Origin of the sequence: Pseudomonas sp. GW456-L13, assembly GCF_017350115.1 — a bacterium.
Classification (GTDB): Bacteria; Pseudomonadota; Gammaproteobacteria; order Pseudomonadales; family Pseudomonadaceae; genus Aquipseudomonas; species Aquipseudomonas jessenii.
Genome location: NZ_JACNAS010000001.1, coordinates 802839 through 860231 on the forward strand (window position 1 = coordinate 802839; position 57393 = coordinate 860231).

At 61.1% G+C, this 57393-nt stretch carries 51 protein-coding genes (2 of these 51 running past the window's edge); 27 read left to right on the forward strand and 24 right to left on the reverse strand.

The annotated features are described in order from the left end of the window. The 3 genes from J4D25_RS03460 to J4D25_RS03470 form a co-directional block, all read right to left on the reverse strand. Positions 1-297, reverse strand: partial view of a U32 family peptidase gene (locus tag J4D25_RS03460; protein ID WP_057715244.1) — the start only. Its footprint begins 1692 nt before the window's first position; 297 of the gene's 1989 nt are visible here — the first part of the coding sequence; its start codon is at positions 295-297; the stop codon falls past the left edge of the window. 237 nt (positions 298-534) lie between these two features. Beyond that, positions 535-915, reverse strand: a complete 381-nt coding sequence (locus J4D25_RS03465) for a RidA family protein (protein WP_008021538.1) — start codon at positions 913-915, stop codon at positions 535-537. A 76-nt stretch (positions 916-991) separates the two neighbouring features. Further along, a complete protein-coding gene (locus J4D25_RS03470) occupies positions 992-1786 on the reverse strand; it encodes an AraC family transcriptional regulator (protein ID WP_057715245.1) in 795 nt (264 codons plus the stop codon). A 187-nt stretch (positions 1787-1973) separates the two neighbouring features. Between J4D25_RS03470 and J4D25_RS03475 the strand changes: the two genes are divergently transcribed. From J4D25_RS03475 to J4D25_RS03495, 5 genes are all read left to right on the forward strand, one after another. Then, on the forward strand, positions 1974-3620 hold the full coding sequence (locus J4D25_RS03475) for an APC family permease (RefSeq protein ID WP_057715246.1): 1647 nt from the start codon (positions 1974-1976) through the stop codon (positions 3618-3620). Between the two features lie 45 nt (positions 3621-3665). Further along, positions 3666-4592, forward strand: a complete 927-nt coding sequence (locus J4D25_RS03480; protein ID WP_057715247.1) for a 4-hydroxyproline epimerase — start codon at positions 3666-3668, stop codon at positions 4590-4592. A 57-nt stretch (positions 4593-4649) separates the two neighbouring features. Then, complete coding sequence (locus tag J4D25_RS03485) at positions 4650-5597, forward strand: dihydrodipicolinate synthase family protein (RefSeq protein WP_057715248.1); 948 nt, start codon at positions 4650-4652, stop codon at positions 5595-5597. 106 nt (positions 5598-5703) lie between these two features. Next, positions 5704-7281, forward strand: coding sequence for an aldehyde dehydrogenase (NADP(+)) (locus tag J4D25_RS03490; protein WP_057715249.1), 1578 nt, complete (start codon positions 5704-5706; stop codon positions 7279-7281). Positions 7282-7284: 3 nt separating this feature from the next. Next, positions 7285-8571, forward strand: a complete 1287-nt coding sequence (locus tag J4D25_RS03495) for an FAD-dependent oxidoreductase (RefSeq protein ID WP_057715250.1) — start codon at positions 7285-7287, stop codon at positions 8569-8571. 46 nt (positions 8572-8617) lie between these two features. On the opposite strand, the gene J4D25_RS03500 is transcribed toward J4D25_RS03495, so the two are convergent. Continuing rightward, positions 8618-9358: a TorF family putative porin gene (locus J4D25_RS03500; RefSeq protein ID WP_057715251.1), complete on the reverse strand. Its 741-nt coding sequence runs from the start codon at positions 9356-9358 to the stop codon at positions 8618-8620. Positions 9359-9443: 85 nt separating this feature from the next. Further along, positions 9444-11183 carry an amidohydrolase gene (locus J4D25_RS03505; RefSeq protein ID WP_057715252.1) on the reverse strand — a complete coding sequence of 580 codons (1740 nt, stop codon included), beginning with the start codon at positions 11181-11183 and terminating at the stop codon, positions 9444-9446. 105 nt (positions 11184-11288) lie between these two features. On the opposite strand from J4D25_RS03505, the gene J4D25_RS03510 reads away from it, so the two are divergent. Continuing rightward, the gene (locus J4D25_RS03510; RefSeq protein WP_057715253.1) at positions 11289-12203 is read left to right on the forward strand and encodes a LysR family transcriptional regulator; all 915 of its coding nucleotides are present in this window, start codon (positions 11289-11291) and stop codon (positions 12201-12203) included. A 33-nt stretch (positions 12204-12236) separates the two neighbouring features. Here J4D25_RS03510 and J4D25_RS03515 read toward each other — a convergent pair whose 3' ends face one another. After that, positions 12237-12860, reverse strand: coding sequence for an NIPSNAP family protein (locus tag J4D25_RS03515; protein WP_057715254.1), 624 nt, complete (start codon positions 12858-12860; stop codon positions 12237-12239). Between the two features lie 250 nt (positions 12861-13110). On the opposite strand from J4D25_RS03515, the gene leuC reads away from it, so the two are divergent. Both leuC and leuD read left to right on the forward strand, forming a co-directional pair. Continuing rightward, complete coding sequence (leuC, locus tag J4D25_RS03520; protein ID WP_057715255.1) at positions 13111-14532, forward strand: 3-isopropylmalate dehydratase large subunit; 1422 nt, start codon at positions 13111-13113, stop codon at positions 14530-14532. Between the two features lie 3 nt (positions 14533-14535). Continuing rightward, a complete protein-coding gene (gene leuD / locus J4D25_RS03525; protein WP_057715256.1) occupies positions 14536-15144 on the forward strand; it encodes a 3-isopropylmalate dehydratase small subunit in 609 nt (202 codons plus the stop codon). Between the two features lie 150 nt (positions 15145-15294). Here the strand turns inward: leuD and J4D25_RS03530 are convergent, their stop codons facing one another. Next, positions 15295-16212 (reverse strand): LysR substrate-binding domain-containing protein, encoded by a 918-nt coding sequence (locus J4D25_RS03530; RefSeq protein WP_057715257.1) that lies wholly within the window; start codon positions 16210-16212, stop codon positions 15295-15297. Positions 16213-16340: 128 nt separating this feature from the next. On the opposite strand from J4D25_RS03530, the gene J4D25_RS03535 reads away from it, so the two are divergent. Continuing rightward, positions 16341-17687 carry a 2-hydroxycarboxylate transporter family protein gene (locus tag J4D25_RS03535; RefSeq protein WP_057715258.1) on the forward strand — a complete coding sequence of 449 codons (1347 nt, stop codon included), beginning with the start codon at positions 16341-16343 and terminating at the stop codon, positions 17685-17687. A 53-nt stretch (positions 17688-17740) separates the two neighbouring features. On the opposite strand, the gene J4D25_RS03540 is transcribed toward J4D25_RS03535, so the two are convergent. Continuing rightward, positions 17741-18514, reverse strand: coding sequence for a helix-turn-helix domain-containing protein (locus J4D25_RS03540; RefSeq protein WP_057715259.1), 774 nt, complete (start codon positions 18512-18514; stop codon positions 17741-17743). A 133-nt stretch (positions 18515-18647) separates the two neighbouring features. Here J4D25_RS03540 and J4D25_RS03545 point away from each other — a divergent pair, with 133 nt between their 5' ends. From J4D25_RS03545 to J4D25_RS03575, 7 genes are all read left to right on the forward strand, one after another. Continuing rightward, positions 18648-19868, forward strand: a complete 1221-nt coding sequence (locus tag J4D25_RS03545; RefSeq protein ID WP_057715260.1) for an MFS transporter — start codon at positions 18648-18650, stop codon at positions 19866-19868. Positions 19869-20039: 171 nt separating this feature from the next. Then, complete coding sequence (locus J4D25_RS03550) at positions 20040-20864, forward strand: response regulator transcription factor (RefSeq protein WP_057715261.1); 825 nt, start codon at positions 20040-20042, stop codon at positions 20862-20864. A gap of 358 nt (positions 20865-21222) precedes the next feature. Continuing rightward, on the forward strand, positions 21223-22338 hold the full coding sequence (locus tag J4D25_RS03555) for an ABC transporter ATP-binding protein (RefSeq protein ID WP_057715262.1): 1116 nt from the start codon (positions 21223-21225) through the stop codon (positions 22336-22338). Positions 22339-22377: 39 nt separating this feature from the next. Further along, a complete protein-coding gene (locus tag J4D25_RS03560; protein ID WP_057715263.1) occupies positions 22378-23520 on the forward strand; it encodes a PotD/PotF family extracellular solute-binding protein in 1143 nt (380 codons plus the stop codon). Positions 23521-23551: 31 nt separating this feature from the next. Beyond that, complete coding sequence (locus tag J4D25_RS03565) at positions 23552-24469, forward strand: ABC transporter permease (protein ID WP_057715264.1); 918 nt, start codon at positions 23552-23554, stop codon at positions 24467-24469. Position 24470: 1 nt separating this feature from the next. Next, a complete protein-coding gene (locus J4D25_RS03570) occupies positions 24471-25298 on the forward strand; it encodes an ABC transporter permease (protein ID WP_057715265.1) in 828 nt (275 codons plus the stop codon). Continuing rightward, complete coding sequence (locus J4D25_RS03575) at positions 25291-26763, forward strand: aldehyde dehydrogenase family protein (RefSeq protein ID WP_057715266.1); 1473 nt, start codon at positions 25291-25293, stop codon at positions 26761-26763. The genes J4D25_RS03570 and J4D25_RS03575 overlap by 8 nt, the downstream gene beginning before the upstream one ends. Positions 26764-28018: 1255 nt before the next feature. Here the strand turns inward: J4D25_RS03575 and J4D25_RS03580 are convergent. From J4D25_RS03580 to J4D25_RS03610, 7 genes are all read right to left on the reverse strand, one after another. Next, a complete protein-coding gene (locus J4D25_RS03580) occupies positions 28019-29401 on the reverse strand; it encodes an LLM class flavin-dependent oxidoreductase (RefSeq protein WP_057715267.1) in 1383 nt (460 codons plus the stop codon). Between the two features lie 34 nt (positions 29402-29435). After that, the gene (locus tag J4D25_RS03585; protein WP_057715268.1) at positions 29436-30281 is read right to left on the reverse strand and encodes an amino acid ABC transporter permease; all 846 of its coding nucleotides are present in this window, start codon (positions 30279-30281) and stop codon (positions 29436-29438) included. After that, positions 30278-31099 (reverse strand): ABC transporter substrate-binding protein, encoded by an 822-nt coding sequence (locus tag J4D25_RS03590; RefSeq protein WP_057715269.1) that lies wholly within the window; start codon positions 31097-31099, stop codon positions 30278-30280. The genes J4D25_RS03585 and J4D25_RS03590 overlap by 4 nt, the downstream gene beginning before the upstream one ends. Before the next feature lie 189 nt (positions 31100-31288). Next, the gene (locus J4D25_RS03595; protein ID WP_057715270.1) at positions 31289-32257 is read right to left on the reverse strand and encodes a DHH family phosphoesterase; all 969 of its coding nucleotides are present in this window, start codon (positions 32255-32257) and stop codon (positions 31289-31291) included. Between the two features lie 12 nt (positions 32258-32269). Beyond that, complete coding sequence (locus tag J4D25_RS03600) at positions 32270-33058, reverse strand: SDR family oxidoreductase (RefSeq protein WP_057715271.1); 789 nt, start codon at positions 33056-33058, stop codon at positions 32270-32272. 32 nt (positions 33059-33090) lie between these two features. Further along, positions 33091-34260: a sulfotransferase gene (locus tag J4D25_RS03605; RefSeq protein ID WP_057715272.1), complete on the reverse strand. Its 1170-nt coding sequence runs from the start codon at positions 34258-34260 to the stop codon at positions 33091-33093. Next, positions 34257-35372, reverse strand: coding sequence for a DUF1214 domain-containing protein (locus J4D25_RS03610; protein ID WP_057715273.1), 1116 nt, complete (start codon positions 35370-35372; stop codon positions 34257-34259). Before J4D25_RS03610 ends, J4D25_RS03605 begins: the two co-directional genes overlap by 4 nt. 209 nt (positions 35373-35581) lie before the next feature. Here J4D25_RS03610 and J4D25_RS03615 point away from each other — a divergent pair, with 209 nt between their 5' ends. The 4 genes from J4D25_RS03615 to J4D25_RS03630 all read left to right on the forward strand — a co-directional run bounded on the left by J4D25_RS03615 (position 35582) and on the right by J4D25_RS03630 (position 40255). Continuing rightward, positions 35582-36052 carry an SRPBCC domain-containing protein gene (locus J4D25_RS03615; RefSeq protein ID WP_057715274.1) on the forward strand — a complete coding sequence of 157 codons (471 nt, stop codon included), beginning with the start codon at positions 35582-35584 and terminating at the stop codon, positions 36050-36052. Further along, the gene (cysD, locus tag J4D25_RS03620) at positions 35994-37061 is read left to right on the forward strand and encodes a sulfate adenylyltransferase subunit CysD (protein WP_258536478.1); all 1068 of its coding nucleotides are present in this window, start codon (positions 35994-35996) and stop codon (positions 37059-37061) included. The genes J4D25_RS03615 and cysD overlap by 59 nt, the downstream gene beginning before the upstream one ends. Then, complete coding sequence (gene cysN / locus J4D25_RS03625; protein ID WP_057715276.1) at positions 37061-38953, forward strand: sulfate adenylyltransferase subunit CysN; 1893 nt, start codon at positions 37061-37063, stop codon at positions 38951-38953. Before cysD ends, cysN begins: the two co-directional genes overlap by 1 nt. A gap of 129 nt (positions 38954-39082) precedes the next feature. Continuing rightward, positions 39083-40255, forward strand: a complete 1173-nt coding sequence (locus tag J4D25_RS03630) for a helix-turn-helix transcriptional regulator (RefSeq protein WP_057715277.1) — start codon at positions 39083-39085, stop codon at positions 40253-40255. A gap of 14 nt (positions 40256-40269) precedes the next feature. Here the strand turns inward: J4D25_RS03630 and J4D25_RS03635 are convergent, their stop codons facing one another. Further along, positions 40270-41034 carry a tetratricopeptide repeat protein gene (locus J4D25_RS03635; RefSeq protein ID WP_057716626.1) on the reverse strand — a complete coding sequence of 255 codons (765 nt, stop codon included), beginning with the start codon at positions 41032-41034 and terminating at the stop codon, positions 40270-40272. Positions 41035-41351: 317 nt separating this feature from the next. On the opposite strand from J4D25_RS03635, the gene J4D25_RS03640 reads away from it, so the two are divergent. After that, positions 41352-42236 carry a serine hydrolase gene (locus tag J4D25_RS03640; RefSeq protein WP_057715278.1) on the forward strand — a complete coding sequence of 295 codons (885 nt, stop codon included), beginning with the start codon at positions 41352-41354 and terminating at the stop codon, positions 42234-42236. 112 nt (positions 42237-42348) lie between these two features. On the opposite strand, the gene J4D25_RS03645 is transcribed toward J4D25_RS03640, so the two are convergent. From J4D25_RS03645 to choX, 3 genes are all read right to left on the reverse strand, one after another. After that, complete coding sequence (locus J4D25_RS03645; protein ID WP_057715279.1) at positions 42349-42903, reverse strand: YdeI/OmpD-associated family protein; 555 nt, start codon at positions 42901-42903, stop codon at positions 42349-42351. 89 nt (positions 42904-42992) lie between these two features. Next, complete coding sequence (locus tag J4D25_RS03650) at positions 42993-44126, reverse strand: aminotransferase class V-fold PLP-dependent enzyme (protein ID WP_057715280.1); 1134 nt, start codon at positions 44124-44126, stop codon at positions 42993-42995. Positions 44127-44475: 349 nt separating this feature from the next. After that, positions 44476-45417, reverse strand: coding sequence for a choline ABC transporter substrate-binding protein (choX, locus tag J4D25_RS03655; RefSeq protein ID WP_057715281.1), 942 nt, complete (start codon positions 45415-45417; stop codon positions 44476-44478). 89 nt (positions 45418-45506) lie between these two features. Here choX and betI point away from each other — a divergent pair, with 89 nt between their 5' ends. Together betI and J4D25_RS03665 are read left to right on the forward strand one after the other, a co-directional pair. Next, on the forward strand, positions 45507-46097 hold the full coding sequence (gene betI, locus J4D25_RS03660; RefSeq protein ID WP_057715282.1) for a transcriptional regulator BetI: 591 nt from the start codon (positions 45507-45509) through the stop codon (positions 46095-46097). 2 nt (positions 46098-46099) lie between these two features. After that, positions 46100-47524 carry an amidase gene (locus tag J4D25_RS03665; RefSeq protein WP_057715283.1) on the forward strand — a complete coding sequence of 475 codons (1425 nt, stop codon included), beginning with the start codon at positions 46100-46102 and terminating at the stop codon, positions 47522-47524. Positions 47525-47816: 292 nt separating this feature from the next. On the opposite strand, the gene J4D25_RS03670 is transcribed toward J4D25_RS03665, so the two are convergent. Continuing rightward, entirely contained in the window at positions 47817-48713 is an 897-nt protein-coding gene (locus J4D25_RS03670) for a LysR substrate-binding domain-containing protein (protein WP_057715284.1), read from the reverse strand. Positions 48714-48987: 274 nt separating this feature from the next. Here J4D25_RS03670 and J4D25_RS03675 point away from each other — a divergent pair, with 274 nt between their 5' ends. The 3 genes from J4D25_RS03675 (at position 48988) to J4D25_RS03685 (ending at position 53007) form a co-directional block, all read left to right on the forward strand. Next, a complete protein-coding gene (locus J4D25_RS03675; protein WP_057715285.1) occupies positions 48988-49611 on the forward strand; it encodes a LysE family translocator in 624 nt (207 codons plus the stop codon). A gap of 217 nt (positions 49612-49828) precedes the next feature. Beyond that, positions 49829-50572 (forward strand): protein-L-isoaspartate(D-aspartate) O-methyltransferase, encoded by a 744-nt coding sequence (locus J4D25_RS03680; protein WP_224795391.1) that lies wholly within the window; start codon positions 49829-49831, stop codon positions 50570-50572. A 2-nt stretch (positions 50573-50574) separates the two neighbouring features. Beyond that, a complete protein-coding gene (locus J4D25_RS03685) occupies positions 50575-53007 on the forward strand; it encodes a hypothetical protein (protein WP_057715286.1) in 2433 nt (810 codons plus the stop codon). A gap of 235 nt (positions 53008-53242) precedes the next feature. Here J4D25_RS03685 and J4D25_RS03690 read toward each other — a convergent pair whose 3' ends face one another. Continuing rightward, the gene (locus J4D25_RS03690) at positions 53243-53593 is read right to left on the reverse strand and encodes a BON domain-containing protein (RefSeq protein ID WP_057715287.1); all 351 of its coding nucleotides are present in this window, start codon (positions 53591-53593) and stop codon (positions 53243-53245) included. Positions 53594-53827: 234 nt separating this feature from the next. Between J4D25_RS03690 and J4D25_RS03695 the strand changes: the two genes are divergently transcribed. Beyond that, positions 53828-54664: an MliC family protein gene (locus J4D25_RS03695; RefSeq protein WP_057715288.1), complete on the forward strand. Its 837-nt coding sequence runs from the start codon at positions 53828-53830 to the stop codon at positions 54662-54664. A gap of 189 nt (positions 54665-54853) precedes the next feature. On the opposite strand, the gene J4D25_RS03700 is transcribed toward J4D25_RS03695, so the two are convergent. The 3 genes from J4D25_RS03700 to J4D25_RS03710 all read right to left on the reverse strand — a co-directional run. Next, complete coding sequence (locus tag J4D25_RS03700) at positions 54854-55237, reverse strand: VOC family protein (RefSeq protein ID WP_057715289.1); 384 nt, start codon at positions 55235-55237, stop codon at positions 54854-54856. A 92-nt stretch (positions 55238-55329) separates the two neighbouring features. Then, positions 55330-56448 (reverse strand): S-(hydroxymethyl)glutathione dehydrogenase/class III alcohol dehydrogenase, encoded by a 1119-nt coding sequence (locus J4D25_RS03705; protein WP_057715290.1) that lies wholly within the window; start codon positions 56446-56448, stop codon positions 55330-55332. Between the two features lie 109 nt (positions 56449-56557). After that, on the reverse strand, positions 56558-57393 hold the 3' portion of the coding sequence (locus J4D25_RS03710) for an ABC transporter substrate-binding protein (protein WP_057715291.1). It continues 133 nt past the right edge of the window; 836 of the gene's 969 nt are visible here — the last part of the coding sequence; the start codon falls outside the window, past its right edge; it ends in the stop codon at positions 56558-56560.

Here is a 57393-nt window from a genome sequence, read left to right on the forward strand (position 1 = left end):
CTGGACGATCAGCGCATCGACGCCGGCGTCGTACAACTGATGGATCAGCTTGCGGGCCGGTTCCAGTTCGTTGTCGTGCAGGATGGTATTGATGGTGGTGAACACCCGGGCGTGGTAGCGACGGGCGAACTCCACCAATTGGGCGATATCACTCACTTCGTTGCAGGCATTGTGGCGGGCGCCGAAGCTCGGGCCACCGATGTAGATGGCATCGGCGCCATGCAGGATGGCCTCGCGGGCGATGGCGACATCGCGGGCAGGGCTGAGCAATTCCAGGTGATGTTTGGGCAAAGACATAGTTTTTTTAGTCAGGCTTGTCACGGTCGAGGCGTGCATTGTAGCGGCGAAACGCCTGAGCGGCACCCGTGCGCTGCCAGGTGGTGCTTCGAGCAGGCCTGGCATGCCTCAAACCCTGTAGGAGCGAGCATGCTCGCGATGGCCGCCAACGATAACGCTGGCAACCTGATGCCCCGAGTCGCTCTCAGGTTCATCGCGAGCAAGCTCGCTCCTACAGTATTGTGTGTGTTGCCGTGATCAGGCCTTGGCCGCCATCGCGGTCACTTCCACGCGCATGCCTTCAACCGCCAACGAGGCAACCCCGACAGCAGCGCGCACCGGCCAGGGTTTGGCGAAGTAGCGCTTGTAGACCTCGTTGAACGCGGCGCGGTCGGCCATGTCGGTGAGGTAGATGGTCAGGTGCATCACGCGGTCCATGGAACTGCCGGCTCGCTCCAGCGCGACCTTCAGCGCTTGCAGGGTGCATTCGCTTTGCAGGGTGATGTCGCCCAGTTCCAGGCTGCCGTCGGCGCGGGTGGGGATCTGGGTGGAGACCAGCACGCCGCCGAAACCGACAACGTCGGAGGAAATCGAATCCGCATCGGGATCAGGGGTGAAGGTCAGGTCGTGGTTTGCCATGAGGACTCTCTTGCTTGAGGTGGTGAGGCAGGCGCCTTTTGCGCGGCCAGTTTACAGGGCCATTGGCGGCGCGTCGCTAATCCAGACCGGACGGCTGCTGGTGACCGGTGGCCTGCCGGTACTGGCGCGGGGTGAAACCGGTCAATGCCTTGAACTGCCGGGTGAACGCACTGTGGTCGGTATAGCCGCATTGCAGGGCGACCTCGGTGATCGGCATATCGGTGTGGAGCAGTCGATGCGCGTGTTCCAGGCGAACCTTCTGGATCATCTGCCGTGGCGTCAGGTGAAACACGCGCTTGCAGTAGCGTTCCAGTTGCGCCACGGAAATACCGGCGATGCGCGTCAACTCGCCCAGGGTGACGCGACGGTTGAAATGCGCGCGAATGTGCTCGTCCACTGCCGCCAGGCGCTGGTACGCCGGGTGCGTGTCACTGGCCGATTGCAGGTCGACCGAGATGCCCGCCAGACCGATGATTTCATTGCGGCGGTTATACAACGGTCGTTTATGGGTCAGGCACCAGCCGGGTTCCCGGCTGCCGTACAGATGCAGCTCCAGCTGGTCTTCCAGCACCAGCCCCTGCTCCAGCACCCGCCGGTCCTGCTCGGTGTAACCAGGCCCCAGTTGCTCCGGGAACACCTCGGCGCTGGTTTTCCCCAGCAGCGGTTTTAGCTGCTTCAAGCCACAGCGTTGCACCAGCGTGCGGTTGGCCATGACATAGCGCGCCTGCACATCCTTGATAAAGATCGCCGCATTCGGAATGACATCCAGCATGGGCAGCAGAAGCGCGACACCTGCCAGCAGTTGCTCGATGGATTCGGGGCGATTCGAGTCGTCGCCCTGGCACAACAGCGCAAACGCATCCTGAGTCATCAACCGGTCCCTCGCAAAAATCAGACATTTCCCATTGTGCTGATTTCGTCATCGACACCCAAGGAAAACATCAATCGCGGGCACGCCGCCAAGTTCACTCTATGGCCACCGCCCTCCTCGGCAAAACCGACCGGGGCGTCTTGAAGTGCACACCTGCCTATCCAATAACTCACAAGAAGGCGATGCCATGTCAGGCCAAGGCAAGTTCAAAAAACAACTTTCGTTGATAGACCTTACGTTTATCGGACTGGGGGCCATCTTCGGTTCCGGCTGGTTGTTCGCAGCCAGTCACGTGTCCGCCATCGCGGGGCCGGCGGGGATCTTTTCCTGGCTGCTGGGCGGTTTTGCGGTGCTGCTGCTGGGCATCGTCTACTGTGAACTCGGCGCAGCGCTGCCCCGTGCCGGCGGTGTGGTTCGCTACCCGGTTTACTCCCACGGCCCGTTGCTGGGTTACCTGATGGGCTTCATCACGCTGATCGCGTTTTCCAGCCTGGTGGCCATCGAGGTGGTCGCCGCGCGCCAGTATGCCGCTGCGTGGTTTCCCGCATTGACCCAGGCCGGTTCCAGCAATCCAACGGCGATTGGCTGGCTGGTCCAGTTCGGCCTGCTGTGCCTGTTCTTCATGCTCAACTACTACAGCGTGAAAACGTTCGCCAAGGCCAACAACTTGATCAGCATGTTCAAGTTCATCGTGCCGCTGCTAGTGATCGGCGTGCTGTTCACCTTCTTCAAACCAGAGAACTTCCAGTCCCAGGGCTTCATGCCGTTCGGGCTGTCAGGTGTCGAGATGGCTGTGTCCGCCGGCGGCATTATCTTCGCCTACCTGGGGCTGACACCGATCATCTCGGTGGCCAGCGAAGTGAAGAATCCCCAACGCACCATCCCGATTGCACTGATCCTCTCCGTACTGCTGTCCACCGCCATCTATGTGTTGTTGCAAGTGGCGTTCCTCGGCGGCGTGCCGACCGAAATGCTCGCCAACGGTTGGGCCGGCGTGGCCAAGGAACTGGCCCTGCCCTACCGCGACATCGCCCTGGCATTGGGTGTGGGCTGGTTGGCTTATCTGGTGGTGGCCGACGCGGTGATCTCTCCCAGCGGTTGCGGCAACATCTACATGAACGCGACACCGCGAGTGATCTACGGCTGGGCGCAGACCGGCACCTTCTTCAAGGTCTTCACCCGCATTGACGAAAAGTCCGGCATCCCGCGTCCGGCGCTGTGGCTGACCTTCGCCCTGTCGGTGTTCTGGACCCTGCCCTTCCCTTCCTGGGAAGCGCTGATCAATGTGGTCTCCGCCGCGCTGGTGTTGAGCTACGCCGTGGCCCCGGTGTCGGTGGCTGCCCTGCGCCGCAATGCGCCCGACATGCCGCGCCCGTTCAAGGTCAAGCGCATGGGTGTCCTCGGCCCGGTGTCGTTCATCATCGCCGCGCTGATCGTCTACTGGTCTGGCTGGAGCACTGTGTCCTGGTTGCTCGGCCTGCAAATCCTGATGTTCGTGGTGTACCTGCTGTGCGGACGTTTCGTGCCGACCCAACACCTGAGCCTGGCCCAACAAGTGCGTTCTTCGGCGTGGCTGATCGGCTTCTATGCCGTGACCATCGTGCTGTCCTGGCTCGGCAGCTTCGGCGGCATGGGCGTACTCACCCATCCCTTCGACACAGTGGTCGTGGCGGCCTGCGCGATGGGCATCTACTACTGGGGCGCGGCCACCGGGGTGCCGGCGCATCTGGTTCGCCTGGAAGACGAGGACGGTGAAAGCCAAGCCGATCCTGTTCACACCGGCACGACCGCAGGCCAGCGTCCGATTGGTGTATCCGCCCAGACCTCTCGCTGAAATTCAGGCCAGCAAAGCCTGCGTGTTCCTCAAATGGAAAGGTTTATGAAAAAAGTACATGTCATTGATTCCCACACCGGCGGCGAGCCGACTCGCCTGGTGATGTCGGGCCTGCCCCAGTTGCCCGGCCGGACCATGGCCGAGAAGCGCGATGCCCTGCGCGAGCAGCATGACCAATGGCGTCGCGCCTGCCTGCTGGAGCCCCGTGGCAACGATGTGCTGGTGGGGGCGCTGTATTGCGAACCGGTGTCGCCGGATGCCACTTGCGGCGTGATCTTCTTCAACAACGCCGGCTACCTCGGCATGTGCGGTCACGGCACCATCGGCCTGGTCAACTCGCTGCATTACCTGGGGCAAATCCAGCCCGGCGAGCACAAGATCGATACGCCGGTCGGCCCCGTCAGCGCCACGCTGCATGAGGACGGCAACGTCACCCTGCGCAACGTGCCCGCCTACCGCTACCGTCAACAGGTGCCGGTCGAAGTGCCCGGACATGGCCGCGTGTACGGCGACATCGCCTGGGGCGGCAACTGGTTTTTCCTGGTGTCCGATCACGGTCAGGCCTTGCAGATGGACAACGTCGAGTTCCTCACCGAGTACACCTGGGCAATGCTCAAGGCCCTCGAGGCCCAGGGCATCCACGGTGAAGACGGCGCGCTGATCGACCACATCGAACTGTTTGCCGACGACGATCACGCCGACAGCCGCAACTTTGTCATGTGCCCGGGCAAGGCCTACGACCGCTCGCCCTGCGGGACCGGTACCAGCGCAAAACTGGCGTGCCTGGCGGCCGACGGGAAGCTGGCCGCCGGTGAACGCTGGGTCCAGGCCAGCATCACCGCCAGCCAATTTGTCGGCAGCTACGAATGGGAAGGCGCACACATCATCCCTTTCATCACCGGCCGCGCCTACATGACCGCCGACAGCACCTTGCTGATCGACGAACAGGACCCCTTTGCGTGGGGCATTTGAGCCCCACGCCTTTTCCCTGACCAAATCTGAATGAACGCCTCAAGGAGTGACAACACAATGAGCGACAACATTTTCACTGGCTGCATCCCTGCACTGATGACCCCATGCACCGCCGAGCGCAAGCCGGACTTCGACGCGCTGGTGGCCAAGGGTCGCGAGCTGATCGACATTGGCATGAGCGCCGTGGTGTATTGCGGTTCCATGGGCGACTGGCCGCTGCTGACCGAAGCCGAGCGTCAGGAAGGCGTGGCGCGCCTGGTGGCCGCCGGTGTTCCGACCATCGTCGGCACCGGTGCCGTCAACAGCCGCGAAGCGGTGTCCCATGCGGCACACGCGGCCAAAGTCGGTGCCCATGGCTTGATGGTCATCCCTCGCGTGCTGTCTCGCGGCGCTTCGGCCACCGCGCAAAAAGCCCACTTCGCCGCGATCCTAAAAGCCGCTCCAGGCCTGCCGGCGGTGATCTACAACAGCCCTTACTACGGCTTCGCCACCCGCGCCGACCTGTTCTTCGAACTGCGCCGCGAGTACCCGAACCTGATCGGCTTTAAGGAGTTCGGCGGTGCCGCCGACCTGCGCTACGCCGCCGAACACATCACCTCCAAGGACGATGACGTGACCCTGATGGTCGGTGTCGACACCCAGGTGGTCCATGGCTTCGTCAACTGCAACGCCACCGGCGCCATCACCGGCATCGGCAACGCGCTGCCGCGCGAAGTGTTGCGCCTGGTGGCCTTGAGCAAACAAGCGGCCAAGGGCGATGCCAAGGCGCGTCGTCAGGCGCGGGAACTGGAATCGGCACTGGCGGTGCTGTCGTCCTTCGATGAGGGTTGCGACCTGGTGCTCTACTACAAGCACCTGATGGTGCTCAATGGCGACAAGGAATACACCCTGCACTTCAACGAGACCGATGCGCTCAGCGATGCCCAGCGTCGTTATGCCGAGAACCAATACGCGCTGTTCCGCCAGTGGTACGAGCAGTGGTCGGCCGAACAGAACTTCGCCTGACATTCAGCCTGTACAGCGGCGTGCCAAGGTGCGCCGCCTTTATTTTCGCCCACGGCGGTACGGCGTTTTTTTTCGCAACGCCCCCCTCTTTGTTTCAGGAAAGACCATGACTCTGACAGGCAACATGTTGATCGGCCAGCAGGCCATCGCCGGCAACCGCGAAGCGATCCGCGGCATCGATCCCGCCACTGATCTCCCCCTTGAACCGGCCTATCACGGTGGCAGCGGCGAACACGTCGAACAGGCCTGCGCCCTGGCGTGGAGTGCCCTGGACAGCTACCGCGCGACGTCCCTGGAGGCCCGCGCCGAATTCCTCGAAACCATCGCCAGCGAAATCGAAGCCCTGGGCGATGAATTGATCGACCGCGCCGTGGCCGAGACCGGCCTGCCACGCCCGCGTATCCAGGGTGAACGGGGCCGCACTTGCCAGCAGCTGCGCACCTTTGCCCTCACCGTGCGTGCCGGTGAGTGGCTGGATGTACGGGTCGACAGCGCGCTGCCGGAGCGTCAGCCCCTGCCCCGCCCGGACCTGCGTCAGCGTCAGGTGCCGCTCGGCCCGGTGGCGGTGTTCGGCGCCAGTAACTTTCCCCTGGCCTTCTCCGTCGCCGGCGGTGACACCGCGTCGGCGCTGGCCGCCGGTTGCCCGGTGATCGTCAAGGCCCATGGCGCGCACCCCGGCACCAGCGAGTTGGTGGGCAGAGCCCTGGCCCGTGCGGTCAAACTGTGCGGGCTGCACGAAGGCGTGTTTTCGCTGTTGTTCGGCTCCGGCCGCGAAGTGGGCATCGCCCTGGTCACCGATCCGCGCATCAAGGCCGTGGGTTTCACCGGCTCGCGCAGCGGTGGCATCGCCTTGTGCAACGCGGCCCAGGCGCGTCCCGAGCCGATCCCGGTGTATGCGGAAATGAGCTCGATCAACCCGGTCTTGCTGTTCCCGGCAGCCCTGCAATCGCGAGCCGAAGCTCTGGCGCAAGGCTTCGTCGCCTCCCTCACCCAAGGCGCCGGCCAGTTCTGCACCAACCCAGGTCTGGTGATTGCCCGCCAGGGCCCAGACCTAGAGCGTTTCATCCAGTCGGCCGCGCAACTGCTACAGCGCAGCCCGGCGCAGACCATGCTCACCCCCGGCATTTTCAAGGCCTACGAGGCCGGCGTCGGCGCGCTGGCCGAGCATGCCCACGCGGAAACAGTGGCCGTCGGCTTGAAGGGCGAAACCCCGAACCAGTGCCAGGCCCACCTGTTCGTCACCCAGGCCAGTGAGTTTCTCGCCGACCCGGCGTTGCAGGCGGAAATGTTCGGCGCCGCGTCGCTGATCGTGCAATGCGCCAGCGACGAGCAAATCCGCCAGGTCATCGAACACCTGGAAGGCCAGTTGACCGCCACCCTGCACCTGGACGATGCCGACGTGGAGAGCGCCAGGGCGTTGCTGCCGATCCTCGAGCGCAAGGCCGGACGCCTGTTGGTCAATGGCTGGCCGACCGGGGTCGAGGTGTGCGATGCCATGGTCCATGGCGGCCCGTTCCCGGCGACGTCCGATGCGCGCACCACCTCGGTCGGCACCGCCGCCATCCTGCGTTTCCTGCGTCCGGTCTGCTATCAGGACTTCCCGGACGCCTTGTTGCCGGCCGCGCTCAAGCACGGTAACCCATTGCAGTTGCGTCGCCTGCTCGACGGCCAGAGAGAAGCCTAGGCCATGTCCAACGACTCCCTTTTCAACAGCCCCAATGCAGTGGCGGACGTTGCCGTGATCGGCGCCGGGATCATCGGCGTCGCCTGCGCCCTGCGCCTGGCGCGCCAGGGCAGGCGGGTGGTGGTCATCGATCAGCAGGAGCCCGGTCGTGGCGCCTCGTTCGGCAATGCCGGGCACCTGGCCACCGAGCAGGTGTTCCCCATCGCCGACCTGTCGATCCTCAAACGCCTGCCCGCCATGCTCATGGACCCGATGGGCCCGCTGCGCCTGGACTGGAAATACATGCCCCGGGCCCTGCCCTGGTTCGCACGCCTGTTGCTCAACCTGCGACCGGCGCCGTTCCAGCGCACCGTGGCCGGCATCCGCGCGCTCAATGAAAGCAGCCTGGGGGCCTGGCACCGGTTGCTGGAGACCATCGAACGTCCCCAGTTGCTGAAGGAAGACGGCTCGTTGCTGGTGTTCGAGCGCGCCGACTCGCAACAGGCCATCGAAGCGCTACAGGCGCGCATGCGCCAGCAACAAGTGCCGGTGGATTACTGGCGGGCCAAGGCGGTACGCGATGCGGCGCCGCAACTCAGCGAGCAGCTCCGGGGCGGATTGTTCTTCCCGCGCACCGGGCATTTTCTCGATCCCTTCCAGGTGGTCGGCGAACTGGTGCACGCGGCCAAAAGCAGTGGCGTGCAGTTCCTCAAGCAGCGGGTCGAGGGTGGGCAATTGAATGAAAGCGGCGTGTCGTTGATCACCGATCAAGGACGCGTCAGCAGTCGACACGTGCTGGTTGCCTGTGGCGCCCATTCCGCCAAACTCACCGCTGCATTGACCGGCAAGAAGGTGCCGCTGGACACCGAGCGCGGCTATCACCTGATGCTGCCCCACGAGCACGAACGCTTGCCGTTCGCCGTCACTTCACTGGAGCGCAAGTTCATCATGACGCCGATGGCTGACGGGCTACGCCTGGCCGGCACCGTCGAGTTCGCCGGTCTCGACTGCCCACCGACCATGGAACGCGCCTGGCAGTTGCACCGCCTGAGCAAAGGCCTGTTCAAACGCGACCTGAGTGCTGAAGCCGCCACGCCGTGGATGGGTTTCCGGCCGTCCTTGCCCGACTCCCTGCCGATCATCGATCGGGTGTGCGACGGCAAGGTCCTGCTTGCCTTCGGTCATCAGCATCTGGGGTTGACCCAGGCGGCGGTCACAGCGGAAATGATCGCGCAAATGGCCTCGCCCTTGACTGGAGCCCTGCCCTACAGCCTGCCGGCGACTGCGCCGTACAGGCTGGATCGTTTCTGAATGAACCCACCGAAAACCTTCTGATCAGGACGCTAGCGCACCTCGATCAGAAGGTCTTGCTGGCGCTGACCACAACGGTGGCGGTGCACACGTCGCCATAGCCGTAGTAGCTAGTGCACTCGTGCGCGGAAAGATCGGTGTCGATGTAGGCCACCGCCCAGTCGACGCCCACGGCGCTATGGGTCAGCCGAGCCTCCCACTCGTGATAGTCGCCGCGGGCATCGCCGTTACCGGCAATGAACACGTCATCCTTGAAATCGAATCGGCCATAGCGCACCTCCAGTCCCGTGTCCGCCGGTAGCGCGTAGCTGTAGCCCAGCCAGGTGTAGAGGGTGTCCTGGTCCTTGCCCACGAAAGTCTGCAAATCGTTGGAGTAGTAACTGGCGAACTTGAAGCCATAGGCTTTGACGATGGCGTAGACCTCGCTCTGGTTGAAGTCCGATTGCCTGGCGTAGGTGTACTTGAGGTAGCCCAGGTCGAGACTGACGTCATCGGTGATCTGCTTGAAGAAGCCCGCGTAGAAATCCTGCTCCAACCGGGTTTTATAGTTCAGGCCGAAATCGACATTGGAGGTCCAGACCCCGGCGTAGGCGCCGCTGCTGTGCAGCAGTGTGGCGTCCAGTTGCGCCGCCGGGTCGCCCAGAGTCAGCGACAAGCCACGGCTGCGGTAGTCGCTGACCACCGCCGGTTTGAGCATCAGTTGAAAGTCATCGTTCAGCGTAATGGCGTGGGCGGCCAGCGGCAAAAAAGTGCAGGCGACAAACAGGGTCAATGCAGGGCGATGCATGTTTCAGGTCCTTTCTTATTATTGAGTTGGCAAGGCTTCGCCCTCCCCTTGCCGACTGGGCAAAGGGTGGGCGAACAGAGGGGAGTTACGGGCGGCTGTAGACTTCGCGGCCGGCGAAGTAAGTCTTGAGCACTTGGGTGTCGGCCAGTTGCGTTTCCGGCGCACTGAACACATCGCGATCGACAACGATCATGTCGGCTTGCTTGCCAGGGGTCAGCGTACCGATCTGCTGCTCCAGGCCAATGGTTTTCGCGGCGTTGCGGGTGTAGGCGTTGAACATGGTTTCGCGGTCGATGGCTTCTGCCTGGTTCAGCACACCCTTGGGGCCTTTACGGCTGATGGCTTGCCCGATCGCTTTCCACGGATCCGGTGTCGACACCGGCCAGTCGCTGGCCCCGGAAATGGTCGCGCCGTTCTTGAGCAACGAACGCGCCGGGTACATGAACTGAAATTGCATGGCATTGATGTAAGGCTGCAGCAAGTCGATGCTCAGCTCGTCTGCCGATGCCCAGTAAAGCTGCATCGATGCGATGACGTTGAGCGGCTTGAACCGGGTGAATTCCTTGGGGTTGACCATCTGCAAGTGGGTGATGGAGTGGACCACTTTGTTGTGCCCTTCGCGACGCGCCTGCTCGATGCCATTGAGGGATTCACGCACCGCACGATCACCGATGGCATGCACATGCACCAGCCAGCCGCGGGCATCGGCGGCCCCCACCAATTCGCCGAAGTGCGCCGGGTCGATCAGCAATTCGCCGCCCTTGAGCGAGTTCTTGTAGGGCGACAACAACGATGCGGTTTGTGCCGGAAACTCGGCGACGCCATCGGCAAACACCTTGATGCCCGGCAGGCTGAGATTGTCGACGTCGGCGAACTGTTGGCGGACCTGCTCCATGACCTCTAGGTCGGCGGGTTTGCTCTTGGGGTTTACGACCATCAAGGCCGCCACGTGCATACGCAGTTCGCCCTTGTCCGCCAACGCCTTGTAGGCCGGCAGCACCCCGACATTTTTCACCGTGGGCTTGAAGTCGAACAACGCATCCCCGGGCACCGCGTTGGCCGCCGGGTCCATCAGGGCCGTCACGCCCAGGCTGTGGTAAAGATCGCGGGCCGCTTGCGCCGCGCCGATCAATTGCTCAAGGCTGGCGGGCGGCAGCTGCGACATCACCGCCGACAGACCGGCATCGGCGACGAAACCATTGGGAGTGTTGTCGTCATGGTGGCCGATGGTCGCCACCGCTTCGCCAGTGAGTGCCTTGACCCGCTCGGCATCGATACCGGCGCGTTTGAGCAGGGCCTTGTTGGCCCAACCGGTGTGGTAATCCCAACCGACGAACAATATCGGCGTGCCCGCCCACTCGCCCTGGTTGAAGCGCTTTTCAAACTCCGCCACCTGGCTCCAGTAGGTCGAGGGTGTTCCACCGACGACCAGGATGTCGCCATGCCGTGCCTTGCCGTTGTCGCGCCACTCGCGCAAGCGCTGCTCCAGTTCGTCGAACGGCAGCATTTGTGTCTCAAGGTCGGCGGACTTGAGCTTCATCCCACCAAACACCGCGTGGCTGTGGGTGTCAATAAGGCCGGGCATCAACACCTTGCCCTGCAAGTCGATGACTTGCGTGCCGGGGTCCTTGAGGGCCAGCACCTCGGCGTCGCTGCCGACCTTGACGACTTTTCCGTCCTCCACGGCCACTGCCTGTTGCAGGGCCTTGCCTTGCTCGGCGGTAAAGACTTTGCCGTTATGCAAAATCAGATCGGCGGCCGCCATGCTTTCCATAGAGGAAAGACCAATAGCCATGGCCAATGCCGACTGGAGTATTCGCTTCATCGTCCCGCACCTTTTCTTGTAAGAATGCCGAGAGACTAGCGAACCGGGCGGCAGTAAAGAATACTCGGCCCACGCAACACATACTTTCCAAACAGGAAACACTGCATGGACCAACTCAGCGCCATCGCGATGTTTGTCGAAACCGCCGACCAGGGCAGTTTCACCCGCGCCGCCTCGCAATTGGGCAAGACCACCTCGGCCCTGACCCGGGCCATCACCCACCTGGAGGAGGAATTGGGCACGCGCCTGTTCGAGCGTTCCACGCGACGCATCGCGCTGACCGAGGCCGGGGAGATTTTCCTCGCCAGTTCGCGGCAAGTGCTCACGCAACTGCAGCAAGCCCGAGAGGACATCGACCAGTTGCAGCGGGAAATGTATGGCCTGCTGCGCGTGACCGCCCCACCCTCCTTCGCACCGGCCTTTCTCAATGCGGTGTGCTGTCGATTTCTCGAGCGCTACCCGCAGATGCGCCTGGACGTGGTGCTGAGCGATGAGTTCGTCGACCTGGTCGAAGGCCGGTTCGACCTGGCGGTGCGAGACGGCCCGGTGGAACTGCCCGACCTGATCACCCGCCCACTGACCGCCAACCGCATCCTCTTGTGCGCCAGCCCCCGCTACTTGCAACGCAACCCGCTGGAGGTTCAACCCCACACGTTCAATCAACATGATTGGCTGCTGTTTCGTCATCCCGCCCTCAACCCGCATTACTGGTGGTTGGAGCACGAAGGCGAACGCAAACGAATCCCCCAGCCGATACCCCGGCTGAGCAGCGACAACTATGACTTCCTGTTCGGCGCCCTGCTGGCCGGCCGGGGTTTGCAGTTCTGCCCGCAGTGGAGCGCCGCGCCCTACCTCAGGCGCGGCGAACTGGTGCAACTGCTACCGGACGCTGACCTCGACCCTGAGCAGTTTGGCCGGAAAATCCATGTGATTTACCCGGCGCACCGACGCCACACGCGCAAGCATCAGGCGTTCATCGAGTGCCTGAACGAGTACCTGGACGAGCAGGCGTTGCATTGAGGCGGGCATCCGGCCAGTCAAACCGTGCTTTGGTCATTGCAAGGGCGAGAACGTTGCAGGCAGGTAGATCGTCGAGCGCATGTCGCGCAGTTGCGGGCCGGAGTTTTCCGGCGGCCAGACGCCGTCGGCGACCGCTTGGGTGCGTACTTGCAGGCGCTGTTCCAAAGTGGTCCATGGCCAGATGTGCAGATAGCGCGGCAGCGCGCCGTCGGTGGCGTAGAACGCTGCGTACACCGGCGAATACTGTTCGGCGGTTCGCGCTTCGATGGCTTTGCTCCAGCCGTCGAGGGTGGGTTGCAAGCCGCTGCTGACCAGGTCGTAGACGCGCAGTTCATAGAACGGACCGTGCTGACCGGCGCTCAAGGGTTCGAGAAAGGGGAACAGCGTGTAGTTTTCGATGCGCAGATCGGTGATGAACTCGTTGATGCCAAACGCCCCACCCCCCAGCAGGAAACGCTCGCGCTCGGCTTGCCTCAGGTTTTCGTCCTCATAGCCACGCAGCACGGCAATCTGGTTCAACTGACCGATCTCCGAAGCCCAGCAGCCTATCAACGTGCCGCCAACTTTCGGGTCGTCCAGCGCCGCCTCGATCTGCGCCAACGCTTGCGCAACCGTGCGCACCCGCACGGTAAAAGTGATCAGTTCAAACAAACGCATAACAACTCCGCCCACCGGTTTGCCAAAACCACACAGCCTAGGGCAGCCCCCACCAGCGGGATATTGAGACGAACCCCATAGGCAAAGGTATTTGCCGCAGTGTTCTAGGTAGTTTCTTTACGTTGAGCAGCGCCCGGTAATTCACAGATCGTGTTCAATGCCTTCACTTAATGGCGCTTGATGCAGGAATGGCGACGAATATGCTGTGGGTACATTTCCGTGATCTCGCATGACAACAAGAGCCCACTCCATGCACAGCCCCAGAACGCTCTACCAAAAACACATCGACAGCCACACCGTATGCGCCCTCGACGATCAGGGCCACGTGCTTTTGTACATCGACCGCCAGGTCGCCAACGAATACACCAGCCCGCAAGCCTTCAGTGGCATGCGCGAAGCCGGTCGCAAAGCCTGGCGCCCGGGCGCGACCCTGGCGGTCGTCGACCACGTCAATCCCACGGTACCGACACGCACTGCCGCCATGCCGGACGCTGGCGGCGCTCGTCAGGTGTCTTACTTCGAAGAAAACTGCCGCGACTTCGGTATCGAACTGTTCGACGTGCTGGACAAGCGCCAGGGCATCGAGCACGTCGTGGCCCCCGAACAAGGCTTTATCCTGCCCGGCATGGTCGTTGCCGCCGGCGACAGCCACACCACTACCTACGGTGCCCTCGGTGCCTTCGGTTTCGGCATTGGCACTTCGGAAATCGAACACCTGCTGGCCTCGCAAACCTTGGTCTACAAGCGCCTGAAGACAATGCGCGTGACGGTTAACGGTGTACTCGGTACGGGCGTGACGTCCAAGGACATCATCATGGCCCTGATCGAAAAAATCGGCGCTTCCGGTGCCACCGGCTATGCCATCGAGTTCGCCGGCCCGGCGATCAGCGACCTCAGCGTCGAAGCGCGCATGACCATCTGCAACATGGCCGTCGAAGCGGGCGCCCGAGGCGCGTTCATGGCCCCGGATGACAAGGTCTTTGCTTATCTGCAACACAAACCCCGTGCCCCCCAAGGCCAACTGTGGGAACAGGCCGTCGCAAAATGGCGCGGCCTGCACAGCGACGAAGGTGCGGTGTTCGATCGCGAAGTCACCCTGGATGTCGCGGCGCTCGAACCCATGGTCACCTGGGGCACCAGCCCCGATCAGGCCGCATCGGTGGGCGGGCATGTGCCGGACCCGGCCGCGCAACCTGACTTGATCCTGCGTCAGGGCATGCAACGCGCTCTGAACTACATGGGCCTGACACCGGGCATGCCGCTCAGCGACGTGGTGATCAGCCACGCCTTCATCGGCTCATGCACCAACGCGCGCATCGAAGACCTGCGCGACGTCGCCCGCGTCGTGCGCGGCAAACGGGTGGCGTCGCACGTGCGGGCGATGATCGTGCCCGGTTCGACCCTGGTACGTCATCAGGCCGAAGACGAAGGACTGGCGCAGATCTTCCTCGACGCCGGGTTTGAATGGCGCCAGTCGGGTTGCTCGATGTGCCTGGCCATGAATGACGACGTGCTCGCCCCCGGTGATCGCTGCGCCTCAAGCACCAACCGCAACTTCGAAGGCCGCCAAGGCGCCGGTGCGCGCACCCATTTGATGAGCCCGGCCATGGTCGCCGCCGCAGCGATTACCGGGCACCTGACCGACGTGCGCACCTTCGCGCTGGAGGCTTGAACCATGCAACCTTTCGATTTCGTCAGCGGCAGCGCCGCCCCGCTCCTGGCCTCCAACATCGACACCGACGTGATCATGCCCAAGCAGTTCCTCAAAGGGATTGATCGCAAGGGGCTGGACAAGGGTCTGTTCTTTGACTTGAGGTTCCTTGAGTCCGGCGAACCCAATCCCGGGTTCATCCTCAACCAGCCGGCCTGGAACGACGCTGCGTTCCTGGTGGTGGGTCCCAATTTCGGCTGTGGTTCGAGCCGCGAACATGCGGTCTGGGGGCTGAAACAGGTCGGCATACGCGCCCTGATCGGCACCAGCTTCGCCGGTATTTTCTACGACAATTGCCAACGCAATGGCGTGTTGGCGATCCAGCTGACCGAGGTTCAACTCAATCAGATTGCCGCGTTGACCAGCAACCCGGCAACGGCTCGAATCAGCGTCAATCTGCCGGAACAAACCATCGAACTGGCAGACGGCAACGTGATCCCGTTCGGGATCGATGAACTGCGCAAGCAATCATTGCTGCTGGGGCTGGATGCCGTTGGCACCACGTTGCAACGCGCCGAACAGATTCGCAGCTTCGAGGCCCGGCATCTGGCGGAAAATCCCTGGTTGGGCTGATGCAAAACCCCGGCGGCGGATCTAATGCTCTGTAGGAGCGAGCTCGCTCGCGATGGACTCAACGGCACCGCGTTTAACCAGTAAACACGCGTTATCGTTAACGACCATCGCGAGCGAGCTCGCTCCTACAAAAATGCAGATGCCGGTGGTTCATTCAACCGAAAGATGACGAAAGTATTCCTCGAGAAACTCCACGCAAACCCGCAGCTTGGCCGACTGGCTCAACCGCGTCGGGTACACCGCCCAGACGTTGGCGCTCTGGGTGTAATCGTGCAGCACCTGCACCAGTCGCCCCTGCTCCAGCATCGGCTTCACATCCCACATCGAGCGCAACAGGATCCCGCCGCCACTCAGGGCCCACTGCAACACGATCTCACCGTTGTTGGACGATAACGGCCCGCTGACGCGTACCGATTCTTCCTGCCCGTCCTTCGTCAGGCTCCACACGCCGAACGCGTTGTTGCGTTCCTTGAGCACCAGGCAATCGTGGTCTTTCAAGTCCGCCAGCGATTGCGGCACACCCCTGCGCTCCAGGTATTCGGGCGTCGCACACAGCACCCGCCGGTTGCTCACCAGTTTGCGTCCCAGGTGCTGGCCCGGCAGGTCATCACCCACGCGGATTTCCAGATCGAAGCCCTCGCCGACGATGTCGACCACGCGATCAAACACGTCCAGGCGCAATTCAAGCCTGGGATAGGTTTGCGACAGCTCGCAGATCGCCGGTGCCACATGGTTGCGCCCGAAACCGAAGCTGCTGCAGATGTGCAGCGAACCCATCGGCTGTTGCCGCGCCTGTGATATTTCGCCGACGAAGTCATCGAAGTCACCGAGCAACTTCTCCGCCCACACCCGCACCCGCTCGCCGTCGTCAGTCAGCGCGATGCGCCGTGTGGTGCGGTGCAGCAGCCGAGTCGAGAGCGTGGTTTCCAGCACGGAGATGCGTTTGCTGATGTAGGCCGGTGAATACCCCAGCTCCTCGGCGGCGCTGGCGAAGCCGTTTTTTCGAACGACGGTGAGGAACACCTTGAGGTCTTCAGGCAAGGGAAATTGATCACGATTCGTGTTCATACGCCTCATACTTTCGCTGTTTATTGCGTTATTAGCGAAGGATACCATCGATCTACCGAGTGGCAATCCATCCCCGGCCAACCGTGGTTTCTGAATCCTCGATAAAAACAACATGAGGAAAGCGCGACATGAACAAGCCCTATGAACAATCCCTGAAAATCGAAACCGCCTCCGACGGCGGATTTGTGCAACGCCTGCGCAGCCTGTGCGCCTACGAAATCGGCGTCATCCCGCTGCCGATCTTTCTCGGCATCGCGGTCATCGTTTATCTCTCGGCCCATCTGGGCTTCCTGCCCAAGAACATGATCGGCGGGCTCGCCGTCATCATGACCATGGGCGTGTTTTTCGGCCAAATGGGCTCGCGCCTGCCGATCCTCAAGGAAATCGGCGGCGGTGCCATCCTGTGCCTGATGCTGCCATCGATCCTGGTGTTCTACGGCTTCTTCGGACCGGCGACGATCGACGCCACCAAAATGCTGATGAAAGAAGCCAACTTCCTTTACTTCGTGATCGCCAGCCTGGTGGTCGGCAGCATTCTGGGCATGAGCCGTTTCATTCTGGTCCAGGGCATGCTGCGGATGTTCATTCCCTTGCTCGTCGGCACCCTGGCCGCCGTTGCCAGCGGGTTGATCGTTGGCAAGTTGGTCGGCTACAGCTTCCACCACACGTTCTTTTTCATCATCGTGCCGATCATTGGCGGCGGGATCGGCGAAGGGATACTGCCCCTGTCGCTGGCCTACTCGGCAATCCTCGGCGGCACGCCGGATATCTACGTGGCTCAACTGGCGCCCGCCGCCGTGGTCGGCAACATCGTGGCGATCATCTGTGCCGGTTACCTGGCGCGCCTGGCCCTCAAGCGCCCGACCATCAATGGCGAAGGCTCGCTGATTCGCGCCAAGGACGAGAATGACCAATTCCTGGTCAAGGAAGACACAGGCACTATTGTCGACTTCCGCGTCATGGGTGCAGGGGTGCTGGTAATCTGCGCGTTCTTCGTCCTCGGCGGCCTGCTGGAAAAAGTCGTGGGCATTCCCGGCCCGGTGATGATGATCCTCGCGGCGGTGCTGTTTAAGTACCTTCGGGTGCTGCCGGAAAAACTCGAGAAAGGCGCCAACAGCTTTTACAAACTGGTGTCATCGGCGTTCATCTGGCCGGTGATGATCGGCCTGGGCATGCTCTACGTGCCGCTGGACAGTGTGGTGAAAGTGTTCTCGGTCGGCTACGTGCTGGTATGCGTCTCGGTGGTGGTGTCGATGACCGTAGCCGGCTTCTTCATCGGCAACCTGATGAAGATGTACCCCATCGAATCGGCCATCGTGACCTGCTGTCACAGCGGCCTGGGCGGCACCGGAGACGTGGCGATCCTGTCGGCTTCCAACCGCATGTCGCTGATGCCGTTCGCGCAGATCTCCACGCGCATTGGCGGTGCCTCGACGGTGATTCTGGCGACGATACTGTTGCGGCTTTTTGTTTGACGCGGTGCCGGTGACCCAAGGGTGTTCTCTTGTGCAAGAGAACACCCTTTCCATCACTTGAAAAAATCGCTCGGCGTCTTGCCGAACTGCTTCTTGAACATGGTCGTGAATGCGCTTGGGCTGTCGTATCCCAGCTCCCCGGCGATGTCGATGATCTTCTCCCCGACGGCTATCCGTTCCAGCGCCAACAGCAGTCGCGCTTGCTGGCGCCATTGGCCGAAAGTCATGCCGGTTTCCTTGCGAAACCTGCGCTGGATGGTTTTGGCGTCGAGGCTCAACCGGGCACTCCAGTCCGACAACGTCGAGCCATCCCCAGGGTCACGCTGCAACGCACTACAAATCAGGTTGATACGTTGGTCGGCGGGCTGCGGCAGGTTCAATGGCAAGGTCGGCAGGATCGTCAGCTCATCCAGGATCAGCCGCAGCACCCGGGCTTCCCGCGAGTCCGGATTGCAGGCGAAATCGAAATCGACCGAGACCTTGATCAACTCACTCAGCAATGCGGAAACACTCACCGCCCGGGTTTCGGCAGGCAGATCCGGGCTCGCGTCAGGGTGCACGAAAACACTGCGCATCTTGATCGCCCCCACACAGCGAATCGAATGCACTTCACCGCTCGGCATCCAGATGCCACGGCTCGGCGGCACCGTCCATTGGCTGGTGGCGGCGTGCACCACCATTACGCCTTCGATGGCATAGATCAGTTGATGCTTTTCATGGGAGTGCGGCGGGATGAACCAGTTTTCCGGGTAGTCGGTCGCACTGCTGCGAACGCTCCAGCCGCCCTGGTCGATCTCCGCGAGAAATGTCTGCAATGGTTTGATCATGACGCCCTTTTTGCGATGGTCCACGCCCGAGTTGCGCGAGACGGGCGCCGTTGAGGCCCCTAGGATAACGCCGAACCCTGAAATTGGCTGCGCCTTGCGTTCGCAGTTCGCGTTTTTATCCGGAAACTCGCCTATGTCGACCACTACCCTGAGCTCCCCCTCACCCACCGCTTCGGTGGCCAGCCAGGCCAGCCCCCTGGTCATGCGCGTCATCGGCGCCTGTGCGCTGGCGCACCTGATCAACGACCTGATCCAGGCCGTGCTGCCGTCGATCTACCCGATGCTCAAGGCCAGTTATGGCCTGAGTTTCACCCAGGTCGGCCTGATCACCCTGACCTTCCAGCTCACCGCTTCGCTGCTGCAACTGTGGATCGGTTTCTACACCGACCGTCATCCCAAACCGTGGCTGTTGCCGGCCGGCATGGTCTGCACCCTGATCGGTATTCTCATGCTGTCGATGGTCGGCAGCTTCCCGGCCATTCTCGTGGCCTCGGCACTGGTGGGGGTTGGTTCGTCGACCTTTCACCCGGAGACCTCGCGGGTGGCGCGCCTGGCTTCGGGCGGTCGCTACGGCCTGGCGCAGTCGACCTTCCAGGTCGGTGGCAACGCCGGTAGCGCCTTCGGCCCATTGCTGGCCGCCGCGATCATCATTCCGTACGGCCAGGGCAACGTCGCCTGGTTCGGCCTGTTCGCGGTGTTTGCCATCCTCGTGCAGTACGGCCTGAGCCGCTGGTATCGCAATCACCTGAACCTGTTCAAGCTCAAGCAAGGCAGCAAGGCCACCCACGGCCTGTCGAAACGGCGGGTGACATTCGCCCTGGTGGTGCTGGCGCTGCTGGTGTTTTCCAAATACTTCTACATGGCCAGCTTCACCAGTTACTTCACCTTCTACCTGATCGAGAAGTTCGACCTGTCGGTGGCCAGTTCGCAGCTGTACCTGTTCCTGTTTCTTGGCGCCGTCGCGGCGGGCACGTTCTTTGGTGGCCCGATCGGCGACCGGATCGGCCGCAAGCAGGTGATCTGGTTTTCCATCCTCGGCGCCGCGCCCTTCACCCTCGCCCTGCCCTACGTCGACCTGTTCTGGACCGGCGTGCTGAGCATGATCATCGGCTTCATCCTCGCCTCGGCGTTCTCGGCCATCGTGGTCTTCGCCCAGGAACTGGTGCCCGGCAACGTCGGCATGATCGCCGGGGTGTTCTTCGGCCTGATGTTCGGCTTCGGCGGGATCGGTGCCGCGCTGCTGGGGCACCTGGCGGATATCCATGGCATCGAGTACGTGTACACCTTGTGTTCGTTCCTGCCGTTGCTGGGGATTCTGACGATCCTGTTGCCTTCGACCCGGAGTGCTCGCTAAAGGATTCAGCCGATCATTTTTGATACCTGCCCTGTAGCACTCGGTAACACCAAGCCCTGTTGCGGTGCGTCTTTGCCACGACGCACCGCCAACCGCCGCGCTTCACACGGGCAATACCGCCATGGCGTACTTTGTGCATCCACAGGCCATCCTCTTCTGCCTGTAGCCGCCATGCGCCCCAAGGAACTGAAACTCTGGACCACCGGTGTCGCCCACCTGCTCGACCTGCCTGCCGGGCATGGGCGGTTGTCGGGGCTGAGCCATTGGCTTCGGCAAATCTGCCCGGTCGATCATTTCGTGTTGTTTGTCTACGAAGGCAATCACCGGCCACTGGCGTTGTTCGATACGTTCTCTGCGGACAAGCGGGCGGTGTATGTCGACGACTATCAGTGCGGGCCTTACCTGCTCGATCCGTTCTACCTGGCTTGTACCCGTGGGCAGGCGCCGGGGCTGTGGCGTCTGCGCCAGTTCGCCCCCGACCACTTCTACCTCGGCGAGTACTTCCTGACCTATTACCAGCAAACCGGACTGGCCGAGGAAGTGGCGTTCTTCGTCGACCTCGGCGGTGGCGCCATGGCGGTGTTGTCGCTGATGCGATCCAGCGCCAGCTGTGCATTCAGCCGGGACGAAATGCAACTGGTCGAGTGCGCGCAAGCGGTGGTCGAGCAGGTCATCAATGAGGCCTGGCGCTTGCGTCAGGCTCAGGAACCGCGACCGGCGCAGGACCTGGACTTCAAGATCCGCGAAGCCTTCGACCAGTTCGGTGCGCACATCCTCACCGGACGCGAGCAGGAAATCGTTCAACTGTTGCTGCGCGGCCACTCCAGCGCCTCGGTGGCCGAACAACTGAACATCAGCCCCGGCACGGTGAAGATTCACCGCAAGAACATCTACGCCAAGCTGGGCATTGGCAGCCAGTCGGAGTTGCTGGGGTTGTTTATTCGGGAGCTGACGGAGGATCCGTTGCAGGCCCCCGGCCTCAAGCTGCAAGCCTGATCCCTGTCGGCTAGCAGCCCCCCCCTGTGGGAGCGAGCTTGCTCGCGATTGCGGCCTTACATTCAACATCCATGTGTCTGACACACCGCCATCGCGAGCAAGCTCGCTCCCACAATGGTCGGTGGTGTAAACAAAATTTGTATTCACCTCAAATCCCTGTAGGAGCGAGCCTGCTCGCGATGGTCGTTAACGAATACGCGTGATGACTGGCTGAACGCAGTGCTCTTGGGTCCATCGCGAGCGAGCTCGCTCCTACGACAATCCGCTTCTATCCCCCAAGGGATATATACACCGCAAAACCCCGATTGCTAGTTTGGCCCCCGACGCACTGATTCATCACTGCAAGGGAGCCCGTCTCGTGAACAACACCCCGCCAAGCGATATCGAATTCTGCAATGTGGTCAAACGCTATGGCGAGGTGCAGGCCGTCGGCGGTCTGAATTTCGCGGTGCGCCGTGGCTCGTTTCATTCCTTCCTCGGCGGCTCGGGCTGCGGCAAGACCACCACCCTGCGCATGATCGCCGGCTTCGAACAGCCCACCAGCGGCGAGGTCCGCTTGGCCGGCAAGAGCGTTGCCGGCGTGCCGGCCTTCGAGCGGCCGGTGAACATGGTATTCCAGCATTATGCGCTGTTCCCGCACCTGACCGTGGCGCAGAACATTGCCTATGGCCTGCGCTATCGCACCCCGCGCCCTGACAAAAAACAGCAACTGCGCATGGCCGACGAAGCGCTGGAGATGGTACGCCTGAGCGGCTTCGGTCAGCGCAAGCCGAGCGAGCTTTCAGGCGGCCAGCAACAGCGTGTCGCCCTCGCCCGCGCGCTGGTGAACAAGCCGACGGTGTTGCTGCTCGACGAACCACTGGCCGCGCTGGACCGCAAGCTGCGCAAGGAGATGCAATCGGAATTGCTGCGCTTGCAACGCGAGGTCGGCATCACCTTCGTGCTGGTCACCCACGACCAGGAAGAAGCCCTGTCGATGAGTGACAGCATCAGCGTGATGCACAACGGTTCGATCATCCAGACCGCCACTCCGGAACAACTCTATGAAGCCCCGGCCAGCCGCTACGTGGCGGATTTTATCGGTGAGTCCAATCTGTTCGACGGCACCGTGCGCCAGCTCAACGGCAACTCCGTGGTGCTGCGCACCGAGCAAGGGCTGGAACTGACCAGCCCCCTCACCCCCACCGGCAAAGCCCTGAGCGCCAACACCGCCGGTTGCATTGCGGTGCGCCCGGAGCTGATCAGCATCGCCGGGGCCAACGCCGAGATGACCCGGGAAGTGAAGCTGTCGGGCTGCGTCGAAGATCGCATTTACCTGGGCAATTCCACCGAGTACCGCGTGCGCACCCAGGCCTTTGGCGTGGTTTGCGTGCGGGTGCCGCGCCAGCAGGATCACGGCGCCAATGCATTCGAACACGGCGCGGCAGTGCGCGTCGGCTGGGATCACGCCAATGGCCTGGCCATGGCGTTGTAAATCATCGATTCGTTTCATCAACCGGATGTGGAGCGTGCTATGGACCAGAAGACTTTTATAAAAACCCTGCGCAGCTGGCAGAACGGCTCGATCAGCCGCCGTGAGTTCCTTGGCCGCACGGGCCTTGGGATCGCCGCCGCCGTGGTCGCGACCAACATGCCCGGCCTGCTGACCTCCACCGCAGAAGCCGCCGAGCAAACCAGGCTCGGTGATCGCCTGTCGCTGGCGACCTGGCCGAACTACCACAGCCAGGAAAACCTCGACGCCTTCGGCAAGACCACCGGCGCCCGGGTGTCGATGAGCGTGTTCGGTTCCAACGAGGAAATGCTCGCCAAATTACAGGCCGGCGGCAGTGGCTGGGACGTGCTGGTGCCGACCAACTACACCATCAGCACCTACGTCGGCCTGGGCCTGATCGAGCCGCTGGACCTGTCGCGCATCCCCAACTTCGACGCCTCGGCGTTCCAGCAAAAGTTCATGGCCCAGGGCACGGTGGACGGCAAGGTCTACGCGGTACCGAAAAACTGGGGCACCACCGGCATGCTCTACGACGCCGGCAAACTGAAAAACGGCCCAGCCAGCTGGAAGGAATTCTGGGCCGCCGCCCAAGGCCCGGCCAGTGGCCGGACAATGGTCCACGACTACCAGTTGACCGCCATCGGCAACGCGCTGAAAAGCTTTGGCTACAGCTTCAACTCCCTGGACCCGAAAGAACTGGCCGATGCCGAAAAGCTGCTGATCGAGGTCAAGCCACACCTGTTCGCGATCAACTCCGACATCCAGCCGTCGATGCGCAGCGGCGATGCCTGGCTGGCGATGTCCTGGACCGGCGATGCTTCGCAACTGCACCGCGACAATGCGCAAATGCAGTTCGAACTGGGCAAGGAAGGTGGCGAGTTGTGGAGCGACTTCTTCGCGATTCCCAAAAGCTCGGAGCACAAGGATGCCGCCTACGCGTTCATCAACTACCTGCTCGATCCGCAGCACAACAAGCTGGAAGTGCTGAGCCACGGCTACCCGAGCGGCGACAAGCGTGTCGACGCGCTGCTGCCTGTGGCGATGCTCGACGATCCGATCATGTACCCGGCCGCCGAGGCCCTGAGCCCGCTGGAGTTCGGTGCCGCCGCGACGCTGACCAGCCCGGCGCGCGCCGAACTGATGGCGCGTTTCAAGTCCGCCTGATCGCTTGACCATGGCCAATGAGGAGTCACCCATGAATGCCGCCGCCCACCCGCAAACGGTGCAGCCGGGCCATGCCCTGTCGGTCGAGGTTCGCCAACGGCGCAGCCTCGGCCGGCGCATTACCCTGCTGATGCTCTTGCCTTCGACCCTGTGGTTCCTGCTGCTGTTGTTGATGCCGCTGGTGATCATCCTGGTCTTCAGTTTCGGCGAGCGCAGCGCCGTGGGCGGTTACGCCGGTGGCTTCACACTGGCCAACTACCTGAACCTCGGTTCTCGCGGCGCGGCGTTCAGCAACACGCTGATGTTGGCGCCGCTGGGCACCCTGGTGTGCCTGGTGGCGGCTTACCCATTGGCGTACTTCCTTGCGGTCAAGGTCACAAGGAACCGCTCGCTGTTGCTGACCCTGGTGATCGTGCCGTTCTGGACCAGTTTCCTGATCCGCACCTACGCGTGGATTTTCATCCTCAGCGGCAAGGGCATCCCGGCGCTGCTGGCCAGCCTGGGTCTTGAGGATGTACGGCTGATCAACACGCCGTGGGCTGTGCTGATCGGCATCGTCTACGGCTACCTGCCGCTGATGGTGTTCCCGATCTACGTCAGCCTGGAAAAACTCGACAAGCGCCTGCTCGAAGCCTCGGCGGACCTCGGTGCCAGCGCCTTCGAAAGTTTCCGGCGCATCACCCTGCCCTTGTCCGCGCCGGGGATCATCACCGGGGTGATGCTGGTGTTCATCCTGCTGATGGGCGAGTTCCTGATCCCGGCCATTCTCGGCGGTGGCAAAGTGTTCTTTGTCGGCAACGCGCTGGTCGACCTGTTCCTGCAATCGCGCAACTGGCCGTTCGGCAGTGCGCTGGCCATGACGTTGGTGGCGATGATGCTGCTGATCATCGGCGTGTATTTGAAACTGGTGGCGCGCTACGGCGGCCGCCCTGCCGACGGAGGCCTGTGACATGTGGCTGCGCAGCTATTCAACCTCGCTGTACCTGTTTCTCTACGCGCCGATTGCCTTGATCGTGCTGTTCAGCTTCAACGCCGGACGCAGTGGCCTGGCGTTCCAGTGCTGCTCGGTGCAATGGTTCGGCACCGCATTCGGCAACCCGTTCATCATGGAAGCCCTGGGCAACAGCGCGCTGATCGCCTTCAGTTCGGCGGTGATAGCCACGCTGTTCGGCACCCTGGCGGTGTTCGGCTTGCAGCGCTGCGGCGCCAAGGTGCGGATGCTGTTCGATGCCCTGACCTATTGCGCGATCATCGTGCCGGGCATCGTCATCGGCATCTCGACGCTGATTGCCTTCATCAGCCTGTTCGACCTGATCAACCCGTTGCTGGCGAGCTGGTTGCCAACGGTACCGAAGTTGAACATGGGGTTCTTCACCGTGATCGCCGCGCATTCGCTTTTCACCATGGCACTGGTGATGGTGATCGTGCGCAGCCGCGTCGATTCCCTGGACAAGGCCTTGCTGGAAGCCTCCGCGGACCTGTACGCGCCACCGATGGACACCTTCTGGCGGGTGACCCTGCCGCAGATCAGCCCCGCGATCATGGCCGGGTTCCTGTTGGCGTTCACCTTCAGCTTCGACGATTTCATCATCGCGTTCTTCGTTGCCGGTTCCGAAACGACGTTGCCGATCTACATCTTTTCCTCCATCCGCCGTGGCGTGACGCCGGAGATCAACGCAATTTCCACGGTAATCATCTGCGTGTCGCTGGCCCTGCTGTTCACTTCCCGCCATCTGCAAAACCGCCGCACCGGCGTCCAGGAGTCGCACCATGCGTGATCAGCTCTATATCAACGGCGAATGGGTCAGCCCGGACCTGGGCGGCTATCTGGACGTGATTGATCCGGCTACCGAACAGGCCTTCCACCGCGTGGCGGCGGGCACCGAAGAAGACGTCGATCATGCCGTGCGTGCGGCCCGGCGTGCCTTCGACAATGGCTGGGGCCAGACCAGCGGCGCCGAGCGCGGGCAATGGCTGGAGGCGCTGGCCGATGAACTGGAAAGTGGCCAGCAGGCGCTGGCGGAACTGGAAGTGCGCGACAACGGCAAACCCTTGCCCGAAGCGCAGTGGGACATTGGTGACGCCATCGCCTGTTTTCGCTATTACGCCGGGTTGGCCCGCGAACTGGATCAGCAACAGGATCAGCCGCTGGCCTTGCCGGACGCGCGTTTCTGCTGCCGCATCCGCCACGAACCGATTGGCGTGGCCGGGCAGATCATTCCCTGGAACTACCCGCTGCTGATGGCCGCGTGGAAGGTTGCGCCGGCTTTGGCTGCCGGGGCCACTGTGGTGTTGAAGCCGTCGGAACTGACGCCGCTGACCGCCCTGGAACTGGCCGCTGCCGCCGATCGTATCGGCTTGCCCGCCGGGGTGTTGAACCTGGTCACTGGCCTCGGCGCCGATGCCGGCAGCCCGCTCACCGAGCATCCGGGGGTGGACAAACTGGCCTTCACCGGCAGCGTGCCCACCGGCGCGAAAATCATGTCGGCGGCGGCCCGCGACATCAAGAACATCAGCCTGGAACTGGGGGGCAAGTCTGCGTTCATCGTGTTCGACGACGCCGATGTCGAAGCCGCCGTGGAGTGGATTTTGTTCGGGATTTTCTGGAACCAGGGCCAGGTGTGCAGCGCCACGTCTCGTCTGCTGGTGCAGGAAACCATCGCTGCGCGCCTGATCGAACGGCTGGTGGAGGAAACCCGCAAGATCAGCATTGGCCCAGGCATGCAGCCCGGCGTGCTGCTCGGTCCGCTGGTCAGCCAGGGCCAGTACGACAAGGTGCTCGGCTTCATCGACCAGGGCCTGGCCAGTGGCGCCCGTTTGCTCACGGGCGGACGGCGACCGGCGCACTTGCGCGAAGGTTACTTCGTCGAGCCAGCGATTTTCGACGAGCCTGGCCACAGCAGCATTTTGTGGCGCGAAGAAGTGTTCGGCCCGGTGCTGTGCATCAAGCGCTTCAAGACCGAAGAGCAAGCGCTGCAAATGGCCAACGCCAGTCGCTTCGGCCTGGCCGCCGCCGTGATGAGCGCGGACTTGCAGCGCACCGCCCGGGTCGCCAACCAGTTGCGTGCAGGGATCGTCTGGGTCAACTGCTCGCAACCGACCTTCGTCGAAGCCCCCTGGGGCGGCATGAAACACAGCGGCATCGGCCGCGAACTGGGCCAATGGGGGTTACACAATTACCTGGAGGTCAAACAGGTAACCGAGTACGTCAGCGACCAGCCTTGGGGGTGGTACTTGAAGTAAACAGGTCACACGGTGGGAGCGAACTTGCTCGCGATAGCGGTGGGTCAGCCAGTATCTCTGTTGGATGTGCCGGCCTCTTCGCGGGCAAGCCCGCTCCCACAGGGATGGTGGCCAACCGCAGGATTGGCGTTCACTGAAGATCAAAACTGTGGGAGCGAGCTTGCTCGCGATAGCGGTGGGTCAGCCAGTATCTCTGTTGGATGTACCGGCCTCTTCGCGGGCAAGCCCGCTCCCACAGGGATTGTGACTAGCCGCAGGATTGGCGCTCACTGAAAGTCAAAACTGTGGGAGCGAGCTTGCTCGCGATAGCGGTGGGTCAGCCAATATCTCTGTTGGATGTGCCGGCCTCTTCGCGGGCAAGCCTGCTCCCACAGGGATGGTGGCCAACCGCAGGATTGGCGTTCACTGAAGATCAAAACTGTGGGAGCGAGCTTGCTCGCGATAGCGGTGGGTCAGCCAACATCTTTGTTGGATGTGCCGGCCTCTTCGCGGGCAAGCCCGCTCCCACAGGGATGGTGGCCAACCGCAGGATTGGCGTTCACCGAAAGTCAAAACTGTGGGAGCGAGCTTGCTCGCGATAGCGGTGGGTCAGCCAGTATCTCTGTTGGATGTGCCGGCCTCTTCGCGGGCAAGCCCGCTCCCACAGGGATGGTGGCCAGCCGCAGGTTTGGCGTTCACTGACGATCAAAACTGTGGGAGCGAGCTTGCTCGCGATAGCGGTGGGTCAGCCAGTATCGCTGTTGGATGTGCCGGCCTCTTCGCGGGCAAGCCCGCTCCCACAGGGATTGTGACCAACCGCAAGATTAGCGTTCACTGAAGATCAAAACTGTGGGAGCGAGCTTGCTCGCGATAGCGGTGGGTCAGCCAATATCTTTGTTGGATGTACCGGCCTCTTCGCGGGCAAGCCCGCTCCCACAGGGATTGTGACCAGCCGCAGGATTGGCGTTCACTGAAGATCAAAACTGTGGGAGCGAGCTTGCTCGCGATAGCGGTGGGTCAGCCAGTATCTCTGTTGGATGTACCGGCCTCTTCGCGGGCAAGCCCGCTCCCACAGGGATTGTGACCAACCGCAGGATTAGCGTTCACCGAAAGTCAAAACTGTGGGAGCGGGCTTGCTCGCGATAGCGGTGGGTCAGCCAGTATCTCTGTTGGATGTGCCGGCCTCTTCGCGGGCAAGCCCGCTCCCACAGTGTCCCGGGCTTAACTGACCGGCATTTGCCTCTGGAGAGCCGCTTTTTTTCAGGACTGTCCCGCCCTAAAAACCTTTATCAAAGCGGAATGAGGCGCCGTAAGCAGAATCCGGTAAATGGCTGGCGCCATCGTCCCGTAACCGCGAACGGAAAGTACCGCTCTGTGGCTGGGTACGATACAAGCCGCGTTTTTGCAGTTCAGGAATGATCAGTTCAACGAAGTCCTCAAGGCTGCCCGGGCTGATCAGCGGGTTGAGCATGTAGCCGCTGGTGCCGGAAATACGGGCGTGCTCTTCGATCCGATCGGCCACTTGTTGCGGCGTTCCCACCAAAATCAGATCACTGCCCCGGGTGACATTGGCAAAGCGCTGTTTGACATCGCCGGCGGTCAAGGGCTTGCCACTGCCATCAGGACGCATCACATAGGAAGTCATGCCTTCGGTGTGAGTGGACAACGCGTCGCTGTCCGCGTAGCGGCTGATGTCGATACCGGTATCACCGGCATAGCTCACCAGTTGCGCCTGCAAGTGATAGTTGCTTTGCAGTTCGTCATATTTGCGTTGGGCTTCGATCTCGGTCCTGGCTGTGACGATGCGAAGTACTGTCAGTGATTTGACATCCCCGGCATGACGCCCCCGTGCCCTGGCCTGCGTCCATATATCTTCCAATCCCTGGCGAATCTCCAGCGGGTTGGACTTGGCGATGAAAATCAGTTCGGCGTGCTTGGCTGCAAACTCGCGGCCGCGGCCTGACCAACCGGCCTGGATCAGCAAGGGTGTGCGTTGCGGTGACGGGGATGTCAAATGCGGCCCGGCCACCCGATAATGCTCGCCAACATGATTGATCGGTCGCACGCGATCGCCCTTGGCATAGACCTGGCGAGACTTGTCGGCAACCACGGCATCGTTTGCCCAGCTGCCTTCCCAGAGTTTGTAGACCACATCGAGAAATTCATCTGCGCGTTCATAGCGATCATCGTGCTTGATCATCTGCTCCAGGCCGAAGTTGCGAGCGGCGCTGGTCAGGTAGGAGGTGACGATGTTCCAGCCGACCCGGCCATTGGTCAGGTGGTCCAGCGTGCTGAAGCGCCGGGCGTGGGTGAAAGGATGCTCGTAACTGGTGGTGACAGTGACGCCGAAGGCGAGGTTTTCCGTCACGGCGGCCAATGCCGGGATGATCATCAACGGGTCGTTGGCCGGTGCTTCCACCGCCCACTTCATGGCCGCGTCGGCATTACCGCCAAACACATCGTAGAAACCCAGCACATCACCAAAAAACAGCATGTCGAGATGAGCCTGGTCGGCGATGCGTGCCAGGTTCGACCAGTAGCCCAGCGAGTTGATGGTCAGTCGCTCGTCGGCCGGGTGCGTCCAGAGGCTCGGCGCGCCGCCACAGCCAACGCTGGCTTGCTCGTATAACGCAAACAACAGAGGTTTTGGATCGGACATCGTAGTACCTGTAAAAAGTCATTAAACGGACGGGTCAGCGCTGATGCTTGAAACCTTTGCCGTAGTGGCGTTCAAGACGGTTCTGTATCAACTCCAGTCCAATGGACAGGAGCCAATAGATAACGGCTGCGGTGGTGAGCATTTCGATGTAGCGATAAGACGAGCGACCGTACGACTGCGCCAGGAACATCACTTCCCAGACCCCCATCACCGATATCAACGATGAGTCCTTGAGCATTGATATGAACTGACTGGTTGTCGGGGGAATGATCGTGCGCATGGCTTGCGGCAGGACGATGTGCAGGAACGTTGCCACCGGCCCCAGCCCCAGAGCCATCGCCGCTTCGCGCTGTCCGGGTGCTACAGCCATGATGCCGGCACGAAAAATCTCGCTGAGGTAGGCACCGTAATTGAGCGACAGCGCAATGATTCCCGCGCTGATGGCGCCCGGCACGACACCCAACTGCGGCAGCCCCAGGTAGATCAGCAGGATCTGGATCAACAGTGGAGTACCGCGAAAGAAAGACGCATAGAAACTGGCAACGCCGAAGGCCACTGCACTGCGAGACAGGCGCGCCAGTGCCGTCACGAAGCCAAGGAGCAACGAAAGCCAGATCGAACAGAAGCACAGGAACAGTGTCAGCGCGGCGCCTTGCAAGAAACCGTCAGGCCCCAAATGCAGGCCGACCAGATTGGGCAACTTCTGCGCAATGATCGAGAACTTCAGATCGAAGCTCATGAAAAACATGACGCACAGGCCAAACAGCACTGCCCAGGTCAAATACAGGCGAGTGCGAAAACCAGGTAGCGGGCTGAAACGATGCGTCTCGGTTTCGGGGGCGACAGCCGTCTTGGCCGGGTGTGGATTGAGGGCTGTCATTGGCTGATATCGGCACCGATCCACTTCTGTGAAATCTTGCTTAATGTGCCGTCGGCCTTGAGCTGGGTCACGACCTCAGTGACTTTGGCATTCCATTGCGGATCACCCTTTTCGATCGCTACCACGTTGGGCTCTGCATACAGCGTGTCGCCGGCAATTTTAAAGCGAGGATCCTGGGCGATGCGTTCGCGAGCAGTGATGAGGTTGGTGACCATGGCATCCAGGCGCACGCCCGTACCCAAGGCCAGGTCCTGGAAGGCGACCGTTTCGTTGTCGTATGGCGCGATCTGGACACTTTCGAATGGATAGCTCAACGGCTTGTCCTCGGCGCCCTCAATCACCAGATCCTTGTTCAAATAGGCTTCATAGGTCGACGCACTGATCACGCCGACTTTTTTACCTGACAGATCCTTGCCCGTGACAATGTTCTTGTCTTTGGCATTGACCACGATCACCGCCGGTGACTGGTAATACGCCACCGGAAAGTCGAACACTTCGGCCCGTGCCTTGCTCGGGGTCATCGAGCAGACGCAGATGTCATATCGTCCGTTCCAGTGGCCGGCAGCGATGACATCCCAAGACGGAGTCTGCAGCTTCAGCTTCACCCCTAGCCGTTGCGCAACGGCCTTGGCGACATCGACGTCAAACCCGTCCAGTTGGTTCTGTTCATTGAGAAAGGAGAATGGCGGATAGCTTTCCATCAGAACGCCGGTCAGCTCCCCGCTCCTGGTTACGCGATCCAGAGTTGCGCCCGCCAAAGCCGTCGAGCAGGTAGCCAGTAATGCCAAGCCAAAAGGTAAAAGCGCCTTAGTTTTCACAGACAAGTGCTCCAATCGATTCAAAATACTGAATAGATTAAAACGCACTATAAAAATAGTTTGTACTAGCTTTATGGAATATAAGACTGCGTTCAAGCTATATTGGATCAAGCGGTTCAGGTGCTTGAACCGCTGACTCTTGGTGGCAAGCAACACCCCGACAGATCCGGTCCGGGCGTTGCTCTTTCTTCAGCGATAGCAATCGAGCAGGCGTGCGGCGACTTCCTTCAATTGCGCGTCGACCAGACGGTTGATCCCGGCAGCACGCTTGCGCCCGCCCCCCGTGGGAAACTGCCGGCAGAAGGCATCCGCCGCCAGCCCGGCCTCTTCCGGTACCCGCAGGCTGAACGCCCAGTCGCCATCCGCCCTGGCGCTGAGCAAGCCGATCGCCTTGCGTGGCGCACCGGCCGCCAGCTGGTTGGCCAGCACACCACTGACCCGCCGCGCCCAGGGTTGCGCGGGCAGGCGGTACAGCTGCGCGCCCCGGCCCTCGTGCCAGGGTTCAAGGCCTGCGGCTGCAGCGATGTCGGCGGCGTGGCCGGTGCGCAGGGTGGTGAAGCTTGTGCTGTGGCGGATGAAGTCCAGCGGGTCGTGGTAAGGCAGCAGCTCGGCGGCCAGCGCCAGCGGCTCGAAGTGCAAGTCCGACAGGCTGTCGCCATAGGCGTTGTAGTTGAGCAGCAGGCCCAGTTCCTCCAGGGCATGCACCTCATCGTCGGCCAGGCCATGCTGCGCCGCCAGCACCCGGGCCGGGCCGGCCAGGCCGTCACCAAAGGCGGCGGCCACCGCCCAGCGGTGATGACGCCCGTCCAGGTAGGTGTTGACCAGCAGGCTGGTACACACCTGGGCGGCCGTGTCGATGAAGGACTCGAATGCCGGATGCTGCGGCAGTTCACCGGCAAAGTGGTGGTCGAAGTAGCGTACCCGGGTGCCGGCGTCGAGCAGGCGCCGGGTGGCCTCGCGGTTCTGCTCGTGGGCCACGTCCAGCACCGTGACCCGCTCGCCGGGCCCGGCCTGGACCCGGCGCAACAACTCGATGTCGCGCTTGACCCCGCTGACCAGGCGCACCTGCGGATCCAGTTCACCCGCCAGGCGCAACTGCTGCAGGGCGCACAGACCGTCGGCATCGCCGTTGAAAGCGCAGTGATCGATTGTGTTCATCTGCCCTGCTCCTCAGTACATGACTTCGCCGCCGTTGGCATCGAGTTGCGCACCATTGATCGCACTCGCGTAGTCCGATGCCAGAAACAACGCAGCGCGGGCGCACTCCTCGTCGCTGCGCATGCGCCCGCCAGGGATGCCGGCACTGAACTCGGCGCGCACCTGCTCTTCGCTGACACCCCGGGCGGCAGCGCTCTGGCGTACCAGTGCCTGCACCGGCTCGCCCCACATCCAGCCACAGGCCAGAGCGTTGACCCGCAAACCGTGGGCCGCCTGCTCGCTGGCCAGGTAGCGCACGCTGGCTGCCAGGGCGCTTTTCGACGCGGCATAGGCCGCCCCACCCTGATACGGTTTGCGCACACCCAGGGTGTTGATCATGACGATCGCCCCCGCGCCCTGCGCGCGCATTGGCGCCAGCACCGCGCGGCTCATGTTCAGCGAGCCCAGCAGGTTGACCTCCAGGGCCTCGCGCAGCGGGTCGTTGTCCGCCTCGTCCACCGCCTGGAAACCACCATGGGAAAAGGCGCTGTTGATCAGCGCATCGATACGGCCGAATTGCTCGAGGGTGGCTTCGGCGAAACGATTGCAGGCCTGCACATCGGTGATATCGGTGGCCACGCACAGCACTTCGCAATGCCCGGCGACCGCCTTGATGCGCTGTTGTGCCTCAAGCAGTCGGCCCTTGTCGCGGGCGCCGATGGCCACGGCCCGCGCCCCTTCGTGCGCGGCCTCCAGGGCCAGTTTGATACCCAGCCCGGGGCCGACGCCCGAGACCATCACGACTTTGTCTTTAAGCAGCATGGGATGAATCCTCTTATTGTTATGGGGCAGGCTCAGGCGCTCAGATGCCGGGCGCGGTACTCGGCGTAGTCACGCTGCAGCAGCGCATCGCTGAGGCCGAACTGGTCAGGGCTGTAGTGATGGGCAGCGCGTTTTTCCCGGCCATTGACGGACAACCATTGGCCCATCTCTGCCTGAACCTTTGCCGTGCATTCAAGGCCGGCGAAGCGATAGATGCGCTCGACCACGGCTTGGGGCGCGGCCAGGGTGTCTTCGAACTGCACATCGAGAAAGCGCCCGGCCGGCATGCCCTCGCGCACCGCCATGGCATGGCGCAAGGCCCGCGCCATGCGCCGGTTCCACTGTTCGCCGACGGCTTGGGCATCGGCCTGGTCGCTGTACAACTGCCACAGGGTATGGATGAAGCTGGCCAGCGAGGGAATGGTCCTGGCCGGTTCGCGATGGGTGAGCACCACCTGCGCACCGGGGAACACTTCGAACAACAGCTCCAGGGTATGCAGGTGCTGCGGGCTCTTGAGCAACCAGCGCCGGCCGGGGGCGATGCCACGGCGCGCCTGCTGCCATTGCAGGAACTGCAGGGAGCGCTTGAGGTAACGGTAGACCTGGGTCTGGTCCTGACGGTCGAGCCAGGCGGTGTAGCTGGGGACGTTGACGTAGGAGTCCATGGCGCAGAGGAACGAGTGCTCCATCAGCATGAACTCTTCGTCGGGCTGCTCGGCGTCCAGTGGGTGAATGGCCAGCAGTTGCGGAAGGAACTCGACCATCGCCGCCACTTCGGCGCGCGCCCGACCTAGGCGCTGCAACGGCTGCTCCAGGGTTTCCCCGTCGAGAGGCGCCGGGTAGCGGGTTTCCCACCACTGCGCCTTGCTGAACTGCGGGTCCACCGCCAGGGTGCGTTGCAGCAGCGTGGTGCCGGTGCGTGGCAGGCCGACGATCACCAGTGGGTCGTTGATTTCCAGCTCGAGGATTTGTGGGTAACGCCGACAGTGATCCTCGATGATCAGACGGTTGACCAGTTGCGCCAACAGTTTCTCACGCAACAGTCCGCGCCCCGACACGGATAGCCGCGCTTCTTTTTCCAGGGCGTCAGCCAGCACCACCAGGCCCTGGCGAAAGTCGCCGGGGCCGAAATCGTCGAGGCCGCCCGCACGTACGCAAGCTTCAGCCAGCAAGGTATCCAGGGCGAAGTCATTGGCACTCATCGCACAAGCTCCTTCAGATCATTGAGTTTGACCACGCGAGTCGTTGGCTGCACCGGCTGCTTTGCTCCCACCCATCGCAGGCAGAGGGTGCCATGGGGATGGCCGGCAGTTTCCAGCCAGTTCGCCAGACCAGGGTCAACACCGCAGAGGATCATGCGCAAGCGGCCATCCGCCTCCAGTCGCGCCGACTGTTTGTTCAGACAGATGCGGTGATAGCGGTAGTCGAGCGACTCCATCCAGTAGTTGTTGATCTGCACGTTCCAGAAATCGCAGTCGGGCACCTGATCGACCTCGATCAGCAATGCCTCGTCATCAGCCAGAGCCCAGTAGGAGTGGTAATAGAAAATGTTCGGGTCGCCCCCCACCGACTGGCACAGTGCCTGGTCGGCGGCGGGCAGTTGATTGGTGTGCTTCTGATAACCCTGAGCCCAGTCGGCGAATAACCGCGCGGTGTTCTCGACGAAACTTCCCACCCGCTGCAGGCTTTGTTGCAAGCGCGGCGCATTCAGCGGTTCGGGTGTCTGGCGGGCATTGAGGCGTTCAATGCGCAGTTGCGCCGGCTGCTCGCTGCTACGGTCCAGAAAGGTTTGGCGGACAATCAAGGCATTGCTCTGCGGTTCGAGCCGCAGCCAGTTACCGATGCCGGGGGGATGCTGGCTGAGGATGATTTCGAAGTTGCCCTCGGCATCCGACTGCAACATGCCTGCATCGAGAAAGCCGGTCTGGATCATCTTGCCATCCGTTTCGTAGCCCCCCTTCTGGGAACCGAAACTGAGGTAGGCAACACTGCCGCGCTGGCCGCTGACCCGATACTCGTGCGCGCCGTTGAGGCGCGCATAGCTATACAGATTATCGGGGTTGTCGGCGCCAATTTTCGCGGTTTCATGGGAGGGAGTGATGAAGCCCGGGAAGTCCGGATCGGCAAATTCCAGGTGCATTTCCAGTGCAATGCGCAGCAAGCGCGTGAGATAGCGAAATCCTTCGGCGCGGGTCTGCACATCGGCCGGAGCCTCGGCGCGCAATATTTGCTCGCCGCTACGCCGCAGTTGCTCGCAGAAGAGGTTCCAGCTTTCGCCGCTGAGCACCTCCTGATCGATCCTGTCTGTAACCATGTCGGTCTCCTCTGTTGGCGGAAAGCCCGCCGCTGCCAGTGACCTTAGGGAGCACCCCCTTGCCGATTCTTCGTCCAAGCGGACTAAATCGCCTGCTAGTCCGCACGGACGAGGAGCCGTGCGCCGTGAGCGGCGAGGATCGCGCCTGAGCCCATGGCTTACTTCCCGCCGCAGTTCGTGGCGCGCAGTCATCCTCAGAGGAGTTACCCATGACCGCAGAGAAAAATCTGGTCCGTTCAGTGACCGTGGACATCGCCGCACCGGCCGAATTTGTCTGGTCGGTACTGATCGACCTGGTGCGTTATCCGCAGTGGAACCCCTACACCGTCAAGGTCGAGTCCAGCTTGCGACTGGGCGAACCGGTCAATCTGTTTCTGCCCGATCCGGGACGACCTGGTGAACTGCTGCACGTGATCGAGTACCTGGCTGACTTCGAACCCCACCGGTTACTCGCCTGGGAGATGTATGCCAACGCCGACAATCCCGACGCTGCCCGTCGCGAGCAGCACATCGAGCCCACCGGCGCGGCCAGTTGCCGCTACCACACCACCGACCAGTTCCTCGGCGCCACCGCCGACCAGGTCATGACCGATCATGGCGCTTGGGTCAAACAAGGGTTCGATGCTGTTGCCCACGCCCTCAAGATCCGTGTCGAGACGCTGTACGCGTCCGTCGCGTGACCTGCAGCTGCCGGCGCCTCTTCGTCCAAGCAGACGAAGAAGTGCCGGCGGTGCTTTACCTACCGTGGTGTTCAGCCGGCGCCAATCCCGGCAGAACTCGAGGAGGTATTCGATGTTGACTCATCTGCAATGGCTGGAAGCGGAAAGCATCCAGATCATCCGTGAAGTGGTGGCCGAGTGTGAAAACCCGGTGATGCTCTACTCCATCGGCAAGGACAGCGCGGTCATGCTGCACCTGGCGATGAAAGCCTTCGCCCCGGGCAAGCCGCCCTTCCCCCTGCTGCACGTGGACACCACCTGGAAGTTTCGCGAAATGATCGCCTTTCGCGACCAGACCGCCGAACGCCTGGGCCTGGAACTGCTGGTGCACATCAACCCCGAAGGCGTGGAAAAGGCCATCGACCCTTTCATCCACGGCTCGGCCTTGCACACCGATGTGTGGAAGACCCAGGGCCTGAAGCAGGCCCTGGACCACTACGGTTTCGATGCCGCGTTCGGCGGCGCCCGGCGCGACGAGGAAAAGTCGCGGGCCAAGGAGCGGGTGTTTTCGCTGCGCTCCGAGCAGCACCGCTGGGACCCCAAGCAGCAGCGCCCGGAGCTCTGGCACCTGTACAACACACGCAAGCGCAAGGGTGAAAGCCTGCGGGTGTTCCCGCTGTCGAACTGGACCGAGCTGGACATCTGGCAATACATCTACCTGGAACAGATCCCCATCGTGCCCTTGTACTTCGCCAAGGAGCGCCCGGTGGTACGCCGTGACGGCACGCTGATCATGGTCGACGACGAGCGCCTGCCGCTGCTGCCGGGAGAAACCCCGGAACTGCGCAAGGTGCGCTTCCGCACCCTGGGCTGCTACCCGTTGACCGGCGCCATCGACAGTGACGCCGACAACCTGCCGGCGATCATCGGCGAAATGCTGGTCAGCCGCACCTCGGAACGCCAGGGCCGCCTGATCGACAGCGACTCGGCGGGCTCCATGGAGAAGAAAAAACAAGAGGGGTATTTCTGATGAACGCAATCACCGACGCACGCAATGGCGACCTGACGCCCTACCTGCAACAACAGCAGAACAAGCAGCTGCTGCGCTTCATCACCTGTGGCAGTGTCGACGACGGCAAGAGCACCCTGATCGGCCGACTGCTGTATGAATCCAAGGTGTTGTTCGAGGACCAGCTTGGCCAGCTCGAAGCCGACTCGAAAAAGCTCGGCACCCAGGGTGACGAACTGGATTTCGCCCTGCTGGTCGACGGCCTGAGCGCCGAGCGCGAGCAAGGCATCACCATCGATGTGGCTTACCGCTTCTTTGCCACCGACAAGCGCAAGTTCATCGTCGCCGACACCCCCGGCCACGAACAGTACACCCGCAACATGGTCACCGGCGCGTCCACCGCCGACCTGGCGGTGATCCTCATCGACGCCCGCCAGGGCTTGCTGACCCAGACCCGCCGGCACAGTTACCTGGTGTCGCTGCTGGGCATCCGCAAGGTGGTGGTGGCGATCAACAAGCTCGACCTGGTGGACTACTCCCAGGCGGTGTTCGAGCGCATCGAAGCCGAGTATCGCGCCTTCGCCGCACAGATCGGCCTGCAGGATATCCAGTGCATCCCGCTGTCGGCGCTGCGCGGCGACAACATGCTCCAGGCCAGCCCCAACACGCCCTGGTACCAGGGCCCGAGCCTGCTTGCCTACCTAGAAGACGTACCGCTGGAGCAGGACCGGCAGAGCCAGGCAGCGTTCCGTCTACCGGTGCAGTGGGTGAACCGGCCGAACCTGGATTTTCGTGGCTATTGCGGCAACGTCGTGGCCGGCAGCGTGCGCGTCGGCGAGCGCATCCGCGTGCTGCCCTCGGGCCAGCAGAGCGAGATCACCGGCATCCTTGGCAGTGCCGGGGAGCAGCAGCAAGCCCTGTGCGGCCAGGCCGTGACCCTGACCCTCAAGGACGAGATCGATATCAGCCGCGGCGACCTGATCGCCCTGGCCGACACCCCGCCGGCGGTGGCCGACCAGTTCGAAGCGACCCTTGTATGGATGGACGAACAACCCCTGCTGCCGGGGCGCCCGTACCTGATGAAGATCGGTTGCCGCACCGTCGGCATGAGCTGCGCCAACCTCAAACACCGGGTCGATGTGAATAGCCTCGAGCACCTGGCGGCCAAGACCCTGGAGCTGAACGGCATTGGCGTATGCAACCTGCACCTGGACCGGCCGATCGCCTTCGATGCTTATGCCGACAACCGCGATACCGGGGGCTTTATCGTTATCGACCGCCTGAGCAATCGCACGGTCGGTGCCGGTATGCTGCACTTCGCCTTGCGTCGTGCGCAGAACGTGCACTGGCAGGCCATCGACGTCAACCGCGAGGCCCACGCCGCGCTCAAGGGCCAGTCGCCACGGGTGCTGTGGTTTACCGGTTTGTCCGGCGCGGGTAAATCGACCATCGCCAACCTGGTCGAGCGCAAGCTGCATGCCCTGGGCCGGCACACCTATCTGCTCGACGGCGACAACGTGCGCCACGGCCTGAACCGCGACCTGGGCTTTACCGAAGCCGACCGGGTGGAAAACATCCGCCGGGTCGCTGAGGTGGCCAGGCTGATGCTTGATGCCGGACTGATCACCCTGGTCTCGTTCATCTCGCCGTTCCGGGCCGAGCGTGACATGGCCCGCAGCCTGGCCGGTGACGGCAACTTCCTCGAGATCTTCATCGATGCACCGCTGGCCCTGGCCGAGCAGCGCGACCCCAAGGGCCTGTACCTCAAGGCCCGGCGTGGTGAGCTGAAGAACTTCACCGGCATCGACTCGCCCTACCAGCCGCCAGTGGCGCCGGATATCCATATCGACACCCGGCACGAGTCTGCCGAGGCCGCCGCCGAACGCATAGTCGAAGCCCTGCTGGCGCTGTAAGAGCTACCGGGCGCAGCCTGCCCCTTGGGCATGCGCTGCGCCCGTCAGCGCCTAGGCCAAACGGACGATTTTGCCGCCGTGACCCCGGTCGATACTCGCCCATGACAACACGCAGCCAAAGAGGCGCGCATGACCCTGCCCTTTTCCACCTGCCCGGACCTGCACGCCAGCATCGACATCCCCTCTGCCGAGCTCAGCAACCTGCTCGGGCTGGTCTACCACGGCACGCTGGAGCCCACGCCCTGGGCCAGTTTGCTGGAAGCCCTGCGCCAGCGATTCGCCGCCAGCTTCTTCACCCTGGTGCTGCGCAACCCCGACCATGAACGCCCCGGGCTGATCGTCAATGCCTCGGTGCATGGCGCGCTGTTGCCCGGCGAGCCCTCTTACAGCGAACACTTCTATTCGATCTGCCCGTTCCTCGACTGGCCCGCGGACCAGGTGGCCAGTGCCGACCAGGTGCTGGGCACGGAGGCCTGGCTGGCCCATGATTTCTACCGCAACTACCTGCACCCCCTGGACCTGCGCGATGTGCTGGTGGCCAACATGCGCACTGCCGCCGGCATGCACTGCGCACTGTTCGCCTGCCGCGACCACGCCAGCGAAGCGTTCACCCCGGCGCAAATCAACCTGATCCGCCTGTTGCTGCCGCACCTGCAACAGGCGGTGGACCTGCACTCGGCGGTGGATCAACTGGATGCCGAACGCCAGCTCTACGCGGCAACCATCGACCGCCTGATGGTGGGCACGGCCATCCTCGACGAGAACGGCCGGATGATGCGTTGCAACCGTGCCGCCCAGCGCCTGTTCGACAGCCATGACGGTCTGGAGTGCAAGCACGACAAGCTCTGTGCCTTCGCCAACCATGAGAACCGCACACTGCAGCAGGCCATCCAGGCCGTGTTGAAACAACGCCCCCGCGGCCTCGACGACCTGCAAGTCCTGACCCTGTCGCGGCCCAGCGGTGAGATGCCGCTGAACCTGCTGCTGCGCCCGATTGCCATGAACTACCAGACCCACAACAGCGCCCGACGCCCGGCAGTGGTGGTGTTCATCCGCGATCCGGCCGACTCGCCACAAGCCTCGCGTGACCTGCTGCGTAGCCTGTTCCAACTGACCCGCACGGAAACCGAAGTGGCCATGCTGGTCATGGACGGCCAGACCCTCGATGAGACAGCCGAGTCACTCGGGGTTTCGCGCAACACCGTGCGCGCTCACTTGCGCGGTGTATTCGCCAAGACTGGCGCCACGCGCCAGGCGCAACTGGTCAAGACCTTGCTCAATAGCGTGGCGTCGTTGGGGTAGCTGTCTGCATAAACTCAACCGCGCACCAGGTAGGCCCCCGGGGGAACCCGATGTCGCAGCTTCTTGCATTTGCCGGGTGCGGGCTGATGCCCCGCCGGGCGATCAGGAAACCAGATTCGGCATTTGCCCGGACGCGGCATATGGCCGCGGGGAATCTCGACCTCAGCGTACGCCCGCTCTGGCTCGGCATTAGTCATTTGTAATTTTCCTTCGAGCCCGGCTCTGCCAGTCGACGGCGCATCCAGAAGCTGATCTGCCTCTGCGCGAGCCAAGTTGCCAGCGTCGTTCCCAGTGTCCGGAGTGGATTGCTCAGCAACGGCCACTTCCGCTTCGCGACGCCTTTGGGCTTCCTCCTCCAGCCCCTTCTGTACTGCGACCACGCCCTCTTTTGCATTGGGTGGGGTACCCGAAGATTGGGCCTGCTGCGCCGCCTGGATCAATTGGAAGTTGCGGTTGCGGAGCTCGACGTTGCGACCAACCCGTATGTTCGAGCGCGCCGCCAGGGTTTCAGCCTGCTGGTACTGCCCCTGCTGAAGGCGCAACACACCCAGGTAATGCAACGTCGCGGGATTGTTCGGCTGGATATGCAGGGCACGCTCCAGCGTGGCGGCGGCCTGGTCCAGTTGGCCATTTTCATACTGGCGCGAGGCGGTTTCGATCAGGGTGGTTGATGCGCTGTTACTCTGCGCCGGCGCGCTTCGTTCGGCAGCAACCGAACAAAGCGACGGGACAGCGCAGAACACCAGGATGAAGCCCGGCAGAAAACTCTTGGTTGGCATCAGGGGGCGGACTCGACTGAATTCAAACGGCACTGCCGTAAAACAGGCCACAACGCTGTTCGGCATTTGCGATACAGGGCCGCTATTGACCTGGCCAATACCCTGAAGTTCCTGCTGCAACGACCGTCGCGACCAGTACCATTTTTTACCACCCCCAACATCCAGGCACGATCTGTTGCTGTTCTTCACGCAGGGCGCAAAACGGCCAAGAGCCGTCGTTCAGGACAGTACAAACGGCTGACTTTTCACTCTGGCGAAGAAGAGTGAATGAGATATCTTGTCGAGCTGTCGATACGCTCAACATTCCAAGGAAGCCAATGCTCAGTTCACTCGTATCAAATGGTCAGCCACAAACGCCTGACCGGTTAGAACTGACGGCCCCCTGGTGGAGTTTTACGAAAACAGTCCTGGCTGCGACAGCCCTGTCGTTGGTACGTGACGGGCTCATCGGACTGGACGACCCGATTTCTGATCAGCCTTTCACGTTACGCCAGCTACTGCGGCATGAAGCAGGTCTGGCCGATTACGGCGAACTTGCGGAGTACCACGCCGCTGTTACGAACAGTGAGCCAGCCTGGTCGGCAGATGAAATGATGCAACGCCTTGACGGTGCTCGACTTCGATGCAATCCCGGAACCGATTGGCATTACTCGAATGTTGGCTACTTGCTCATCGGCAGGCTTATTGAACGGCTAACTGATCTGACGCTTGATGATGCGGTGACTCAACGTGCACTTACTCCTCTGGGCCTGTCGAACGTTCGCTTTGCTAAAACGCGAGCAGACTTACAAAAGACCCATCTTGGAAGCACCTCAAATTATGACCCCGCGTGGGTCTATCATGGCTTGCTGATCGGCCCAATTTCCCAAGCAGCGCTATTTCTGGATCGACTCCTCTGCGGTGAACTGCTCTCCACGGGCTTGCTCCAGGAAATGCAGACAGCACGAACATTGGGCGGCCCGATTCCCGGGCGCCCATGGATCATTCCGGGCTATGGCCTAGGTGTGATGCAAGGGTCGATTGACGGCGGACATTCCCTATGCGGGCACACAGGCTGCGGGCCAGGCAGTGTCATTGCTGTCTACCGTATCCGCGACGGCGACGCATCGGCTTGTTGCGCTGTTTTTGAAGCGGGTGCCAGTGAAGGTGCCGTCGAAGCCATCGCGGTGAAACAGCTGATGCAAGTTATGCGCGGTGGCTGACGACGGCTAAGTCCTTTTGGCGTCGACCTCATGATTCGCCGGATGACCGCTTCACGCCCTGAGGAAGTCAGTCAACCAAAAATCGTCAGGCGTATTCAACGGAACATTCCATTTAAGGATTTTCTGCCTCGGGCGCACGGAAGGCCTTACTGTAATAGCCGGACTGGTCGAAACAGCAAACCTGCTTCTTGCCGGTTGCAAGCATATCGCAGGCATCACCAATTCGCTTTTCGCGCGTCTTGAGTTGCTTGGCTGAAGTAATCCAGTGGATCCAGTCTACTCGTGCGATGGTCGTTGTATTGTTCCAAACTTTACGAGCCTCAGGAGTGGCTGCCAGTGCCTCCTCAAAGTCTGCCGGGATGTCAGGCTCGGGTTCCTTTTTCACGGGGGTTAGCTCGAGTGTAACGATATCCCCAACGGCCACACCTGCGGCGTCGAGTAACTCGCTACTTACCTTCAGCCAATGGCTCAGCTGACCATCGGGCTCAAGGGTTGCCTGGAAATGGTGCCCATTGATTGTGCCTTCAACTGTCGTCCTTCCCCGCCTCGGAAGCGGTTCACTCGCGTCTCTTGGCAGTACTGCGAACGCCCACGACGTATCATTACCGGGCTTTGCCGGACGAAGAAGCTTTGCTTCGAATCGGGATTTCACATCGATTACTGTCATTGCCACTCCTCCAACTAATATGCCTGACTACTTTCTGGCAACATCACTGTAGCGTTCAAATGCGACATTGATGACGCCGAGATGAGCGCTTAGTTATCCATCACCTCGTCCAGTGCCTTCTCGAGGGTGCTGACCGTGCGCTCGATATTGTGCAGCTTTTCGAGTCCGAACAGACCGATGCGAAAGGTCTGGAAATCGGCCGGCTCGTCGCATTGCAACGGCACTCCGGCGGCGATCTGCAGGCCGAGGCTGGCAAATTTCTTACCGCTCTTGATGTCGGCATCATCGGTGTAGCTCACCACTACGCCAGGAGCCTGAAAGCCGGCTGCGGCCACGCTTTTGATGCCTTTGCCGGTCAACATTGCGCGCACCCGATCGCCCAGAGCCTGTTGTTCGCCGCGGACCTTGTCGAAACCGTAGGCTTGCGTCTCTTTCATCACTTCGTTGAATCGCGCGAGGGAATCGCTGGGCATGGTCGCATGGTAGGCATGTCCGCCCTGTTCGTAGGCCTGCATGATCTGAAGCCACTTTTTCAGATCGCAGGCGAAGCTGCTGCTCTGCGTCTGCTCGATGCGCTCTAGGGCCAAAGCACTGAGCATCACCAGGGCGCAGCACGGGGAGGCGCTCCAGCCTTTCTGCGGTGCGCTGATCAGCAGGTCGACTGCGCATTTGTGCATATCAACCCAAATCGTGCCTGAGGCGATGCAGTCCAGCACGAACAGGCCACCCACCGCATGCACCGCGTCGCCAACAGCCCGCAGGTACTCGTCGGGCAGGATAATCCCTGATGAGGTTTCAACGTGGGGGGCGAAGACAATCTGCGGTTTCTGCGCCGCAATGGCTGCCAGCACTTCGTCCAGAGGGGGTGGAGCGTAGGCAGCCTGGCGACCTGTGTCGACCGGTCGGGCTTTGAGCACCGTGGTGGCCGCCGGGATGTTGCCCATCTCAAGGATCTGGCTCCAGCGATAACTGAACCAGCCGTTGCGTATCACCAGGCATTGCTGGCCGGTGGCAAACTGTCGCGCCACCGCTTCCATGCCGAATGTGCCGCTGCCCGGCACCACCGCAACAGCCTGGGCGTTGTAGACCTGTTTCAGGGTCTTGGAAATGTTCTTCATCACGCCTTGAAATGACTGCGACATGTGGTTGAGTGAGCGGTCGGTGTAGACCACTGAGTACTCGACCAGCCCCTCGGGATCGATACTGGGATATAGCTTTGACATGGGTGACTCCTTTGGCAGGGATCTCAGTGGTATCGACCCTGCCCTAAGCCTTGGCAAATGACAAGATTGCTCGGGATTGAATTGCGACTTCTGTCGAGCGGCTGGCAGCATCAGGTCGATTACTGGACGTAGCAATGCTCGCAGGTCGCTGCTGAGTTGTGGGAGGGGGGGCTTAAAGGTTCAAAAGTGTTTGAAACCCCAAGGGGAATTCATTTTTGGACATTGCGGTTGGGCGGTAGCCGGATCGATACGCCGCTCGCGCCTAGCACATGGGGCCTAGGCGCTGCGCCGATAAGGATGCTCCCGGTCTATAGAGCCCGGGGAGATTCAATTTGTTGAGAAGTGTCGTCTATTTGGACGCAGTATCCATATAAGACTTTACCGCCGCGAGCCCAGGTTGACCTTCCACTGTTTGAACATCAAGCAACGTTCTATCAAGCCATTCGGGATGGGCACTCAGCCATTTTTTTACCGCAGAGCGTGGGTCAAGGCCACCATTGATCACGTAGTCCATCATGGTGTTTTCGGCATCGATGGAAAACTCCAGATTTTTCAGGAGTTGGCCCACGTTAGGGCATTCCTCCAGATATCCCGTACGCACGTCGGTCCGCACCGACGATGCGCCGAAATTTGCTCCGTAGTACTTGTCACCGCCTGACAAATATTCCAGTTCAATATTCTTGTTCATTGGGTGAGGTGCCCAGCCCAGAAACACAATCCAGTCGTTCTTTCTGATTTGCCTGCCGACTTGTGTCAGCATGCCCTTCTCACTGGACTCAACCAGGCTCCAGCTACCCAGGTTATACGCGTTATCCGCGATGAGGTTCTGGATCGGTTTGTTTCCGCCTGGCTCTACTCCATAGATTTTCCCGCCAAACTTTGACTTGTAAGTGTCCAGGTCAGCATAGCTTTTTACACCTTGCTCATAGACGTATCGCGGAACCGCCAAGGTAAATTTTGCGCCCGTGAGGTTCACTCGCACTGTCTGAATCGACTTGTTGTTGTAGTAAGGCTGAGCCGCCTCGATCAATGCGGGATCCCATGTTCCGAGGAACACGTCGATACTCTTGCCTTCCATCGCCTTGTAGGCAATTCCCGTCGATAACGTTATGACTTTTGGGGCGTAGCCCAGTCCTTCCAATACTGCTGTGGTCAAAGACGTCGTCAACGTGATGTCGGTCCATCCCACCTCTGCGAACTGAGGCGCGCGACACCCCACAGGGTCCGCGGCGCCGGCAATCCCCTGGAATGTCATCAACAGCACGGCACAACCGATAGCACTGCTTTTCATACCGGATCCCCTTGCGTTCTCTTGTTTTTTGGAGAATCCAGTGATAACTTTTTTTTCATTGAGTGTCCAATGAAAAAAGAGAGCCCCCCATGCCAAAGGTCGGAATGCAGGAAATCAGAAGGAAGCAGCTCGTTGAGGCGACGCTCACCCTCATTGGTGAGCAAGGCATGGCGGGGACGAGCATGGCTCAGGTCAGCGCCCGTGCGGGGTTGGCCAACGGCATCGTCCACCACTATTTCTCGGACAAGAATGCTTTGCTTGAAGCCACCTTGAGAGAGCTGAACAAACGCATAAATGCCGAGATCTTTGCGCGCCTGCGAAAGTCCGCAACACCCGCTGAGCGTGTTCTCGCGTTTGTGGACGGGAACGTCAGTGCCTTGAACCTGACGCGAGACAATGTCGCGGCCTGGCTCGCTTTCTGGGCCCAGGTACCGCAGTCCCCCAAACTGCAGCGGGTACAGAACATCGTTGCGCGCAGGAGCCACTCCTTACTTTTCCATGCCTTGTCAAAAAGCATGGACAAGGCAATAGCCCATTCCAAGGCGCAAATGATCGCGATCTTCATCGACGGCTTATGGTTGAGGGCTGCGGTCGATTGCAACCCGGACACGATCGATGATTCGCGTCGTTTGGCTTACGAGTTCCTCAACAACGTACTTGGTTATGATCTGGAGGCGTAGAAATGACACCTGAAGAGTTTAAAAGTCTTGATGCCGTGGGCCTCGTTCAACGGTTGAAGTCCGGTGAAGTCACTCCGCTGGAGCTGGTCAACCTGGCAGCCAGAGAAATTGAAATCCAGGACCCTGCCTTGGGCGCGGTCGTTGCAATCGATATCGAAGGCGCACAGCGAGCGGCGCTAGATCCCAAGGCAGGACCACTCGCAGGTGTGCCGATCCTGATAAAGGACACCAATATCGATGTAAAAGGCTTTGCAACCAGGCACGGTTCGCGATTGTACGAAGATGCCGTCCCCGCTCAGGTCGACAGTGAGTTTGTGAGTCGATTGCGTAATGCCGGGGCAATCATTCTCGGGAAAACCAAAACACCTGAGTTTGCAGGAGACTTTGTGACAGAGCCTGAATGGCAAGGCCCTTGTCGAAACCCCAGGAATCCGCAGTACGCTTCTGGTGGGTCAAGTGGAGGATCCGCCTGTGCCGTGGGCGCAGGCATGGTGCCCGTTGCACACGGCACCGACTGTGGCGGGTCGATCAGGGTTCCGGCTTCCGTTTGTGGTGTGGTTGGACTGAAGCCAAGCAGGGGACGCACCCCTGTAGGTCCTCATGTCGGTGAGTTTGTTGGTGGCCTTGATTCCGAGCATGTACTGACCAGGACCGTCCGCGACAGCGCATTGCTGCTGGATGTCCTGTCTGGCTATGAACCAGGCGCGCCTTATGCTGCTCCCCCCGCCCCTCCCTCTTGGCTCGAATGCCTGAAGACGAGGTCGCCACGACTCAAAATCGCCTTTGCCTGCGCCCGTCCAGATGGCTCGAGTATCGATGAGACCATCCACAAAGCCATATTGAATGCTGTGGATTTTTTAAGTAAAGACGGCCATGAATTACGCCCGTTCAATTGGCCAGACATGACCAAAGCCGGTGCAGCTGCTGCATTATTCTGGCAGATGGAAATTGAGGCCTTGATGGAACACAAGGCCCAAACTCGCGGTTATCCGATCTCTGTACAAGATGTTGAATGGATTACCTATGAGTTTTACAAATGCTCGACTCAGAGAACGGCACTGGATGTACACCATGCACGGGCTACCCAGAACAAAGTAAGCCACGACATGGCCGATAGCTTCACCGATATCGACGTCCTCATCACGCCAACGGTAGCGCTTGCTCCACCACTAATTGGTGGTTTTGTCGCCACAGGGGAAAGGCATCTGGACGAGTGGTATAAAAACGCTTACGCATTTTCTCCCTTCACCGAAGTTTTCAACTTGACCGGCCAGCCGGCCATCAGTATCCCCGTCGGGATCATGGAGAACGGCCTTCCAATCGGGATGCAGATAGTTGGCAAATTTGGTGACGAGGAAACCATCCTTAGACTTGCAAGCGAAGTTGAACGGAGCTTGTTAGCAACCACCCTGTTTGCAAAGGCATGATCACGCGCTGAACTACGACAGATTTTCTGCGCGTTGTCGCTGGCTCGCTGAATTGACCCAAACTCTATAGACACTTCCTGCAGGCAGTTATTGGATCGTTGCCTGACGTGATTGGCTGCTTCACGGGCAAAAGGAATATTTTATGAGTGTCGGATTTGGGTCGATTCTGTTGAGAAAGCCAGCTTCGGTTTCCACCGCAGAAAAGTTCGCGCCTGTGTTCGCAATCCGTGTTTTGCGCAAAAGATTCAGGGCTCAGTGACATAGCCGCGTGCAAAAAAGACGCTCGCACTACTCACGCTCGGCCCAAATCACTCTTGATCTGCTTTGCGCATATGCCCATCTGCTTTGTGACCCAATCCCTGAAAGCGGTGCACTTGGCACTCTCCTCAAAAGGCCTGGGTGACAGTAGGCAATAGGCCGACCCGTCCTGGATAAAGCCAAACGGTGCGATCAGTTGTCCGGACCTGAGTTCATCCTGAACCATGAGAAAGGACACCACACTGATCCCCAATCCCGCAGCTGCTGCCTGAATACAAAGATAGAAATGCTCATAGTCGACCGAGCCAGCATTAGGCATAGCCATTTCCGAAAGGCGCAGCCAGTTGTCCCAGGCCAACGGGCGTGTCTGGCTACGCAGCAAGCGCACTCCTTGCGATTTCCTTTTATCGGGACTATTGGACGGGGTGCACACAGGTCCAATCCATTCCTCACAAATCGTCACGCTGTGGATTGATTGATCCAAGTGAAAATCATCACGTCGGATGGCCAGATCCGCACCTGAGCGCGCGAAGTCTATAGGACCACCGGCCGCCAGCAGTTGGACTTGAAGGTGCGGGTGAGCGGCATGGAAGTCAGGCAGTCGCGGGATCAGCCATTTCATTGCGATGGTAGGCTCACACGATAGTACGAGTACGTCCTCGCGGACTTCTCCCTGCAACCGGTAAACAGCACTTTCCAATTGTTCGAACATGGGCCCGGTAACGTCGTACAGAAGGCGGCCAGCACGGTTGAGAAAGATCGCACGGTTGCGCCGATCAAAAAGTTCGACCCCTATTGCCTCCTCCAACAATCGAACCTGGCGGCTGACTGCGCCATGGGTGACGTGCAGCTGCTGAGCGGCTCTCACGAAGCTTTGAGTCTGGGCCGCAACGTTGAAAAAACGAAACGCAGCCAAAGGAGGCAAATTCATATTGACGATGATTACTCACAGGTTTCGACGACTATAAATCGTTTTTTTTATCGGTGGCAATTCTCCATCATGACCTCCATTCGCCCCATCTGCACGCACAACTATTAATGATTAGAGGCATTGCATGAATGCCATGCGAAGCCAAATACCACTGGGTGATGTAAGCGCCGCGAGCAAGTGAAGCTGCCACCCACCCTCAATCTGTGCAAAAACGTAGCGCAAATGCAATTACTGCCGTTCGCGGCATGGGCATCCATTGCGCCGGAGAGTCTTCATGAACGAATTGCTTCTAGTTGCTGCCATTTCCATCCTGGCAGTTATCAGCCCCGGGTCTGACTTCGCCATGGTCACCCGCAACAGTTATGCATATGGGCGACGCAGCGGTTTGATGGCCGCACTGGGTATCGCCTGTGGCGTCCAGATTCACGTTTTCTACACAGTGTTCGGCGCTGCAGTGATCTTCACTCAATCACCCTTGCTGTTCATGGCAATGAAGTTGCTGGGCGCCGGATACCTCATTTATCTGGGTATCAAGTCCCTGACCAGTACTTCTTCGTTGACATTTGGTGGCGCCAACGCCTCAGCCCCTTCATCCTGGGAAGCATTTCGTACTGGCTTTTTCACTAACGCGCTCAACCCTAAAACCATGTTGTTCGTGGTGGCGACATATAGCCAAGTGGTGCACACAGGCAGTTCGCTAACCGCAAACTTTGCGTACGGCCTGTTTATGTCGTTCACCCATTGGGCGTGGTTCAGTTTCGTGGCACTGTTTTTCTCCGCTGAAGCGTTGCGCCGGCGAATGCTGGAAAAGCAGCAGGTTATCGACAGACTCATTGGCACGGCACTGATCGGCTTGGCGGCGCTGCTGGTCATTCCAGGGGTTGGAGGAGTGTTATGAGGTCAGTGCGAAGGGCTCCTTATAGGCAGCAATCGGCTGACAATCGCATTCACTTTTGTATCACCGCTTGAACTGGCTGGGTGCTATCAGTGCAGTTACGGGTTGCGATGTTGTCCCGGGCAGTCGCCGCAGCCTGATTTGGTCGCCGGCACCCCCGGCTTGCCGAGTCAGCCCGCCGGCCATACGATTCGACTATTCCTCAGGCGGAGGAGTCATTGTGAAGCCGGTGATGCTCCTGACGCGCATCCTGGCGCCTGCCATCGCTCTGGCGTTGGCATCTGCCGGTCTGCATGCCGACGACCCGTTCGCGCCGTTGCGCGATGCCATGGTGCGGGAGATCGCCAACATGTCGTCCGTCACCCGCGACGAAACCGGCAGAGTCGAGTTTGCCGCGCCGGTGATGGCCGCGATGGCCAAGGTGCCACGCCATAAGTTCGTCCCGCCCGACGAGGTGCCCTACGCCTACGAAAATCGTCCGCTGCCGATCGGCTACGGCCAGACCATCTCCCAGCCGTACATCGTCGCCTTGATGACCGACCTGACGCAGGTCGGGCCCGGCGACGTGGTACTCGAGATCGGCACTGGCTCGGGCTACCAAGCGGCGATCCTCGCCGAGCTGGCGCAGGCGGTCTATACGATGGAGATCATCGAGCCGCTGGCAGTGCAGGCCGGGGAGCGCTTGGGCCGTCTGGGATATGCGAAGGTGCAGGCCCGGCTGGGCGATGGCTACCACGGCTGGCCCGAGCACGGGCCTTACGACGCCATCCTCGTCACCGCCGCCGCCAGCCATGTGCCGCCGCCACTGATCGCCCAGCTCAAGGCCGGCGGACGGATGGTAATCCCGGTCGGCGCGCCGTTCATGATCCAGTACCTGCTGCTGATCGAGAAGGCCGGCGATGGCAGTGTGTCCACCCGGCAGGTGCTGCCTGTGAGCTTCGTGCCGCTGGTCGGAGGCGGTTGAGCATGCATTCGCCGCCCTTGCTCGCCCTGGCACTGCTGTCTGCCTCCGCGCTCGGCTATGAGGTGCTGCTGCTGCGACTGCTTTCGATCATCCAGTGGCACCATTTCGCCTACATGATGATCAGCGTCGCGCTGCTCGGCTACGGCGCTGCCGGCACCGCCGTGGCGCTGGCACGGCCTGTGCTGGCGCCGCGCTTCCACGGCGTGTTCATCGGTGGCGCGGTGCTGTTCGGGCTGAGCGCCATCGCCTGCTTCAGCCTGGCTCAGCAGGTTCCGTTCAATCCCCTCGAGATCCTCTGGGACGCGCGGCAGTCGGCGCGCCTGCTGATGATCTACCTGCTGCTGTTCGTGCCGTTCTTCTGCGCGGCGGTGTGCATCTGCCTGACCTTCACCTGCTTTCAGGAACAGATTCACCGGATCTACGCCTTCGACATTCTCGGTGCCGGCGTGGGCAGCCTGGCGATCGTCGCCGCGCTGTTCGCCCTGACGCCCGTCGATGCGCTGCGGCTGCTGGGCGGCACCGGCATCGCCGCCGGGGCGCTGGCCGGAATGGCTTGCACGGGGCATAGGCACTGGCTCGCGCCGTTGCTGCTGGCGGCGGCAGTCGCGGTGCCGGCCGGCGTGCCCGGGCGCTGGATCGCCCTGTCGCCCTCCGAGTACAAGGAACTGAGCCAGACGCAGCGTATCAAGGATGCGCGCGCAATCGCCCAGACCTGGAGTCCGCTGGGTCTGCTCACGGTCGTCGACAGCCCGACCATTCCCCTGCGCTACGCGCCTGGCCTGAGCCTCAACGCGACACAGGAACCGCCCGCACAACTGGCCATCTTTACCGACGGCGACGGCCTTTCCGTGCTGAACCGCTATGACGGGCGCCGCGAGCCGCTCGCCTACCTGGACTACCTGACCTCAGCTCTGCCCTATCACTTGCTGCGCCAACCCCGCGTGCTGGTGCTGGGCAGCGGCGCCGGCGCCGATGTGCTGCAGGCGATCTACCACGACGCCAGCGCGGTGGATGCCATCGAACTGAACCCGCAGGTGATCGATCTGGTCCAGCGCCGCTTCGCCGACTTCTCCGGCAAGCCGTACAGTGCGCCCAACGTCCGTGTGCTGATCGGCGAGGCGCGCGGCCTGGTGGCTTCGCGCGGCGAGCCTTACGACCTGATCCAGATCGCCCTGCTGGACTCCTTCGGCACTGCCTCGGGCGGCCTGCATGCGCTGTCCGAGAACTACCTGTACACGGTGGATGCCTTCGCCGAGTACCTGCGCCATCTCGCGCCCGGCGGCATGCTGGCCATCACCCGCTGGGTCGCCCTGCCGCCGCGCGATGTTCCCAGGCTGCTGGCCACCGCGGCCGCGGCCATCGAGCGCGACGGGCAGGCCAGCGCGGCGCGCCGCATCGTCATGATCCGCGGCTGGAAGACCGCGACGCTGCTGGTCAGCAACAGGGATTTCGACGACGCCGGCATCGCCGTGCTGCGGGAATTCTGCCGGGCGCGCTCCTTCGACCTGGCCTACTACCCCGGGATGACCGTGGCCGAGGCGAACCGCTACAACCTGCTCGACCGGCCCTGGTTCTTCGAAGCGGCGCAGGCCCTGCTGTCCGGCGAGCGCGCGGAGTTCCTGGCGCGCTACAAGTTCGACGTGCGTCCGACTACGGATGATCGGCCGTATTTCTTCCACTTCTTCAAGTGGCGCTCGCTGCCGGAACTGTTGGCGCTGAAGGCGCAGGGCGGCCTGTCAATGTTGGAGTGGGGCTATCCGGTGCTGATCGCCACGCTGCTGCAGTCCAGCGTGGCCGCCGTGCTGCTGATCCTGGCGCCGTTATGGGTGGCTCGGCGGCGCCAGCGACGCTCTCGGAATGCGGCTTTGGCCAGGTTCGAACTTCGGGTCGTGTCCTACTTCGCCGCCATCGGCTTTGCCTTCATGTTCGTGGAAATCGCCTTCATCCAGAAGTTCACCCTGTTCCTCAGCCACCCGTTGTATTCGGTGGCGGTAACGCTCAGCGCGTTCCTGATCTTCGCTGGCCTCGGCAGCCGTTACTCCGGCCGGCGGCGGGGGGACATTGGAACGGGTGTGGGGCTCCGTCATCCGCTCGCGCGGCCAGTCCTAGCGATCTGCGCGATCGCCCTGCTCTACCTGATCGCCCTGCCCCCGTTGTTCCAGCTGCTGGCGCCGGTGGGGACCCTCGCCAGGTTCGGCATCTGCGCCGCGCTGGTAGCGCCGCTGGCGTTCGCCATGGGCATGCCGTTTCCGCTCGGACTCGGGCGCGTCTCCGCGTGCGCTGAAGCACTGGTGCCGATCGCCTGGGGCGTCAACGCCAGCGTATCGGTGGTGGCGGCCGTGCTGGCGACCCTGCTGGCGATCCACCTGGGTTTCACCGTGGTGTTGCTGCTGGCGTTGCTGCTGTATCTCGCGGCGGCGGTCGCATTTCCCTGATCGCGGCGGTTCGCAGCAAAACGTCAACAGACCCTGGTGAGACGAATGGCCTGTTGGAACGCCGCTTGCCCAGTTCACACGTCTCGCCGGTGGTGACCGGCAGAAACCGGCCATAAGCAGCCAGTCGGAAATGTCCACGAAACCATGGGCGATTCACTCTGGGGCACATTGGCATTCAGCTTCCCTCCGCCCTCGGTTCCCGACCGGGAGCGCGGCGCCTACAATGTTGCCATTATCATTTGTCGTCCATCTTTGTTGACGATTGTGGCCGGCGCTCAGTGCTCTCTTCGGCGTTGGGCGCTTCTGGAAAACTCCCTGGCGTGAACACATGGGTCTGCAAGTCGCTGGCATCGACTTCGGCGACACCATGAACCGAACGGGCCAGAACAATGGCCTGCTCACACTGTCTATGAGTGTTGACGCGGCCGCTTAACCCCACTATGCCCGCATGGGTTTTGACATTGATATGCAGGCTAAGGGTCGGATCGGAAAATGCCAGGGCCGACTTCACCTTGGCGGTAATCCATGCATCGTGAACGGCCATTTCCAGACCATGGGAGTAATGCTGGAAGGAGTGAATTTTCATGGCTGAACCCTCTGTCGCGTAATCAGACGTACCGTCCATCCCATTTGCTGTGTCGCCCTCTGCCTGTCAGGTGAACGCTATGGATACCTGATTCGCTTTGGAGCGCTCGTCACGCAAACATTGACAGAAATTAATTATAGTACGGCCGTTGCCTGCGGTCAGAGCGCTGTCCCCGTGAACGTCCGCCTTGGTCGCTCGGTGCTTGGCGACTGCATAAATCAAAAGGGACCGCGCATGAGCAAATATTTGGTTTTGTTATTGGCTGGCGCCACAGGCGTTGCTCAGGCGCAATCCATATGCACTTACCCATGGTATCAATCGATCGATAAGATACTGCACACATCCGATGCGCAAGGGCACGGGCCAGATCTAGGCTCAGACGAATGGAAATCGGTGATCGAATTCAAGTTAGGGGTTCGCGATGGGGCAAATGTCCCTGAACGAAGCTCCGAACAGTGGTGCCAGTACATTGATCAGCATATCAATGCAATGCAGCCGACTGGGGGCGGCACGGAAAAATCGTCGACTGCCAATGTGACACCTGGCCCTTCATACGATTGCGCCAGAGTGGAGCCTGGCGGTATCGAAGCGATGATATGTGAGGACAAGGCGTTATCCGCGCTCGATCGCAATCTGTCGGCAGTTTATGCCAGTGCGAGTATTAAGGCCGGCAACGAGCATCCTCCCCGGCTAAAAGCAGAACAACGTGGATGGATCAAGGGACGCGACGACTGCTGGAAGAGTGATGACGTCAGTGCATGCTTGCGCATGGAATACCAGCGCCGCATCGCCGAGTTGCAAGCACGCTACCGACTGGTCTCGGGCACTGGGCCTGTCTATTACGAATGCGACGGCAACCCTGCTAGAGAGGTGACTGTCATGTTCTTCAAAACCGATCCGCCGACATTAATCGCCGAGCGTGGCGACAGCGTATCGCTGATGTACCAGCAGCCAAGTGGCAGTGGCATAAAGTACCTTGGGCGCAATGAAACGCTTTGGGAGCATCAGGCCGAGACCATAATCACTTGGGGATACGGTGCGCCCAAGTCGCATTGCAAAAGAAAGCCTTGAGCAACGATTCAATCAGCTGGGTAATTGCATATTGCTGCCCCTCGTGACAGGCAGAAATCGGCCAGAAGCTGTCGTTCGAACACCAAGGTTAAACGGGCTTGTTCAAGCCACCATTGCAACCTTACGGATTACTAATCCTTGCGAGTAAGGGCTAATGACGAAGCATCTAATGATGCCTCGTCTTGAAGCTTAGGCTGGCTTGAAACAGTACGCGGCCAGCTTGTTCCCATCGAGATCCCGCGCGTAAGCCGCATAGGCGTCAGGTGCCCAGCCTCGCGGACCCGGTGCACCTTCGTCGGTGCCGCCACTGGCCAGCGCCGCGGCGTGGAAAGCGTCAATGGCCGCACGATTCGGCGCTTCGAAGCTGATGGTGACACCGTTACCCACGCTGGCCGGGGCGCCGTTCGCCGGTTTCAGCACGAAGAAGGACGGAGCGCTCTCCCCCCAGATCGACCCCTTGTCGTCCAGATCAGCGATGCGTTTTTGGCCCAGGGTACCCAGGACATTGTCATAGAAGCTGCGCGCTTTTTGCAGGTCGTTGGTACCGACAGTCACATGAGTGAAAATGGTCATCTTTGTGCTCTCTTTGGTGTAGATACGGTGGGTTGATGTTGCAGGTTTTCGCGCCTTTGACTGGCCCTGACGGGCTTCGCCAATCTGTTGAGTCAGCGATCGAAATGGATAACGGTGCGGATGCTTTCGCCTTTGTGCATCAAGTCGAAGGCTCTGTTGATCTCCTCCAACCCCATGGTGTGGGTAATGAAACTGTCCAGCGGAATGTCGCCCTTTTGCGCGTTCTCGACATAGCTGGGTAGCTCGCTACGTCCTTTCACACCGCCAAATGCCGAGCCGCGCCAGACGCGCCCGGTCACCAGCTGGAAAGGACGGGTACTGATTTCCTGACCGGCGCCAGCGACGCCAATGATCACCGACTCACCCCAGCCCTTGTGGCAGCACTCCAGGGCGGCGCGCATCAGATGGACGTTGCCAATGCATTCGAAGGAATAGTCCACACCGCCCTCGGTCATCTCGATGATCACGTCCTGGATCGGCCTGTCATAATCCTTGGGGTTGATGAAGTCGGTAGCGCCCAGTTGCCTGGCAATCTCGAACTTGGCCGGGTTGATATCGATCGCGATGATCCGGCCGGCCTTGGCCATGGTCGCACCGATAATGGCTGCCAGCCCGATGCCACCCAGACCGAAGATTGCCACGCTGGCTCCCTCCTCCACCTTGGCCGTATTGATCACCGCGCCAATGCCGGTGGTCACACCGCAACCGAGCAGGCAGACCTTCTCCAGTGGCGCATCCTTGGGGATTTTGGCCAGGGAAATTTCGGGAAGCACGGTGTATTCGGAGAACGTCGAGGTGCCCATGTAGTGAAAGACAGGCTGCCCTTCGTAAGAGAATCGGCTGGTGCCATCTGGCATCAAACCTTTGCCTTGAGTGGCACGGATTTTCTGACAAAGATTGGTCTTGCCGGAGGTGCAGAATTTGCACTCGCCACATTCCGGGGTGTAGAGCGGGATCACATGGTCGCCCACCGCCAGTGAAGTTACCCCCTCGCCAACCGCTTCGACGATACCGCCACCTTCGTGGCCAAGAATGACGGGGAAGATCCCTTCGGGATCGGCGCCGGATAACGTAAACGCATCGGTATGGCAGACACCTGTCGCAACAATGCGTACCAGCACCTCACCGGCTTGCGGCGGCGCTACATCGACTTCGACAATTTGCAGAGGCTGGTTCGCCGCGAAGGCGACGGCCGCTCGTGATTTGATCATGTTCGTGATTTCCCGGACGCGAAGAGGCGCCGTTCCTGTGTAGAAACAGTCAAGAGATTGTGTTCAGAGGGGCGTTACAGAGGGCGGGCGTCCTTGCCCTTGAGACCGATTAGAGCGATGCCTCGATCTTCTTTGCTGCGGCTTCGTCGACCCAGGCATGCCAGATTTCCGGGTGTTCCTTGAGGAACATCCTGGCCAGCTTCGGCGATTCGATGCGTTCCCGGGTCATCCTCGCCAGGTTCTGATTCAACAAGTCGATCGGAATGTTGACCTTCTCCAGTACTGCGACCAGTTCAGGAGCCTGTTCATGAAATGCCTTGGAGAGTCCCACCATGGTGATGACGTCTTTGTTGGCGCCGGTCTTTTCCTCCAGCCTTATCGCATCGATCTGCCCCATCAGCGGCGTCGGTGACCAGTAGTAGAACAGCACCGGCTCACCGCGTTTGTAACTGGACAGGACAGCCGCATCCAATGCCGCACCGGTACCTGGACGAAAGTTTGTGAACGTGTTTTCAAGACCATACTCTTTCAACATCTCGGTATTGTCCTGCTCACAGATCCAACCCGCAGGACAGTTGTAGAAACGGCCTTTGGACGGTTCTTCCGAATCGCGAAAAACACTCGCGTACTTGCTCAGGTCCGCGACTGTCCTGAGGTCGGGCGCCTGCGCTGGCCGGTTACGTTTAGCGTCCCCTTCAACGACGTAACGCGGCACATACCAGCCCTGAGTCGCACCAATGATCGGAGCGCCAACCCCGACAACCTTTCCGGCCGCCACCGCCTTTTTCCAGACTTCGCTGCGCTCCATCCACTCTTCGCCAAACACCTGAATGTCGTTGCCGGCCAGTGCGGTCTCGAGAATGATGGTGTTACCCACCAACTGATCCGTTGTACAGCCATAACCATCCTTGAGCACGATCATCATGATGTCGGTGAGGAGCATCC

Excerpts from the sequence above, each read along its gene's own strand:
- J4D25_RS03510 (WP_057715253.1), top strand. The coding sequence starts at position 11,289 with ATGGACCAACTCAGCGCCATCGCGATGTTTGTCGAAACCGCCGACCAG.
- J4D25_RS03635 (WP_057716626.1), bottom strand. The coding sequence starts at position 41,034 with ATGCCAACCAAGAGTTTTCTGCCGGGCTTCATCCTGGTGTTCTGCGCT.
- J4D25_RS03485 (WP_057715248.1), top strand. The coding sequence starts at position 4,650 with ATGAGCGACAACATTTTCACTGGCTGCATCCCTGCACTGATGACCCCA.
- J4D25_RS03700 (WP_057715289.1), bottom strand. The coding sequence starts at position 55,237 with ATGACCATTTTCACTCATGTGACTGTCGGTACCAACGACCTGCAAAAA.
- J4D25_RS03665 (WP_057715283.1), top strand. The coding sequence starts at position 46,100 with ATGACACCTGAAGAGTTTAAAAGTCTTGATGCCGTGGGCCTCGTTCAA.
- cysN (WP_057715276.1), top strand. The coding sequence starts at position 37,061 with ATGAACGCAATCACCGACGCACGCAATGGCGACCTGACGCCCTACCTG.
- J4D25_RS03595 (WP_057715270.1), bottom strand. The coding sequence starts at position 32,257 with ATGAACACAATCGATCACTGCGCTTTCAACGGCGATGCCGACGGTCTG.
- J4D25_RS03515 (WP_057715254.1), bottom strand. The coding sequence starts at position 12,860 with ATGCGTTTGTTTGAACTGATCACTTTTACCGTGCGGGTGCGCACGGTT.
- J4D25_RS03505 (WP_057715252.1), bottom strand. The coding sequence starts at position 11,183 with ATGAAGCGAATACTCCAGTCGGCATTGGCCATGGCTATTGGTCTTTCC.
- J4D25_RS03605 (WP_057715272.1), bottom strand. The coding sequence starts at position 34,260 with ATGAGTGCCAATGACTTCGCCCTGGATACCTTGCTGGCTGAAGCTTGC.
- J4D25_RS03540 (WP_057715259.1), bottom strand. The coding sequence starts at position 18,514 with ATGATCAAACCATTGCAGACATTTCTCGCGGAGATCGACCAGGGCGGC.
- J4D25_RS03695 (WP_057715288.1), top strand. The coding sequence starts at position 53,828 with ATGAGCAAATATTTGGTTTTGTTATTGGCTGGCGCCACAGGCGTTGCT.
- J4D25_RS03575 (WP_057715266.1), top strand. The coding sequence starts at position 25,291 with ATGCGTGATCAGCTCTATATCAACGGCGAATGGGTCAGCCCGGACCTG.
- J4D25_RS03530 (WP_057715257.1), bottom strand. The coding sequence starts at position 16,212 with ATGAACACGAATCGTGATCAATTTCCCTTGCCTGAAGACCTCAAGGTG.
- J4D25_RS03690 (WP_057715287.1), bottom strand. The coding sequence starts at position 53,593 with ATGAAAATTCACTCCTTCCAGCATTACTCCCATGGTCTGGAAATGGCC.
- J4D25_RS03675 (WP_057715285.1), top strand. The coding sequence starts at position 48,988 with ATGAACGAATTGCTTCTAGTTGCTGCCATTTCCATCCTGGCAGTTATC.
- leuD (WP_057715256.1), top strand. The coding sequence starts at position 14,536 with ATGCAACCTTTCGATTTCGTCAGCGGCAGCGCCGCCCCGCTCCTGGCC.
- J4D25_RS03705 (WP_057715290.1), bottom strand. The coding sequence starts at position 56,448 with ATGATCAAATCACGAGCGGCCGTCGCCTTCGCGGCGAACCAGCCTCTG.
- J4D25_RS03685 (WP_057715286.1), top strand. The coding sequence starts at position 50,575 with ATGCATTCGCCGCCCTTGCTCGCCCTGGCACTGCTGTCTGCCTCCGCG.
- J4D25_RS03565 (WP_057715264.1), top strand. The coding sequence starts at position 23,552 with ATGAATGCCGCCGCCCACCCGCAAACGGTGCAGCCGGGCCATGCCCTG.
- J4D25_RS03610 (WP_057715273.1), bottom strand. The coding sequence starts at position 35,372 with ATGGTTACAGACAGGATCGATCAGGAGGTGCTCAGCGGCGAAAGCTGG.
- J4D25_RS03615 (WP_057715274.1), top strand. The coding sequence starts at position 35,582 with ATGACCGCAGAGAAAAATCTGGTCCGTTCAGTGACCGTGGACATCGCC.
- J4D25_RS03645 (WP_057715279.1), bottom strand. The coding sequence starts at position 42,903 with ATGACAGTAATCGATGTGAAATCCCGATTCGAAGCAAAGCTTCTTCGT.
- J4D25_RS03560 (WP_057715263.1), top strand. The coding sequence starts at position 22,378 with ATGGACCAGAAGACTTTTATAAAAACCCTGCGCAGCTGGCAGAACGGC.
- J4D25_RS03580 (WP_057715267.1), bottom strand. The coding sequence starts at position 29,401 with ATGTCCGATCCAAAACCTCTGTTGTTTGCGTTATACGAGCAAGCCAGC.
- J4D25_RS03465 (WP_008021538.1), bottom strand. The coding sequence starts at position 915 with ATGGCAAACCACGACCTGACCTTCACCCCTGATCCCGATGCGGATTCG.
- J4D25_RS03640 (WP_057715278.1), top strand. The coding sequence starts at position 41,352 with ATGCTCAGTTCACTCGTATCAAATGGTCAGCCACAAACGCCTGACCGG.
- J4D25_RS03495 (WP_057715250.1), top strand. The coding sequence starts at position 7,285 with ATGTCCAACGACTCCCTTTTCAACAGCCCCAATGCAGTGGCGGACGTT.
- J4D25_RS03670 (WP_057715284.1), bottom strand. The coding sequence starts at position 48,713 with ATGAATTTGCCTCCTTTGGCTGCGTTTCGTTTTTTCAACGTTGCGGCC.
- J4D25_RS03535 (WP_057715258.1), top strand. The coding sequence starts at position 16,341 with ATGAACAAGCCCTATGAACAATCCCTGAAAATCGAAACCGCCTCCGAC.
- J4D25_RS03585 (WP_057715268.1), bottom strand. The coding sequence starts at position 30,281 with ATGACAGCCCTCAATCCACACCCGGCCAAGACGGCTGTCGCCCCCGAA.
- choX (WP_057715281.1), bottom strand. The coding sequence starts at position 45,417 with ATGAAAAGCAGTGCTATCGGTTGTGCCGTGCTGTTGATGACATTCCAG.
- leuC (WP_057715255.1), top strand. The coding sequence starts at position 13,111 with ATGCACAGCCCCAGAACGCTCTACCAAAAACACATCGACAGCCACACC.
- J4D25_RS03480 (WP_057715247.1), top strand. The coding sequence starts at position 3,666 with ATGAAAAAAGTACATGTCATTGATTCCCACACCGGCGGCGAGCCGACT.
- J4D25_RS03550 (WP_057715261.1), top strand. The coding sequence starts at position 20,040 with ATGCGCCCCAAGGAACTGAAACTCTGGACCACCGGTGTCGCCCACCTG.
- J4D25_RS03650 (WP_057715280.1), bottom strand. The coding sequence starts at position 44,126 with ATGTCAAAGCTATATCCCAGTATCGATCCCGAGGGGCTGGTCGAGTAC.
- J4D25_RS03475 (WP_057715246.1), top strand. The coding sequence starts at position 1,974 with ATGTCAGGCCAAGGCAAGTTCAAAAAACAACTTTCGTTGATAGACCTT.
- J4D25_RS03630 (WP_057715277.1), top strand. The coding sequence starts at position 39,083 with ATGACCCTGCCCTTTTCCACCTGCCCGGACCTGCACGCCAGCATCGAC.
- J4D25_RS03500 (WP_057715251.1), bottom strand. The coding sequence starts at position 9,358 with ATGCATCGCCCTGCATTGACCCTGTTTGTCGCCTGCACTTTTTTGCCG.
- J4D25_RS03545 (WP_057715260.1), top strand. The coding sequence starts at position 18,648 with ATGTCGACCACTACCCTGAGCTCCCCCTCACCCACCGCTTCGGTGGCC.
- J4D25_RS03600 (WP_057715271.1), bottom strand. The coding sequence starts at position 33,058 with ATGCTGCTTAAAGACAAAGTCGTGATGGTCTCGGGCGTCGGCCCCGGG.
- betI (WP_057715282.1), top strand. The coding sequence starts at position 45,507 with ATGCCAAAGGTCGGAATGCAGGAAATCAGAAGGAAGCAGCTCGTTGAG.
- cysD (WP_258536478.1), top strand. The coding sequence starts at position 35,994 with ATGCTGTTGCCCACGCCCTCAAGATCCGTGTCGAGACGCTGTACGCGT.
- J4D25_RS03570 (WP_057715265.1), top strand. The coding sequence starts at position 24,471 with ATGTGGCTGCGCAGCTATTCAACCTCGCTGTACCTGTTTCTCTACGCG.
- J4D25_RS03490 (WP_057715249.1), top strand. The coding sequence starts at position 5,704 with ATGACTCTGACAGGCAACATGTTGATCGGCCAGCAGGCCATCGCCGGC.
- J4D25_RS03470 (WP_057715245.1), bottom strand. The coding sequence starts at position 1,786 with ATGACTCAGGATGCGTTTGCGCTGTTGTGCCAGGGCGACGACTCGAAT.